This window comes from Streptomyces sp. NRRL S-87, assembly GCF_000719335.1.
Lineage (GTDB): Bacteria > Actinomycetota > Actinomycetes > Streptomycetales > Streptomycetaceae > Streptomyces.
Genome location: NZ_JOGB01000016.1, coordinates 112,752 through 153,482, shown reverse-complemented (window position 1 = coordinate 153,482; position 40,731 = coordinate 112,752). Strand labels below are relative to the sequence as shown.

Sequence of the window (40,731 nt, the reverse complement as noted above, 5' to 3'; positions counted from 1 at the left end):
CGGCGTGGGTCACCGGGTCAGCGGTTTCCTGGGCAGCCTTGGCGAGAACGGTGGCCATGGTCGTCACCTCCTGGGAGTGGGGCTTACGGGCGGGTGGGGGTTACTTGGTGCCGAGGCCGGCGTCGGTGACGGCGGGCTTGCCGGCGGCGGTGAGGACCTTGTTGAGGAGGGTGAGGTCGTAGATGCCGGCCAGGTCGGGCTGCTTGATCAGCTTGGTCTTGACCGCCCATTGCGCTTCGGTCTTGAGGGTGGTGGCCAGGGGGTCGTCGGTGACGAGGATGCTCGACCAGGCGGGGTCGATGATCTTGGGTGCGAGTTCCTTGCCGGACAGGGCCTTCAGGGCGGTGTTGGCGGAGGCCTTGGCCTGGTCGGGGTGGGTGTTGATCCAGGCGTTGGTGTTGACGGTGCCGCGCAGGACGGCCTCGACGACGTCCGGGTGGTCCTTGAGGAAGGTCTGGGAGACGATCACGTTGGTGATGACGAACTTCTTGTCCGGCCACAGGGCGGTCTCGTCGAGGAGGACCTTGGCGCCCTGGGCGACGAGCTTGGAGGCGGTGGGCTCGGGGACCCAGGCGCCGTCGATGGAGCCGGACTTGTAGGCGTCGGGGGTGACCTTGTTGTCGGTGCGCACGACGGAGACGTCGCCCTTGCCGCTCTCGGAGTCCACCGTCCAGCCCTTGTCGGCGATCCAGTTGAGGAACGCGACGTCCTGGGTGTTGCCCTTCTGGGGGGTGGCGATCTTCTTGCCCTTGACGTCGTCGAGGGTCTTGATCTTGTCGGGGTTGACGACCAGCTTCACGCCGCCGGAGGCGGAGCCGGAGATGATCCGCAGGTTGGAGCCCTTGGACTTGACGTAGGCGTTGATCGACGGCGAGGGGCCGATGAAGCCGATGTCGAGGGAGCCGCCGTTGAGGGCCTCGATCTCCGAGGGGCCGGCGTTGAAGGTCTGCGTGGCCAGCTTGGTGGCGCCCAGCTCCTTGGCGATCAGGCCCTCCTGGACGCCCACCAGCGCCGTGGCGTGGGTGAGGTTGGGGAAGTAGCCGATGCGGACCGTGTCGGCGGAGAGCTTCTTGCCCGTGGCCGCGACGTCGGACTGCGCGCCCTTCTTCTCGTCCTCGGCGGCCTTCGAGCCGTAGCTGCAGGCGGCCAGCGAGCCGAGCAGCAGCGGCAGGGCGGCGGCGGCGAGGACGGAACGGCGCAGGGTGGTGTGCGGTCTTGCGGCAGACACGGAGGTGTCCTTTCACGGGATGGTGTTCGGGGAAGTGCGTAAGGAGCGACGGGCGGCCGTCGGCGCGCATGTCGAGCGGACCCGACCGCCGGCGACGGGTTGCGGTGGCGGGGTGGCGGAGGGTCCGGGTGCCGCGGCGGAGCGCCCTGGGTCTGGGCGCCGGGCCCGCGTACGGCGTGCGGGGAGGTGGCACCCGCAGCGGTGGTGGGCGGCGGTGACCGGCGGGCCGCGGGGGAGCGGGGCGGCACGGCGCGCGGCCGTGCCGCGCGTGGGGCCGGGTCCCGCGGCGCGTGTCGTGTCAGACGGGTCGACAGATGGCGCTGGAGGTGCGGAGCAGGTCGATGTGCCGACGGCAGGTCAGGGGCGACGTCAGGTCTGCGTGATGTGGTGTCCGCACGGTCGCCTCCTCAAGATCCCTAGTTTTCCTACCGGGCTGGTAGGCATCTTGGCAGAGCGGCGCATCCGCCCCCAAGGGGTGGATCACATAGTGGACAAAGTCATCTCAGAATGCGAGAAAGCGCAGGTGGGGGAGGAGTCAGGGATTGACCCACGCGTCGGTGGCCTCGGCCAGCTCGGACACGTGGGCGGGCAGTTCGGCCGCCGCGACGTCGGCGAGCGTCACGCCGTCGAGGATCTCGCGCACGTTGGCCCGCAGGGCGACCCACAGGGGCAGCAGCGACGTGGCGGGCCCGGTGTAGGAGAGGTCCGGGGGCCGCACCCCGCGCACCGAGACGAGCGGGCCGTCGACGACGCGGATGACGTCCGCGATGGTGATCGACCGGGCCGGCTTGGCCAGCCGGTAGCCGCCGTTGCCGCCGCGCTGGCTGAGCACGAGTCCGCCGCGGCGCATGTCGTTCAGGATGCCTTCGAGGAACTTGTGCGGGATGTCCTGGGCGTCGGCGATGGCTTCGGCCTTCAGTGGTGCGTCGTTCTGTGACGCGGCAAGCTGCAGCGCGGCACGTACCGCATAGTCCGCCCTGGCTGAGATCCGCATGCGGACATTATCCCGTACGTCTCGCGGCCCCGTCCGTGGCGGGTCGGCCGTCCGGGGCCGACGGCGATGTCCGGCGGTCGAAGGGGTGGGGTCGTGGTTCCGGCCGCACGGGCGCCCCGGGTCAGCCGAAGGCCGCAGCCCCCGCGCGGTGCGGGCCGTTGAGGTAGTGCTCACCGATGGAACGCAGGCGCTGGGCGACCGGGAGGTGGGCGGTCAGGACGCGGGCGTTGCGCCAGAACCGGTCCAGTCCTGGGGCGTCGCCGAGCTCCAGCACCCGGGCCGAGACCAGCAGCGCCGCCTTCGGCGTGACCGTCTCGGCCGTCGCGACCAGGGCCGCGAGGCCCGCGGCCTCCTCGGCGTCGGGGTGGGCGCCCGCCTCCAGGGCCTGGGCCGTCGCCGTCGTCGCCCGGCCGACCACGGCGGTGGCCGTCTGCGCGGCGGAGGCGAGCTCCCCGTACGTCATCAGCAGGTCCGGGTCGCCCGGCAGCCGGTGGCCCCGACCGCTCCGGCTGAGGTCGCGCGCCTCGGTGAGGGCGCCCTCGGCGATGCCGAGGCCGACGTGGCAGAGGGCCAGCCGCACGACCGCGTCGGCGAGCGTGCTGACGGGCGCGGCCGGCTCCGTGTCCGGCGGGCGGCGACCCAGTACCTGCCCGGGCGCGACGGTGACCCGGTCGAGGACGGCCTCACCCGCGCCGGAGACGCGCTGCCCCAGGCGGTCGTGCGCGGTGTCGACGGTCACGCCCCGTGCGCCGGGGGCGATGCGGACGACCAGGACGTCACCGGTCACGGCGCACACGGCGTCCACCACGATCTGGTCGGCCAGGGCCGCCACCGTGTCCACGGACCGGCGTCCGCTCAGCAGGTGACCGAGGCCGCGCGGCCTCAGGGTGAGATCCGAACCCGTCGTGTCGTCGTGGGGTGCGGGAGTGCGGACCGCTCCGGTCCACAGCCACTGCGCCCGCGCCGACTCCTCTTCCAGGCCGGCGTGGTGGTGACCCGCGTAGAGGCGTGCGCTCCAGGCGTACGCGTAGTGGCGGGCGAGTACCGCGCCGACGGAGCTGTCCGCCGCCGCGATCTCCCGTATCGCGGTGCAGGCGGTCTGCCAGTCGGCGCCCCGGCCGGGTCCGGGCGGGGTGAGGGCCGCCAGCAGACCGGCCTCGCGCAGCCGGGCCAGCTCGTCGGTCGGCGGCCTGCCCGCCTGGTCGCGGCCGAGGGCGTCCGCGGCGAGGTCGTCGGCCACGTCGCGGACGGTGCGCAGGAGTGCGCGGGGCGACTGGCCGGTGGACCGCTTGTCGGGAGTGCTCGCCCGCGTCGCCACGGGTATCGCCGACGGGCCGCGGTCCACTTGAATCCCACCTTTCCCATCGGATTGATAGGAATCTTTGCCCGAAGCGGCCTGTCCGGCAAGAGCGTGATCGAATGCTGGACAGCCCGGTCCCGCCATGGGAGACGGGGACGGGCCGCCGCCCCGCCCCCCGGGGCGACCGGCCCCCGCGGTGCACAATTCCTATGGAACCAGTAGGGAAGTATTGGCGGGTGCCCGTCGCGCACCTCACGATGTGGCCATGTCCCCGTCTGAGCCCATGCTCGTACGCCGCAGGCACGTCGACCCCCGTCGCGTCGCGTACCTCGTGTTCCTTCCGGCGGACGTCGATCCGGTGCCGCTGATGAAGGCGCACGGCGTACGCCCGGAGATCCCGCCCCCCGACCCCTCGGCACCGCCGCCTCCCGTTCCCGCTCCCGTACCGGACCTGCGCCCCGGCACAGCTCCCGCACCGGACCTGCGCCCCGGCGCCGGCCCCGTCCACTCCGACGACGTCATCCAGGTCGATCGGGCACGCCGGGTGGTCGAGGTCGACGGGCGCGAACTGGAGCTCACGTACTTGGAGTTCGACCTCCTGGCCCACTTCGTGACGCACCCGCACACCGTCCACACGCGTGATGCCCTCATCTCGGGCATCTGGGGGTACGGCCACATCGGCGACGGCCGCACGGTCGACGTCCACGTGGCCCGGCTGCGCCGCAAGCTCGGCCCGGCCCACCGGGGGCGCATCTCCACCGTGCGTCGCGTCGGCTACAAGTACGTACCCGGCCACCGGTAACCCGCATCCCGGAGGGGGTGCCGGACACCGGCCGCCCGACCGGGCCGGGAGGCGTGCAGGGGGTGGCCCGAGCCCCGACGCACCGGGCCGGGACCGGTGGCGCGGCCACCGGTCCCGGCCCTCCCGGGCGCCGGCTCGTTACATCGGCTCGGGGAAGATGTCGGTGATGCTCCAGGCGACGCTGAAGCAGGGCGGGAGGAAGGAGGACTCCGGCTCGGTGTCCAGGGACTGGAGCGCGAGGATCTGGCTCACGGTGATCACCACTTTCTTCTCGGGTCGTATCGGTCGGTCACTGCGAACCTCGGCACGGAGCTGTTCGTCCCCGTGCCCAGGCGTTCATGGGGGCCCGCCCGGTGCCGTCAACCGGCGGCCGGGACCGGACGCGCGTGCCGGGGCTCCGTCAGGAGCGGGCCGGCCAGCACGCGGTGCAGGGCCAGCAGGACACCGGCCCCGCCACTGGACAGGTCGGCGGTGAACCGTTGCGAACCCGCCCCGAGGAAGCGGACACCGCGCCGGTACGGGACCGCGTACTTCAGCAGGCCGGTCGCGGCGCGCACGGCGTCCCGGCGGGCGGCGTCCGTGCCGGTGAGCTCGGCGTGCCCGGTCAGGAACCAGCTCAGTCCGGCCAGCCCCCGGTAGAGGCCCGCCTCCTTGGTGGCGCAGGAGACCCGGATGCCGGCGACCAGCCGCGGCAGCGCCGCGGCGCAGCGCTCGTCCGGCGCGGTCGCCACGTAGCGGGTGAGCACCGCCGCGACCCCGGCCGCGCCCGTGGCCAGGTACGGCATGGCGCGGGTGAGCTGGGCGTTGTCGGAGACGGACAGGGCCCCGTCGTCCAGCGCAAAGGTCCGTTCCAGCTCCTGGTGGAGCAGCAGGCGGCCCGCCTCCAGGTAGCGGTCCTCGCCGGTGGCGCGGGCCAGGCGGTGGAGGAAGAGGGCGACCCCCGAGCGGCCGTGCAGCAGGCCGCGGGCGTCGTGCTCGCCGAGGGTGGCCGGCAGGTCGGGGGTGCGCAGCAGGCCCTCGCCCGCCGCGGCGGCACGCTCCAGGTGGCTGCCCTCCCCGGTCAGCCGGTGCAGGGCGAGCCAGCCCAGGCCGACCCCGGCCCGCCCGCCGGCCAGCGTGCCGCAGGAGGCGGTGAGCGGATGGCCGTCGGCGTCCCGGAGCAGGTCGACGGCCTCGTCCAGCCGGCCGAGGCCGGCCAGCACCCGGGCGACGCCGGCCGAGCCGACGAGCAGGCCGGGGGGCAGCGCGTCGCGCAGCGCCAGCGCGTCGCGGCGCAGCCGTTCGCGGATCTCCTCCGGCACCGGGGCCCCGGCGCGGTGCAGGGCGTGCACCACCCCGGCCGTGCCGTAGGCCAGGCACACGTTGTTGGTCCGGAACGCCTCGGGCGAGGGCGGGAACGCCCAGTCCGGCCGGTCGGCGTCGGCCGTCTCCAGCAGCCCCGCGGCCACCTCGTCGGCCAGCCGCGTGAGGCAGCCGCGCGGATCGGCGTCCAACTCGGCGGGGGAGGGCAGCCGTTCGGCGCCGTCCCCGTCCTGCGCCCGGTCCGGAACCTGCTCCTGCGCCCGGCCCCGCATCAGGTGGAAGGCGGTAGCCCGCTGCCACAGGTCCTGCGGCGGAGCAACGTCCGCCAGGTCGCGGCGCAGCAGTGCGAGGTTGGCGGGCGCGTGCTCGGCGATCTCGTGGAACGGCGCCAGGAAGGAGAGCGCGACCGCCGCCACGCCGTACCGGTCCTGCAGCAGCGGATCGGTGTCGGCCCGGAGCAGGCCGGGCGGCGGCGTGAACCCGGGAGTGCCCATCCCGGAGGGTGCCGCGGACAGCGCCGAGGCCGCCTCGAAGTCCACCAGCCGGACCCCGCCCGACGGCGTGACCAGGACGTTGCCCAGGCTGAGGTCACCGAACCGGTAGCCGGCGGCGTGCAGCCGCGCGAGCGCGGCGTCCAGCCCGGCCAGCAGGTGCTGGCACGCCCCGTAGTACGCGGCGACGGACTCGGCCGTGCGGTCGGCGCGGGCCAGCGGGGAGGACCGGCTCAGCCAGCCCACCAGCGGCTGCCCCGCCACGAACTCGGTGACGAGGAAGTCGTGTTCCCACTCCGTGAAGTGGTCCAGCGGCTCCGGGCCCACCCCGGGGGCGGCCGCGTGCACCTCGCGCAGCACGTCGTACTCGTGCCGCAGCCGCTGCTGCGCGTCGGTCCCGTCGAAGACCAGGCCGTTGTGGGCGCGGGCCTCCTTGAGGAAGACGGTGCGGCCGGTCCGCCGGTCAAGGGCCTGGTAGGTGCCGCCGGCGTTGCTCAGGCGCACCGCGCGGGTCACCTCGTAGTCGCGGATCTGGATCGGTCCCGCGTGGGGCTGCTCCTGCTCCTCGACGAAGGGGTCCGTGATCCCCGCGGGCAGTTGGAAGGCGGGCAGCCGCTGGTCCACGACCGCGCGGCCGGCGCCGTCGCGGACCAGTGGCTCCCGGGTGCCGTCGGCCCGCAGCCGGCTGTGGTCGCCGAAGGAGCCGTAGCGGTAGTGGACCGTCCGCGAGTCGCGGAAGCGCCGGTCGGTGAGGACGTACGGTCCCTCCTCCCCGTCGAGCGCGTCCCGCAGGCGCTCCAGCAGCCGGCGGGCGGTCGCCGCGTCCGGCGGGTAGACGGCGCAGAACTTGCCCGCCTGGACCCGGGCGGCGTGCTTGTGATGGAGGAACAGGAAGAAGAGCCGGGCGCTCAGGTGCTTGAACGGCACGCCTTCGGCGAAGCAGATCCCGGCGACCGTGTCGAGCACGTGCTGCGCCCGGTCCAGCCGCGCCGACACGTGGATCTTCCAGCCCTGCTCGGCGAACCCGGTCCCCGGCCCGCCCCAGACCGTCCAGATGCCCTGGGCTGCGCCGCGCACCCCCGGCGGCACCTCGCTGGGCGCGAAGCTCGGCCCGGGGTCGGCCACGCGGGGCAGCGGCACTTAGTACTCCCGGTCCGCGAGCGCTTCGCCGAAGCCATCGAGCACGGGAATCTCCTCGCGGGGCAGTACGGGGCGGCCATCGGTCCTGGCAGACGCTACGGCCGGCCGGTATGGAAACGGTTGGGCGGCGGCACACGACCGGTAGAGCACTCCCGGTCGCCTGGCCGCGGACCGCCGAGGACTGCCTCCAGGCGGGCGTACCGCCGGTGGCCGGGGCCTGCCGGGCGGTGCTGCGGCAGGCGGGCGTCAGCCGCCGCAGCGCCGGGGCGGCCGGGAGCGGATCCCGGCGGGGCTCGCGCATGCCCATGGGGCCCGGTCCCCAAGGCGGGGGCGCGGGGCGGCGCGCGTGTGCGGGTCCGGCACCGATGCGTGACGGGGCCGGGCCGCCGATCATCGAGTGGACCGACCAACTCCCGTCACCTTGAGGAGGTTCGCTCGATGCAGCGTCCGTTCGCGCAGCCCGCGGCGCCACCCGGCACGCTCAGGTTCTCCGTCCTCGGACCGCTCACCGTCCGCCGGGACGACCGCCCGCTGCCCCTCGGCCCGCTGAAGCAGCGGGTCGTGCTGGCGACCCTGCTCGGCTCCGCCAACACCCCGGTGTCCGTGGCCGCGTTGACCGACGCGGTCTGGCAGCAGGAGCCCCCGCGCACCGCCCGCAAGAACCTCCAGGTGTACGTGAGCGCCTTGCGCGCGCTGCTCGCGGACGACGACCCGGACCGGCCGCGCCTCGTCCACACCGGTGGCGCCTACGTGCTGCGGGTGGCGGAGGACGAGCTCGACCTCCTGCGGTTCCGCTCCCTGGTGCGGGCCGCCGAGGGCCAGGAGCCCCGCCCGGCCGCCCGACTGCTGCGCCAGGCCCTCGCCCTGTGGCAGGGGCCGCCGCTGGGCGACGACCTGCGACGGTCGCCCCGGCTGGCCGAGGAGGCCGAACGGCTGGAGCTGCGCCACCTGACGGCCTACGAGAGCTGGGCCGAGGCGGAGCTGGAGCTGGGCGGCGCGCCGGCGGTCGTCGAGGGGCTGCGCGACCTCGTGGAGCGGCACCCGCTCCGGGAACGGCTCCGGTCCGCCTGGATGAGCGCGCTGAGCGGGTCCGGCCGGCAGGCCGAGGCGCTCGCGGCCTACGACGACTACCGGCAGCTGCTCGCCCGGGAACTGGGCCTGGCACCGGGTGGTGCCATGGCGGCCCGCTACCGGACGATCCTCGCCGGTGACGACCGGGCCGGGGCGGGCCCGGCCGCCCGGCCGGCGGCCGCTCCGCCGCCCGCCGCTCTGCCGCCCGACCTCGTCGACTTCACCGGCCACGACGAGGAACTGCGCCACCTCGTCGACCTCTTGCAGGACGGCGGTGCCGGCCGCAGCGTGCTGCTGTCGGGCCCCGCCGGGGCCGGGAAGACCACACTGGCGGTGCGGGTAGCCCACCTGCTCGGCGACCGGTTCGCCGACGGGCGGCTCTGGGTATCGATGCGTGACGCGGACGGCCTCACCCGCCCGCTGTCCGCGGTTCTCGCGGAATTCGCCGAACGGACCGGCCAGTTAGGGGCGCCCGGGCCGGAGGCGTGGCGGGAATGGCTGGCGGAGCACCGCGTGCTGGTGGTCCTGGACGACGTTCCCGACGAACGCGCCGTACGCCCGCTGCTCCCGTGCGGCGGGCGGGGCAGGGTCCTGCTCACCGCGCGTGGCCAGCTGGGCGGGCTGGCGCCCGTCCACCGGGTCTCCGTCCCGCCGCTCGGTACCGCCGAGTCGGTGCACCTGCTCGCGGGGCTCGTCGGCCAGGGCCGGGTGCGGGCCGACCGGGAGGCCGCCCTGCGCATCGTGCGCGCCTGCGGCGGGTCGCCGCTTGCGGTCCGGGTGAGCGGGATGCGGCTCGCGGTGCTCCGCCACGTGCCGCTGCGGGAGTTCGCGGACCGGCTCACCGACCCCGCGGGGGCGCTGGACGAACTGACCTCCGGGGACGTGTCCGTCCGCCGGTGGCTGGCCAACGGCTGGCGGGCGCTGCCCGCGGAGTGGGGCCGCGACGCGGGACGGCTGGCCGCGGGCACCGGCGAGGGCCCCTTCGGCCTGACCGAGGCGGCCGAGGCCCTCGGCTGCGACGAGCGGCAGGCCGTACGGGTGGTGGAGGCGCTCATCGACGCCGGAATGGTGACGTCGCCCCGCACCGAGGTCATCGCCCACGCGGCGCGGTACGAACTGCCGCACCTGGTACGGCTGTACGTCCGCAGCTCGGGTGTCGGGACGACCCGTGGCACGCCGGCTCCGGCCTGACCTCACCCGCGGAGAAGCTCACCGCGGAACACGTCACAGCCAGCCGCAGCGTTGTGCCTGGAGGCCCATCTGGAAGCGGTTCTCCGCGCCCAGGCGGGCCATCAGGATCTGCAGCCGGCGGAAGAAGGTCCGGCGGCTGATGCCCAGCTCGCGGGCGATGACCTCGTCGCTCGCCCCGCTGGCGAGGAGGCGGAGCAGCCGGCGGTCGGCCGACGGCAGGCCGGCCGGCACGGTGGCGCGCCCGTGCAGGGGGAGCGCTGCCTGCCAGGTCTGCTCGAACAGGGCGACCAGCGCGGACAGCAGACCGCACGGCTGCACCACCAGCATCGTGTTGTGCACGTCCGCCTCCCTGATCGACAGGGACACCAGCGCGTACGCCTCGTCGATGATCACGAGTTTGACCGGTACCACCGGGGTCACCCGGGCCTGCTCCCCGGCCTCGATGCACGGCTCGATGGCCGTCTCCAGCTGACCGGGCACCTCCAGCGAGGCCCTCGAGTAGACGACGCGCTGGGTCACACCCCGGGCGAGTGTCGCCAGCGCGTCGTCGGTGGCCCCGGCCAGCGGGAAGTAGGGCGGCGAGTCCAGCTGCCGGATCTGCTCGCGGGCGCTGGCCCACGCGCGCCGCATCCGGGGGCCGACCGCGTCACCGGTCACGACCTCGACGAGGTTGTCGTTGTACGCCGCGAGCCGTTGCCGGCGGAAGGACTCGAAGGCGCCGCCCACGGTGATGCGCGACTCCTCCAGCTCGGCCGCCCGGTGCCTGGCGAGGACCTCCAGGCCCGCGGCGGGCGGTACCGGCGCCACCACGTCGGCGCCCGCCACGGCCGCACTGGCCAGCCCGGCATCGACCAGCTCGCCGTACGCGGCGGCCAGCCCGGCCGCGTCCAGTCCCGCCGCCTCCCCGATCGCGGAGAGCGGCGCGGGGGCGAGCTCCAGCAGCGCCAGGTACACCCGGCCCGCCACGGGGTCGATCCCGAGGAGTCGCAGGGCCTCGCCCAGTCTCGCGTTCGCCATGCACCGCATTATCGACGCCCGCGAGGACGAGGTGTGGCCGATCAGTGCCACTGGCACGGCCAGACCCCCGGGGCGCACCGTTCCGCAGTACCGTCCGGGGGTCGCCGAGGCCCCTCGGCGCGGTCGAACCGCCGGAAGAAGGTGCACGACGTGGCGAAGGCTCGCAAGAACGGCCTCTATGCGGAGGTCTCCGGGGAACTGTCCGCCCTGATGAAGACGGGCTGGGCCGACACCGAGCAGCACGACCTCCCGCAGGACGAGCAGGCTCCGTACGCGGCCCGCCGCCGCGCCGCGCTGTCCGCGCTGTTCCCCGGCGAGCGGCTGGTGGTCCCGTCCGGCAACCTCAAGGCCCGCTCCAACGACGACACCTACCCCTTCCGCCCGTACTCCGGCTACGTCCACCTGACCGGCGACCAGGCCCGCGACGGCGCCCTCGTGCTCGAACCCCGCCCGGACGGCGGCCACGACGCGTACTGCTACCAGCTGCCGCGGGACGGCCGGGACACCGACGAGTTCTGGCTCGGCTACACCGCCGAGCTGTGGATGGGGCGCCGCCGCTCCCTCGCCGAGTCGGCCCGCGTACTCGGCCTGGACTGCCGCGACGTCCGTACGGCGGCATCAGACCTGGCGGCGGCCCCCGACGTGCCCACCCGCATCGTGCGGGGCGTCGACCCGGTGCTCGAGGCGGCCGTCACCACCGACGCGGAGCGCGACGCCGGACTCGAGGAGGCCCTGAGCGGGCTCCGCCTCGTGAAGGACGCCTGGGAGATCGGTGAGATGCGCAAGGCGGTGGACTCCACCGTGCGCGGCTTCACGGACTGCGTGGCCGAGCTCTCGCGGGCGGTCGCGTCCTCCGAGCGGTGGATCGAGGGCACCTTCTTCCGCCGCGCCCGGCTGGAAGGCAACTCCGTCGGCTACGGCTCGATCTGCGCCGCCGGCGAGCACGCCACGATCATGCACTGGACCGACAACGACGGCCCGGTGCGCGTCGGCGACCTGCTGCTGCTCGACGCCGGGGTGGAGACGCACACGCTCTACACGGCCGACGTCACCCGGACGCTGCCGATCAGCGGCACCTTCACGCCCGTGCAGCGCACGGTGTACGACGCGGTGTACGAGGCCCAGGAGGCGGGCATGGCCGCCGTGAAGCCGGGGGCCGCCTACCGCGACTTCCACGTGGCGGCGCAGCGGTACCTGGCGGAGAAGCTGGTCGAGTGGGGCTTCCTCGAGGGCCCGGCGGACCGCGCGTACGAGCTCGGCCTGCAGCGCCGCTTCACCATGGCGGGCACCGGCCACATGCTCGGCCTGGACGTCCACGACTGCGCCGAGGCCCGCAACGAGGAGTACGTCGACGGCGTGCTGGAACCGGGCATGGTGCTCACCGTCGAGCCGGGCCTGTACTTCCAGCCGGACGACCTCACGGTTCCCGAGGAGTGGCGCGGCATCGGGGTCCGGATCGAGGACGACCTGCTGGTGACCGCCGACGGCCACGAGAACCTGTCCGCGGGCCTGCCGCGCTCGGCCGACGAGGTGGAGGCCTGGATGGCCCGCTTCGCCGGCTGACGGGCGCGTGCGCGACGGCGCCCGACCGATACGGGCCCGGTCGGGCGCCGTCGCATGCCGGAGCCGCCGGGGTCACCCGGCGCTGCTCCACCCCGTCGTGCGGGAATACGAGTCGATCAGGTCCACCACGAAGACCAGGGTCGAGCCCGCCGGGATCAACGGCGAGGGCGACTGGTCGCCGTAGCCGAGACGCGGGGGTACGACGATCTCGCGCCGGCCGCCGACCCTCATCCCCTTCACGCCACGGTCCCAGCCCTTGATGACCCTGCCACTGCCCAGGGCGAACTTGAACGGCTCCCCACGGTCCCAGGAGGCGTCGAACTCCTTCCCCGACGCGAAGGTCACCCCGACGTAGTGGACCTTGACCACCATGCCCGGCTTCACCTCGGGCCCGTCCCCGACGACCAGGTCCCGGACGGCCAGCTCGGTGGGAGCGTCACCCTCCGGTACCTCGACCTCGGGCTTCGTCCGTTCACTCATCGCAGCCTCGTCACTCTCCGTCGGAAACCCCGCACGGACCGGTCGGACAGCCGGACGTCCCGTGCAGCAGACGGCCACGCTACCGCCCGGCCCGGCTCCGGCCCCGCTCGCCCGGCTCCCCACCCTGTCGAGGCCCGCGGCAGCGGACCGTCCCCTGACCCCGCCTCCGGCCCGACTCGCCCGGACGGTCCCGGGCGCGACAGCATGGAGACAGGGCGGTCGCCGGATCCGCGGGAGGAGGCGACACAGGCGGTGACCAGTCGTGGCTTTGCGTTCTGCGGCGCTGAGCTCGCCGCTGTCTACGTGGTCGCCGACCAGGGCAGGGAACTCCATCTGGCCGAGCTGACCGGAAACCGCAGCGTCCTCTACGGACTGCCCGCGGTCCTCGCCGTGGCCGGCCATTCGCCCGCCGCCCACGCCTTCCGCTCCGGCCGTCCGCTGTGGTTGTCGGCCAAGGAACTCGCCGCGTTCGTCGAGGAGGACCCCCACCACGTCCCCACCCGGGTCCGGGACGGTGCCCCCGACCCGCCGGCCAGGATCTCGCTCGGCGCGCTGCCCCTGGGACAGGGGGACCAGGAGCTCGGGTGCCTGATCGTGGCCGGGGACGTCGGGGACGGCTTCGGTGCCGACGACCGCAGCCTTCTGGAGCTCTACGCCGATCAGGTGGCCGCCGGACTCGAATCCGTCGCCGCGCGCTCCGCCGGACGCAAGGCCCCGCAGGTGCATCTGGCCCAGCCCCTGGTGCCGCACCGGGGCGGCGCGTTCATCCTGGAACTGGGCACCGGCCGCATGGAGGCACACGCGCACGTGCTGGAACTGCTCGGTCTGCCTCCCGAGCGGTTCGACGGGAAGGTGGAGACCCTGCTCGCCTGTGCCGTCCCCGACGACATGCCCGCACTCATGGCCATCGTGGAGCCGGACCGGCTGGCCGCCGACGGGCAGCAGCTGGCGTTCCGCATCCACCGCCCGAACGGTGAGCTGCGCTGGCTGGGGCTGCGGTGCCGCGTCGAGGTGGACTCCGGCGGCGCGCCGCGGCGCGTCCTGGGGGTGGTGGCCGATGCCAGCTATCTGCGACCCAGCGCCGACGAGGTCTCCCTCGTACAGCGGCTGTCGGCCACGCTGGCGGGTGCGGCGACCGTCCGGGAGGTCAGCCGGCTGGCGGTCGCCGCCCTGCGCGAGCCGCTCGGCGCCTCCCGGGTCGCGGTCGGTGAGCTCGAGCCGGAGCGGCTCATCGTCACGGCCCTCGACCCGCCGGAGCCCGACGCCTGGCCCGAGCTGTGGCGCTCGGAATGGCGGTCCGAGTGGCCCGACGTACCCCTCGGTGACCTGCCCACTCTGCAGAGCGCGCTGCGCGGGGGGCACATGAGCCTGTGGCCGCCGGGCGCGGCTCTCGAGCGGGGTCTGCTGGGCGTCGGGCCAGGGGGCCTCGCGGTGCTGCCGCTGCCCGCCGAGGGCAGGACGGTGGGGGCGTGTCTGGTGGGGTGGGACGCGGAGCACCGGTTCGGACCGGAGGAGCGGTCGCTCCTGACCGCGACCGCGGGGTTGGTGGGGCAGGCGCTCGTGCGCGCACACGCACTGGACGCGGGTCACGAACTCGCCACCATGCTCCAGCGCAGTCTGCTGCCGCGTAAGCTCCCGGAGCTGCCGGGCGGGGTCGCCGTCGCCCGCTACCTCCCCGCGACGGCGGGACTCGAGGTCGGCGGCGACTGGTACGACGTCATTCCGCTCGGTGGCGGACACGTGGCGTTCGTCATCGGGGACGTACAGGGTCACAGCGCGGGAGCGGCCACCATCATGGGCCAGATGCGTACGGCGGTCAGGGCCTACGCGGTGGAGGGCCACCCGGCCGACGTGGTGGTCGCGCGGGCCAACCGGCTGCTCGTCGGTATGGAGACCGACCTCTTCGCCACCTGCGGGTACGTGGACCTGGACATGGAGGAGGGCATCGCCAAGATCGTACGGGCGGGCCACCTGCCTCCGGTACTGCGCCATCCCGACGGCGTCACCGAGGAGATGGCGGTCGAGGGCGGGCCCCCGCTGGGAGTGCTCGCGGAGGCCGAGTACCCCATGACCGAGGCGGGGCTGCTCCCCGGAACCCTGCTGGTCCTGCTGACGGACGGCCTGGTCGAGTCCGCCAGGCTGCCTCTGGAGGAGGGCATGCGGCAGGTGTGCGACGTGCTCGCCGCGGCCGACCCGGTCGATGCGGGAGGGGTCGCCGACGAGCTGGTCGTCTCCCTGGGCCGTCGCGACGACGACGTGGCGCTGCTGCTGCTGCGCTACGACGGCACCCGGGACCGGCCGTTGCGGAGCCACTGGAAGGTGTGGCGGCTGCCCGACGCGGTCATGCACGCGCGTCGCTTCACCGCGCGCACCCTGCGGTCCTGGGGAGCGGCGGAGGAACTCGACGTAGCCCTGCTGGTCGTGTCCGAGCTGGTCACCAACGCCATCGCGCACACGCAGGGCGAGGTGGGGATGGATCTGACCCTGTCGGCGGACCGGCTGCGGATCGCGGTGAACGACGCGTCGCCGCGCAGCCCCGTCAAACCGGTGTCGGTGAGCTGGGAGTCGACCGGCGGTCGAGGCCTGCTCATCGTCGAGGCGACGACGACGGCCTGGGGCTCGCTGCCGCTCAGCGGCGGCAAGCAGGTGTGGGCCGAGATCGCCTGGCACCGCGCGACCGGCTGACGCACGGAGCGGGGCCCGCCGGCCCTCCGGAAGGCCTCCCCGCGCAGGCCCCGCCCCGGCGTCTCCCGACCCCTAGGTTTTCGGCGCGCTCTGCTGGAGGGCGGTGCGGCCGGCCACTGACATGACGAGCGCGAAGAAGAACAGCGGAATCGCGAGCGCGCTGAACACCGCGCTGCGCCACAGCAGCAGCGCCAAGGCCGGGTGGACGACGAGCAGCCCGACGGCGAACGCCATCCCGAGGACGGGCCGGGAGCGGCGCGACACCAGCAGGAGGGGGCGGCGCAGGTGGGGCGGGATCCGCCGGCTCTGCCACCGCAGCCAGCCTCCCCAGCAGCCGACGAGCACGGCCGCGCACACCAGGCAGGTGAGGAGGGCTTCGGTGCCGGCGGCGCCCGCACGCAGGTGGGCGGAGCCCAATGACACCGCAACGATGCCGGTGAGGGCCACCCAGACGGAGCCCGTGAGCGTTCCCCAGGCCATGGTCTCCAGGTTGTGGCGGGCGTGGCGGTCGTTGACGTCGAGGGCGGCGGACTGGACGAAGCCCTCGGCGGCCCGGGTCCACGAGCCGGGACGGCGCCAGCTGTGGTGGAGAAGGAGCAGGGAGAGGTTGTTGAGGGCCTGGCTGTTGTCCGGGTCCAGGCGCAGCGCCGTCTCGTAGGCCTGCCGGGCCTCGCGGTACCTGCGGGCGCGGTGGGCGGTCATACCGACGAGGAGGTGCGCGTCGCTCTCCTCGGGCGCGAGGGCGACGGCCGTGTGGGCCGACTCGTGCGCGGCCCGCCTGTGCTTCCTGCGGCCGGTGCGGTCGAGGACGATGCCGAGGGTGTAGTGGCTCCCCCAGAACTGCGGGGCGAGTTCGACGGCCCGCCGGGCGGAGCGCTCGGCCGGCTCGTACGCCTCCAGCGAGAGCAGGACCTGGGCGTGCGTCAGCCAGGCGTCCGCCGCATCGGGTTCGACGCGCAGGGCCTCTTCGACGGCGGTGAGCGCCTGCTGAATGTCGCCGAGCCGGTGCCGGCAGCGGGCCAGCAGCACCAGTGCGGTGGCGTCGCCGGGATCGCCGGCGAGGTGCTGGGCGGCGAGTGCGGCGGCCTGCTCGTAGCGCCCGAGGTCGAAGAGGACGTCGGCCTCCTGCCGGGCCCGGCTCATCGGACCTCGTCCCGGTCGTGGGTGATGCTGAGGGGGTTCGGTACGAGTGCCGGCCAGAACAGGACCTGGGGACCGTAGAGCCCCAGGGCCGGTTCGACCCGCGGGTGCAGGGTGGTTCCACTCACAGCTTGCGCTTCTTCTTCAGGTAGGCGACCAGGTCGTCGTACATACCGCCGTCGTTGGCGAACATGGCGACGTTGCGGGCGGCGGCGAACCAGGACTCGCTGGACGGCTTGATCTGCTTGGCCGCGTTCAGGAGGTCCTTCGTGCCGATCATGCGGACGGTGCCGGAACGGGCGGAGTCCAGGAGGGCGTACTCGGCCGCGCTCTCGCAGACATGGGCGAGATCGGCTCCCGAGAAGTCCTCGGTGAGCTTGACGATCCTGGCGAGGTCGACGGACTCGATGGGGCGCTCGCGCAGGTGGTAGCGGAGGATCGACTCCCGGGCCGGGGCGTCGGGGGGCAGCACGAGCAGGGTGCGGTCCAGGCGGCCGGGGCGGCGCAGGGCGAGGTCCACGTCCCAGGGGACGTTGGTCGCGGCGAGTACGAAGACGCCTTCGTTCTGGGCGGCGTCGATGCCGTCGAGCTCGGTGAGGAGCTGGTTGACGACGTTGCGCAGCCCGCTGTGGTGCGTACGCGAGCGCTTGGCGCCGAGCGCGTCCAGCTCGTCGAGGAAGACCACGCAGGGCGCCTGTCGGCGGGCGGCCTCGAAGATGTCGTGGACGTTCTTCTCCGAGGTGCCGATGTACATGTCGAGGATGTCGGAGAGCGAGACCGACATGAAGCGGGCACCGAGTTCGCCGGCGACGGCCCGCGCGATGAACGTCTTGCCGCAGCCGGGCGGGCCGTAGAGGAGCAGGCCGCCGCGGAGCGACTTGCCGTACAGCTTGCGGAGTCCGGGATTGCGCATCGGGGCGAGGAAGGCGGCCTCGAGCCGGTCCTTGACCTGCTGCATGCCGCCGACGTCGGCGAGGCGTACGTCGCCGGGGGCGTCGACGTCCCAGGCGGCCGCCTCGCCCGGGTCGCCGCTGCCGTCCACGGTCAGGCGGGCCTCGGTGGCGTCGCCCGCGTCGGCGGGGCCGGTGGGTCCGGCGGCGAAACGGGGGCCGACGACACCGGCGACCTCCTGCTCGGCCGCGGCCCAGTCGAAGGCGGGGGGCCGGGGACCGGCGGTGGGCAGTTGCATGGCCCGGACCATCAGGTCCCGTACGGCTTCGTCGCCCGGCGCGTGCTGCAGCGCGACCGCGGCCTGCGCGACGGCCTCGTCGTGCCTCCCCTCCGCGAGCAGCAGTTCGGCGAAGTGCAGCCGCAGGGGGACGTCTTCGGGAGCGGCGGCGACAGCGGCCCGCAGGCTACGGATGAGAGGTGACTCGTCGGACATGGGGTCAGCCTAGGAAGCGGCCCGCGGCCCTCGTCCACCGGGTCGGGGCGCGATCGACGTCGATCCCGGTGCCGCGGAGCACCGTCAACTGGCGAACCTGGCCCGGAAGGCGGCGCGGTTGAGGGAGTCGGCCGAGCGGTCCCAGACGGCGAAGGTGACGCGGGCGAACGGGGCGCCGTGGGTGTCGAGGGCTGCGGCGAACGCGTCCGCCACCTCGGCCGGGTCGTTGCCGAACACGCCGCAGCCCCAGGCTCCGAGGACGAGCTCGCGCACCCCGTGGTGGGCGGCCACGCCGAGGACGCGGCGGGCGCGTTCGGTGAGGGTGCCCCTGACGTCGACCTTCCCACCCGGCGAGCGCAGCGCCAGCTGGCCGGCGTTGGGAGCGGGCGAGGTCAGGAAGGAGACCCGGTGCGGCTCGTCGAGCAGGGCGTGGGAACCGTCGCGGATCACAGGTACGTGCGGGGAGAAGATCACCCGATGGCTGTAGTGGAGGTCGGCGGACGCCCGGTGGGCCGCGTAGTAGTCGGGGGCTTCGAGCAGGCACTGGTAGAGGAGGGCGGTGCGGCAGAGGTCCTCCTCCTGGGCCTTCGCTCCGCGCAGGTAGCCGCCACCCGGGTTCCGGGCCGAGGCGAAGTTGAGGACGGCGAGGTGCTCGACGCCTTCGTCGGCGAGGCGGCGGGCGGCCTGCAGGCTGTCCTCGTCGGTCACCTCCGTCTCACCGGTGAAGGGGCCGGTGGGCGCCGGGGTGAAGGCGGGGGAGTAGGAGACGGTGCCGGAGCGGGCGGCGGCGAGGGCGGAGGCGATGGAGACGCGGGTGCCGGTGGAGGTGGTGTAGGTGCCGGTGGTCGCGACGCGCTCGTTCTCGGTCGCGAGGTTCCTCAGACGGTTGCTCATGGGGGTGATGCTAGCGAGCGATTAGTGTCAGGGTGACTATTTTTCCGGCTGTGCAATGCGGCAGGTGTGCGGCATCGAGGCATCCGGGGCGGCGCATGCGGCCGCCCCCTCGGCGGGGGCCGCAGAATCGTTGAATTGCAAAAGTCTGCAATTTCATAGATGCTACATGTGTTGTGTCCGTGGGTAGCCGCGGGCACAGCACCAGGCGTTCGCCCCGTTAGGGGTGGTGAGAAGGGTGCGAGACCGTGCCGGTTCCGCTGTATCAGGCGAAGGCCGAGTTCTTCCGGATGCTCGGGCACCCGGTGCGGATAAGGGTTCTGGAGCTGCTGCAGGAAGGGCCGATGCCGGTGCGGGACTTGCTGGCCGCGATCGAGGTCGAGCCCTCCGCCCTGTCCCAGCAGCTCGCGGTCCTGCGCCGATCCCGGATCGTCACCTCGACCCGTAACGGCGCGACGGTCGTGTACGAGCTGGCGGGCGGAGACGTGGCGCAGCTGATGCTCGCGGCGCGGCGGATCTTGACCAAGGTCCTGGCCGGACAGAGCGTGCTGCTCGAGGAACTGCGCGAGGCCGAGGTCGCGGCCTCGTGACCGTGAACACCACGGTGACGGCCGTGTGGGGCCGGGTGCACTCCGTCCTGCCCGCCCGGGCCGACTACGCGGTGATGGCCCGCAGTCCCCGCCGGGACCTCCTGGCCGGTCTCACCGTGGCGATCGTCGCCCTTCCGCTCGCCCTCGGGTTCGGGGTCTCCTCCGGCCTGGGCGCGGAGGCGGGGCTGGCCACCGCCGTGGTCGCCGGCGCGCTCGCCGCGCTGTTCGGCGGGTCGAACCTCCAGGTGTCCGGACCGACCGGTGCGATGACCGTGGTCCTGGTGCCGATCGTCGCCCGGTACGGGCCCGGCGGCGTGCTCACCGTCGGCCTGATGGCCGGTGTCCTTCTGATCGGTCTCGCACTGCTGCGGGCCGGACGGTACATGCGGTACGTGCCGGCGCCGGTGGTGGAGGGCTTCACCCTCGGGATCGCGTGCGTGATCGGCCTCCAGCAGATACCCAACGCGCTCGGCGTCGAGAAGCCTGACGGGGACAAGGTCCTGCTGGTGGCGTGGCGGGCGCTCGTGGAGTTCGTGGCCTTCCCGAACTGGACGGCGATCGGCCTCTCGCTGGCCGTCGCCGCGGTGATGCTGGCCGGGGCGCGGTGGAAGCCGACGGTCCCGTTCTCGATCGTCGCGGTGATCGCCGCGACCGTGACCGCGCAGCTCTGCCACCTCGACGCGGCGGCCCCCATCGGTGCCCTTCCCGCCGGGCTCCCCGCCCCGTCCCTCGCCTTCCTCGACGTGTCGGCGTTCGGCTCCCTGCTGGCCCCGGCGGTCGCGGTCGCGGCGCTCGCCGCGCTGGAGTCGCTGCTGTCGGCGACGGTGGCGGACGGGATGACGGTGGGCCAGCAGCACGACCCGGACAAGGAGCTGTTCGGGCAGGGCGTCGCCAACCTGGCGGCCCCGCTGTTCGGCGGTGTGCCCGCCACCGCCGCGATCGCGCGGACCGCGGTCAACGTCCGTACCGGCGCCTCCTCCCGGCTGGCCGCCCTCACCCATGCCGCGGTGCTGGCGGTGATCGTCTTCGCCGCCGCCCCCCTGGTCTCGAAGGTTCCGCTCGCCGCGCTGGCGGGCGTGCTGTTGGCGACGGCGATCCGCATGGTGGAGGTCGGCTCGCTGCGCGCGATGGCGAAGGCGACCCGCTCGGATGCGGTCGTCCTGGTCCTGACCGCCGCTGCCACCCTGGTTCTCGACCTCGTGTACGCGGTGATCATCGGGCTCGTGGTCGCGGGTGCCTCGGCCTTGAAGGCGGTGGCGAGTCAGGCGCGGATGGAGCAGGTCGACTTCCGCCCGGATGTCCCCGGCGAGCACAGCGACGAGGAGCACGCGCTGCTCGCCGAGCACATCGTGGCCTACCGCATCGACGGACCCCTGTTCTTCGCCGGCGCCCACCGCTTCCTCCTCGAACTCTCCGAGGTCGCCGACGTCAAGGTGGTGATCCTGCGCATGGCGAGGGTGACCACCCTGGACGCCACCGGTGCCCTCGTCCTCAAAGACGCCGTGGAGAAGCTCAACCGGCGCGGCATCGTCGTGATGACCTCCGGTATCCGGCCCGGCCAACGCCAGGCCCTGGATGCCGTCGGCGCCCTGGAGCTGCTGCGCCTGGGGGGCCGCGAGTACGCCACCACGCCGGAGGCGATCGCCGGCGCCCGCGCGTATCTGGAGCAGGCGGGCCTGCTGCCGCGTACGCATCACCGACTGCACCGCATCCGGAAGGCCTCACGATGACCGTCCCCGCCGACCTCCGCATGATCGAGGTCTCCGGCACAGAGGCCCTGTGGCTCCTCGAAGGCTCCGCCCAGGGCCGCCTCATCTACGTCCAGCGGGAGGTGGCCGTCGTCCGCCCCGCCGTACACGTCATGGAGTACGGGCGCCTCGTCGTCCGCGCCCCCGTGCAGGCCGCAGCCGTCCCCGGCCGGGCACTGCTGACCTACCACGTGGACGAGGCCCGCACCCCGGCGGGGACCGGCTGGACGGTCAGCGCCCACGGGCCGGCTGACGTCGTCGCCGACCCGGACGAGGCCGCCCACTACCGCCGCACCCTGCCCGGCTGGAGCCACGGCCCCCACGACACCCTGCTGCGGCTGCACCCGCAGCAGGTGTCAGGGTTCCGTCTGGTCCGTGGGGTGCCGGGGGCGGGCCGATGAACGTCCAGGTCGAGGCGAGATGCCTTACCGGCAGGTGCTGGACGTGCCGGCCACGGGCTCGGCCGTGCGTATCCGGACGGGCCTGGCAAGGCCATCTGGGTCACCCTTCCCCTGTGAAGCCGAGGAGCTGACGATGACGATTGAATGGCGCTACACCACCTGTCAGGACCTGGGCGTGCTGTCCCTGGCCGGGTATCTCGGCGCGGATGCCACCGACCGGTTCACCGGCGCGATCGGCTGGGCGCTCGCCCGGGGCGCCGGCCCGGTCATCCTCGATCTGACCGGGCTGCTGGGCTGGTCCGCCAGCGGGCAGACCGCCGTCGCCCAGGCCGCCCGCCGCCTCGGCGAGAGCGGGCGCCGACTCGAGCTCGCCGCGATCCCCGCGGACGGCTCGCTCGTCCCCGATGCGACCTCCCCCCCCGTGCCCGTCCACTGCGACCTCGCCGCCGCTCTGGCCGCCCACGGAGCTCGCGGGACGGTCAAGCAGTGGACCACCGACGACTGGCCCACCGAGCAGTCGCCCGAGGCGCCCGCCCTCGTCTGAGACCAGCACCACCCCGCCAGGTCCGCGAGTTGCAGGGATCTGCAATTGTGGAGGTCGCAAGGTGTGAAGAGGGGCGACGGACAGCCCTACGAAGGAACGGTTCCGGGTGGATGGCATGGGCAGTCAGGGGAGAGGCACACAGGTGAGCGCGCCGCTGTATCAGCTGAAGGCGGAGTTCTTCAAAACGCTGGGACACCCGGTCCGCATCCGTGTCCTGGAGCTCCTGGCCGTACGCGAGCACGCGGTCGCCGAGATGCTGCCCGAGGTCGGGGTGGAGGCCGCGAGCCTCTCCCAGCAGCTCGCCGTCCTGCGCAAGGCCAACCTGGTGGCCACCCGCCGCGAAGGCTCGAACGTCTACTACAGCCTGACCCATCCGCAGATCGCCGAGCTCCTGCGGGTCGCCCGCGGCATCCTCTCCGGCGTTCTGGAAGGCCAGGCCGAACTCCTGGCCGACCTCAAGGCCGGCCGCCACACCTGAACGGCACCCGACGGTGCCGGCCCTGCGGGGCCTGCACCCCACGTGCGGCGGCCGTCCTCCGTTGGTGCGGGTTCAACGCGTTTCTGACACCGGAACGCGGGCGGTGCGGAGGTCCGGCGGCCGGAGCCGATGATGACGACGTCGCGTAGGCCGTCGGCGGCTGTGGCCGCTTCGGCCACGGGATCAGGCCTGCTTCTTGGCGTCGATCTCGGCGATCAGGCCCTCGATGAGGCCCTTGATCTCGTCGCGGATGGGGCGGACGGCCTCGACGCCCTGGCCGGCCGGGTCCTCGAGCTGCCAGTCGAGGTAGGTCTTGCCGGGGAAGTACGGGCAGGCGTCCCCGCAGCCCATGGTGACGATGTAGTCGGATGCCTGGGCCGCCTCGGGGGTGAGGACCTTCGGCGTCTGGTCGGAGATGTCGATGCCCAGCTCGGCCATGGCGGCGACGGCCGAGGGGTTGATCTGCTCGCCGGGCATGGAACCGGCGGAGCGGACCTCGACGCGGTCGCCCGCCAGGTGGCGCAGGAACCCGGCCGCCATCTGGGAGCGGCCGGCGTTGTGGATGCAGACGAAGAGAACGGACGCGAGCGGGTTCGCGGACATCGGCTTTTCCTTCATGGCAGGCGCGGCCGTCGCACGCCACAGGCCCTTGGCATGGTTCAGCCTGGGCTGGTGTCAGCCCTCAGTGATGTGACAGTATCAGCGGATGATGACGTCAGTCGACACTGATCTGCTCCGGGTTCTGGCCGACCCGCTCAGGCTCCAGATCGTGACCCTCCTCGCCAGGGAGACGCTGTGCACCACCCACCTCGTGGACGAGACGGGTGCCAAGCAGACGAACCTCTCCAACCACATGAAGGTGCTGCGCGAGGCCGGGGTCGTGGAGACGGAGCCGTGCGGGAGGTACATCTACTACCGCCTGCGCCCGGAGGTCATTGAAGCCCTCGCCGGCCAGTTCGCCGACCTGGCCCAGACCGCGCGCGCCACCGCCGAAGCGAACCTCAAGCGGTCCTGCCCCTAGCCATCCCGCGCCCTGCCTCACCTGTCCGAGGAGAACCCGTCTTGACCGCCACCGAGCCCGCCGCGAGCGACGCCATGGCCGCCGGCACGTCGCCGCAGCCCGCCCCCGGCGCGACCCCGCCCCGCCCCCCGCTGATCGCTCGCGCGGCGGCCGAGCTGGTCGGCACCGCCGCCCTGGTCGCCGTCGTGGTCGGCTCCGGCATCCAGGCCACCAAGCTGACCGACGATGTGGCGCTGCAGCTGCTGGCCGACTCCACTGCCACCGTCTTCGGCCTCGGGGTGCTGATCGCCCTCCTCGGCCCGGTCTCCGGTGCGCACTTCAACCCGGCCGTGACCCTGGCCGAGTGGTGGACCGCCCGCCGCGGCGGCTCGGGCGTGACCCCGCGCGAGGTCGCCGTGTACGTGCCCTCCCAGGTCGCCGGCGCCATCACGGGCGCGATCCTGGCCGACGCCATGTTCGGCGAGCCGCTGGTGAAGTGGTCCACCCACGACCGCTCCGCCGGCAGCCTCCTTCTCGGCGAGGTGGTCGCCACCGCCGGACTGATCCTGCTGATCTTCGGCCTGGCCAAGACCGACCGGCTGCGGTTCGCGCCGGTCGCGGTGGCCTCGTACATCGGCGCCGCGTACTGGTTCACCTCCTCCACCTCGTTCGCCAACCCCGCGGTGACCATCGGCCGTGCCTTCACCGACACCTTTGCGGGCATCGCCCCGTCCTCGGTGCCGGGCTTCATCGGCATGCAGCTGGTGGGTGTGATCGTCGGCCTGGCGCTGGTCGCGGTCATCTTCATGGGCGGCAAGACCGACACCGGGGCGCCTGCGGCGTGAGCCGACGTACGGACGTCGTGGTGATCGGCGGCGGCCAGTCAGCACTAGCCGCCGGCTACCACCTGCGCCGCCTGGGCATCGAGCACGTCATCCTCGACGCCCAGGCCGGCCCCGGCGGCGCCTGGCAGCACACCTGGGACTCGCTGCGCCTGTTCTCTCCCGCGGCGTACTCCTCGCTGCCGGGCCGGCTGATGCCCGTGCAGGAGGGGCAGCTCTACCCCGGCGCCGGGCACGTGGTGTCGTACCTCGCGGACTACGAGAAGCGGTACGAACTCCCGGTCGAGCGCGGCGTGTGGGTGGACGCGGTCCACCGCGACGGTGCGTTCCTGCGTGTTGAGACCGAGTGCGGCGAGTGGCAGGCCCGCGCCGTCATCAGCGCCACCGGGACCTGGACCCGCCCGTTCCTGCCCTCTGTCCCAGGCCGCCGCGAGTTCACCGGACGCCAGCTGCACACGGTCCAGTACCGGCACCCCACCGAGTTCGCAGGACAGCGCGTGGTCGTGGTGGGCGGCGGGAACTCCGGCGCGCAGGTCGCCGCCGACCTCGCCGATACGGCCGATCTGACCTGGGTGACCCAGCGCCCGCCGCGCTATCTGGCCGACGACATCGACGGCCGCACCCTCTTCGACCACGCCACCGCCCGCCGCCGCGCCCTCGACGAGGGCCGCCCCGACACCGGCGGCGTCGCCTCCCTCGGCGACATCGTCGCCGTACCCCCGGTCCGCGCGGCCCGGGACGCCGGGCTCCTGACGGCCAGGCCGATGTTCAGCCGCCTCACCACCACGGGCGTGCAGTGGGCTGACGACACCGCCGCCGAGGCGGACGCGGTCATCTGGTGCACGGGCTTCCGCCCGGCGCTGTCCCCCTTCGCCGGCCTGCGCCTGCGCGGCAGCCGCGGGCACATCGCCACCGACGGCACCCGGTCCCTCGACGAGCCGCGCTTGCACCTTCTCGGCTACGGGGACTGGACCGGCCCTGCCTCGGCCACCCTCATCGGTGTCGGCCGCCCGGCCCGCGATGCCGCACGGCAGATCCGCGACCTGCTCACCTGACGCCCGTCCCCAGGACGGCGCTGCGGCGCTCCAGCAGGACCACGTCCCGCCACACGCCGTGATGGCGCCCGATGCGTTCGCGGGTTCCGACGACCCGGAAGCCGGCCCGCTCGTGAAGGGCGAGGCTGGCGGTGTTCTCGGGGAAGATCCCGGACTGGATCGTCCAGATACCCGCCCTCTCCGTCGAGGAGACCAGCGTGTCCAGCAGGGCACGGGCCACGCCCCGGCCGCGGGCATCGGGGTGGACGTAGACGGAGTGCTCGACCACCCCGGCGTACGCGCAGCGGTCCGAGACCGCGCTCGCCGCCACCCAACCCAGCACCGCCTCGCCCGTGTCCAAGGCGACGAAGCGGTGCTCGGCCAGTTTCGCGGCGTCGAACGACGCCCAGTCGGGGGCGGCGGTCTCGAAGGTGGCGTCGCCCTCGTCGATCCCGGCCTGGTAGATCGCGAGGACCTGCTCGGCGTGCTCGGGCAGCATCGGGACGATCCGAACCACCATGGTCATACCGCCTTCGCGGCGCCGGCCAGCAACGCGCCCATCGCGGCGAGCACGGAGGGCTCGACCCGGTAGTACACCCATGTGCCACGCCGCTCGGAGGACAGCAGTCCGGCTTCCTTCAGCTTCTTCAGGTGGTGGGAGACCGTCGGCTGGGAGACGCCTACGTCCGAGATGTCGCACACGCATGCCTCGCCGCCCTCGTGCGAGGCGACGGCGGAGAACAGCCGCAGACGCACCGGGTCACCGAGCGCCTTGAACATCTTCGCCGCGACCTCGGCCTCGTCCGCCGACATGGGGCGCTCGTTCAACGGCGGGCAGCACGCGGCGACGGCCTCGGGCTCCAGCAGCGGCAACACCTTCGCATTCGACATATGTCTATGTTGACATACGTCGAACTAATGCGGGAGGCCTCCCAGGCGGCGGCCGCCCGTTCGGCGTCCCGCCCGCACCCGCGCAGGGACGTGTTGCATGACGGCAGGCCCCCGGATTCGATGAATGTCTATGTTGACGGACATCGAAACAGGTGCCATGCTGATCACGGAAGCCATCGACGGACATCGAAACAAGCAACGAGGAGCCGACCGTGAACGCGCCTGCCACCACCACCGACCTGCCCGTCGTCGTGATCGGGGCCGGCCCTGCCGGACTGGCCGCCGCCGCCCATCTCGAAGACCGAGGCTTGGACTTCCTCGTCCTCGAGGCCGGCCCCCACGCCGGGGCAGCGACCCGCGACTGGGCCCACGTACGGCTGTTCTCCACCTGGGGAGAGGTCGTCGACCCAGCAGCCGAGAAGCTCCTCGCCCCGACCGGCTGGACCAAGCCGGACCCGGCCTCCTACCCGACCGGCGGGGACTGGGCCGAGCTCTACCTCCAGCCCCTCGCCGACGTCCTCGGCGACCGCGTCCTCTTCGGCGCCCGCGTCACCGGGGTCTCCCGCACCGGCCGCGACCGGGTCGTCGACGCCGACCGCGAGGCCCAGCCCTTCGTCGTACACGTCGAGCACGCGGATGGCCGTGAGGAGCGCGTCTTCGCCCGCGCCGTGATCGACGCCTCCGGCACCTGGTCCACCCCCAGCCCGGCGGGCGGCAGCGGCCTGGCCGCTCTCGGGGAGAAGGCGGCAGCCGACCGGATCGCCTACCGCGTCCCGGACCTCAAGGACCCGGCCGTCCGCGCCCGGTACGCGGGCAAGCGCACCGCCGTCATCGGCTCCGGCGCCTCCGCCTTCACCGCGCTCGCCTACCTCTCCGACCTCGCCAAGGCCGACGACGGCGCCGGTACCAAGGCGGTGTGGGTCCTGCGCCGCGGCATCTCGGGCTCCACCTTCGGCGGCGGCGAAGCCGACCAGCTCCCCGCCCGCGGCGCCCTCGGCCTGGCGGCGAAGGCCGCCGTCGACGCCGGATACGCCGACGCGGTCACGGGCTTCCGCACCGAGACCATCGAGCGCGACGGCGACGGGCGCCTGGTCCTCGTCGGCGAGGACGGCCGCCGCCTCGACCCGGTCGACGAAGTGATCGTGCTGACCGGCTTCCGCCCGGACCTCAGCTTCCTGAACGAGCTGCGCCTGGGCCTGGACGACCGGCTCCAGGCTCCGGTCGAGCTGGCCCCGCTGATCGACCCCAACCAGCACTCCTGCGGCACCGTCTACCCACACGGCGTCAACGAGCTCTCCCACCCCGAGAAGGATGTCTACCTCGTCGGCATGAAGTCCTACGGCCGCGCCCCGACCTTCCTCGCGATGACCGGCTACGAGCAGGTCCGCTCCATCGCCGCCCACCTCGCCGGCGACCAGGAAGCCGCCGAGCGCGTCGAGCTGACCCTGCCCGAGACCGGCGTCTGCGGCGGCGCCGGCCTCTTCGACCAGCCCGAGACCACCGAACCGGCCGGCGGCGGCTGCTGCGCAGCGCCCGCGACCCTCACCATCGGCGCGCCCGCCTCCTCCGGCGGCTGCTGACCCGCATGACCAACACCAAGGCCGACGTGGCCGCGACCGGGACGGGGGTCCGGTCGCGGCCACGCGCCGTCCTGCCCGCCCTCTGCGCCACGCAGATCACCAGCTGGGGCGTCCTCTACTAGGCCTTCCCCGTCCTCAACCCCACCATCACGAAGAACACCGGATGGCCCGCGGGAGCGACCACCGCCGCCTTCTCCGCAGCCCTCATCGTCTCCGCCATCGCTGGCATCTACGTCGGCCGCGTCCTGGACCACCGCGGCCCGCACGCCGTCATGACGGCCAAGTCCGTCCTCGGCCCCGCGAGCCTCCTCGTCGTGGCCGCCGCCCCCAACCTCGCTGTCTTCACTGCCGGGTGGGTGCTCGCCGGGGCGTCGATGGCCGCCACCTTCTACCAGGCCGCCTTCGCCGCCCTCACCCGCTGGTGGGCCCCCGACCACGTCCGCGCCCTCACCATCGTCACCCTCGCCGGCGGACTCGCCTCCACCGTCTTCGCGCCCCTGACCGCCGCCCTCGCCGCCCACATGACCTGGCGAGCCACCTACGCAGTACTCGCAGGCATCCTCGCGGCCATAACGGTTCCGACCCACGCCCTCGCCCTCAAGGCCCCCTGGCCCGCGGCTCCTCCGAGCCCGCCGCACGTCGCCGGCGGCCATGAACGCGTCGTGCGCAGCCGGCCGTTCTGGATGTCGGCCATCACCTTCACGCTGTCCGCCTTCGCGATGTACGCCGTCGTCATCGGCCTCGTCCCCCTCTTCCTCGAACGCGGCTACACCACCACCCAGGCGGCGTGGGCCCTCGGCCTCGGCGGCGCGGGGCAGACCCTCGGCCGAACCCTGTACGCAACCCTCGCCCGCCGCCTCGGCGTCACGGCCCGCACCATCAGTCTGATCGCACTCGGCGCCCTCACCACCGCCACCCTCGCCACCGTGGCCGGCCCCTATCCCGTACTCGTGGCCGTGTCCGTCCTCGCCGGGGGCATCCGAGGCAACCTCACCCTCCTCCAGGCCACCGCGGTCACCGACCGCTGGGGAACCACCCACTACGGCCGCCTCTCCGGACTCCTCGGAGCGCCATCCCATGCCGCAGCAGCCCTCGCCCCCTTCGCCGGCGCAGTCCTGGCCGGACCCTTGGGCGGTTACCCGGCGCTGTGCTGACCAGCAGGTTCTTCGTCTGCTGGTAGTGGTCCAGCATCATCTTGTGGGTCTCGCGGCCGATGCCGGACTGCTTGTAGCCGCCGAAGGCGGCGTGTGCGGAGTTTGATGAAAGTCCGTAGATACGAGAGGTAGCTGACCAGGCATGATGACGGATGCCGAGTGGCTTGATCACTGGTTGCAACGGGCTCCGACCCTCCCTGAGGCGACCGCGGAGCGGATCATGGAGCACCTGACCGAAGGTGATGACGACTAGGTTCTGACTGGTCAACCGGCCCGTCCGCTTGTCGTGACGCCGTCGCGCCGGTCTTCATCGGTTGTCCGCACAGCTCTACGCCGGCCTGCGCATACGCTGCCGCCGCTGTTGACAGGGCGCTCGCAGTGACCCAGACCTGGACGTCCAGTTTGTCGTCCCAGACGACACGAGCAGGGCTCCATGAAGTCGCGCTTGGTCTGGGTTGAGGCTCGAACTTCGCCCAAGCCGGACGACGGGTGTCAGAGGCGTCGCCACCGCGCGTCGAACGGTCTCGGCAGGTCCCAGCTCGAGCACGGCGACAGCACCGTCCAGACCTGAGCCGCCCTGCCACCTGCGCGGGCGCTCCAAGACGCCCGCTACGCCAACGTCGTGGGATCACGCGGGACTTGACGGTGCGTCCCATCGGCGATCGTTGGCCTCCGGGCCATCGTACTCCGGCGCACCACGCGCAATGGAGGCTGAGACGGCCCCCAGCGGGTTCAGCTAGGAGTTCCCTGTGACGACAGTTGACGTGGGCCTCGAGTGGCTAAATTGATAGTTTGTCCCGTCGGCTTCGTCCCTCGTAGTGCAGCCGCCGCCTTCCTCTGGGTCAGCAGCCTCGTTGAGCCCTGGAATTGACGTTCGATGCCTGGAGACGTGCGAATATCGACGGCCGCGCAAACGTGTGACCCTGCTCACTTGAATGCTCGGGATGCGTACGGTGACCCGCCACAGTTCAATGCGCTTCGCAAGCCTCCACCGCTCTACACATTGGCTTCAAGTAGCTTCTTTTTGCGGTCGCGGGCGAACCTAACAAAGCTAATGAATAGAAATTTGACCCCGATCGAGGGGACGATGATTCCGGCGATGATCCACGTCGTTCCCCACCAGCCTCGATCACCGTCAGGGTCCATGATGGGAATCCATAGGAAGTTGCTCACAATTAGCGTGAGCCAGCTGCCGGTCTCTCTCGGTATCCTGCCTGCCCTGAATTCAAAGAAGATGGTCAAGGCCATGAGGGCGATGAAGGAGTAGAGGCTGACCACCCATGGGATCGGGTACACATCCGAGGATCCCTCGACGAAACGGATTTGCCGGGGCCACTCCCAAATCATGATCAGGGCCAAGATTTGCAAAGGGATGGAGCGCAGCCAGTCCTTCGCGATGACCCGCAGTCGATCTTCGTAGCGAAGGGCAAAATCGGCAAGGCCTTCGTATAGCGGGTTCGGCGCTGTTTCGGGGTCGAGTCCCTGCCTGGCGCGCACGGCTTCAGCGAACGCGTCTTCCTCGCTCTCGGATCGAATTCGCATCCGTGCGCCGCCGGCGTAGGTTGAGATCTGCAGGCAAAAGTCGTGTACGGAGTCAGCGTCCAGCCGTGAGGCATTTGGCACTTGGATCCAGCCGGGGCTCTCCTCGGTAAGTCGTAACTGCTCGGTGAGATTGACCCAGAATAGTTCCTTTTTCTTCATGTCGTACACGACGCCCACGATGGGGATGCGGCTCTGTCGCCAATCATCGAAGTGATCTTCGACTGGGATCGCATATCCGTTGGCCCGCTTGTACTTCTTGCCGCTCTTGACTTGGATGGCGATCCAGTAGCCTGTTCGTTTACCGCCGCGCGTGAAGTTGATGATCATGTCTTCGCCATGATCATTCCCTCCGTCGATCTCCTGGACGATGTGATCGTGGTCCTCAAGCAGTGTGCGCAGGGCGTTAACGCCAGCCCTTTCAATCCTGCGGCTCGAACGAACAGTTGACACCGTCCCCCCTCGAAATAGGCAACCGTCAGGATACGGGCAGGCGCTGACAGCGAGAGCCGGATCGGATGGTCTGCCGACGTCTGGCATGAGAGCGGAAACCGCGTGGAAGACGGCCGACGGTGATGCCGGGGCGCGGTTTCGGCTTGCCGGCCTCCGGGACAGGCTGACTCCCGGTGAACGCGAGCGGGATCCTGGCTGCAGGGGAGCCTCCACGTGCAGGGTCAGCGAGGGGCGGTGTTCTCGGTGATCCAGCGGGCTGCGAGGAGTCCGGAGCAGGCGGTGAGTACCGCGGCCGCAATCACGGTGGCGTTGAGCCCGAAGGCGTCGGCGAGGAGGCCGGCGACGAGGGCTCCGGCGGCGTAGCCGATGTCGCGCCAGAAGCGGTAGGTACCAAGGGCGTTGGCCCGCCAGGCGGGGTGGGCGTGGTCGGAGACGGAGGCGATCAGGGCCGGGTAGACCATGGCGGTGCCCAGGCCGAGGAAGACCGCGGAGAGGACTCCGGCGAGTAGGGGTCGGTCCAGGAGGGCGAGGGCGAGGACGAAGCCGACGGATTGGACGAGCATGCCGGTGACGATGAGGGGTTTGCGGCCGATGCGGTCGGCGAGGTGGCCGGTGGGGATCTGGCCGAGGCCCCAGAGTATTGGGTAGAGGCCCTTGATGAGGCCTACGGCGGCGAGTCCGAGTCCGTGGTCGGTGAAGAGGAGGGGGAAGACGCCCCAGGTGAGGCCGTCGTTGAGGTTGTTGACCAGGCCGGCCTGGCTGGCGCCGCGCAGCGATCGGTTGTGCCAGGAGGTGCGGGCGAAGGTGGCCTTCAGGCCGGTGGGCAGGGGTTTGGCGTGGTGGGCGAGTTCGAGGGCGACGTGGGCGGCGGTGTCGCGTACGACGAGGGAGAGGGCGAGGCCGGCGGCGACGAAGACGACGCCGATGAGTTCGGGGACCGGGCGCAGGCCGTGGGTGGTGGCGAGGTAGCCGGTGAGGAGGGCGGTGACGCCGACCGCCGTGTAGCCGGCGGCCTCGTTGAGGCCGGTGGCCAGTCCACGACGGGCGGGGCCGACGAGGTCGATCTTCATGTTGACGGTCATCGACCAGGTCAGGCCCTGGTTGAGGCCGAGGAGGACGTTGGCGGCGACGATCCAGCCCCAGGACGGTGCCCAGGCGAGGGCGAAGGGGACGGGTATGCCGATCAGCCAGCCGGTGATCAGGAGTTGCTTGCGGCGGAAGCGGGCGGTCAGCGCGCCGGCGGCGAGGTTGGTCAGTGCCTTGGTGGTGCCGAAGGCGATGATGAAGGAGAAGACGGCCAGGTCGCTGGTGATGCCGAAGGTCTCGGTGCCGATCAGCGGGACGGTGGTGCGTTCCAGGCCGACGAGGCCGCCGACGCAGATGTTGACGATGACCAGCAGGGTGAACTGGAGCCAGTTCTCTCGGAGGCCGAGGCGCACGGGGCGCTCGGCCGCATTGGTGGGTGCGGCGGTCGGAGCGTTCACGGGTTTCCGTCCTGGGCGAGCTGCTGTCCGTGGGCTGCCGCGTAGTCGGCGGGCCCGCCGTCGAGGACGGCGACGTCGGCATGACCGGCTCGTTCGAGGAGGCTGGCGGCGGTCATCGCCCGCTCGCCGTGGCCGCAGGCCACGACCGCACCTTTGGGCGCGTCGAGGGCGGCGAGGCTCAGGCCCCCGAGCTCGATGTGTACGGAGCCGGGGACGTGCCCGGCGGCGAACTCCGCGTCCTGCCGTACATCGAGGTAGGGACGGTCGGCAGCCTGGTCGGCCTTGACGAACGCAGTGGTGGACTGGGTGTTGCCGACTGCCAGCCAGGCGGCCATGCCACCGGCGAGGCGGCCGGCGAGCCGCTCGTAGCCGATCTTGTACGCCTGCCAGACGATCTCGGCGAGGTCCTGGTCGTCGTTCACGACGAAGGCGACGGGGGCGGTGTCGGGCAGGAGCCAGCCCAGCCAGGTCGCGAACTGTCCGCGCAGCGGGATGGACAGGGATTCCGGGATGTGGCCGGCCGCGTAGTCGGCCGCCGGGCGTACGTCGACCACGTGACCGCCGTCGGCCAGGAGGGCCCTGACCTGCCCGGCGTCGAGGGCGGGCAGCAGCGGGGCGGCGGTCAGGACGCCGGGCCCGCGACGGTTGGCCTCCGCGAGCCGGTCGAAGTAGTCCGGGTAGGTGCCCAGGCCTGCCACGAGGTGCCGGACGAAGGCATCCTCGTCACCGGCGGCGAGCAGCGGGTTGGTCTGCTTCTGCGCGCCGATGGTGGAGGTGCGCTCGTCGCCCTGTACGGCGGAGCAGAAGGAGCCGACGCCGTGGGTGGGCCAGACGGCGGTGTGGTCCGGGAGCTCGGCCAGGCGCCGGAGCGAGCGGTACTGGGCGCGGGCGAGTTCTTCGGTGCGGTCGGCGCCGAGGAGGTCGGTGCGGGCGGCGGAGTTCACGATCATCGAGCCGCCGGTGAAGACACCGAGTTCCCGGTCGCCGTCCAGGAGCAGGAAGGACAGGTGCTCGTCGGTGTGGCCTGGGGTGGCCAGGGCCCGGAGCGTCAGGCCGCCCAGGTCCGTCTCGTCCCCGTCGCCCAGAGGGATGTGGGGGAACGTGCGGTCTCCGGTGGCCGAGGCCAGTACCCGGGCACCGTCGTCGTGGGCGAGCTGCACCGCGCCGGAGAGGAAGTCGGCGTGCAGATGGGTGTCGGCGGCGAACGCCACCCTCAGCCCGCGCCGGGCGGCCGCCGCCTTCAGGGCCCGGAGGTCCCGGCTCGCGTCCACCGCGAGGGCCCGTCCGTCCCCCAGGTCGACGAGGTAGGCGCTGTTGCCCAGCCCCTGGTCGACCAGGGGTATCAGGTGATCATCTGTGAAGCTCATGACGTGCCCTTTCACCTATGACGAGCATGCGGCGGCAGACTCCGCCTCGCTCAATTACAATAATCCTTAGATCTTTGGAGGAAGCAATGTCGGACACCGCTACCAGCCCAGCCAAGGCCGCGCTCTACGACGCCTTCGCCGCCACAGGCAAGGCCCTGGCCAGCGGAAAGAGACTGGAGCTGCTTGATCTCCTCGCCCAGGGCGAGCGCACCGTCGATGCCCTGGCCAAGGCCGCCGGGCTGAACCTGACCACCGCCTCCGCCCACCTCCAGACCCTCAAGCAAGCCGGCCTGGTCGCCACCCGCCGCGACGGCGTACGCATCCACTACCGGCTCGCCGGGGAGGACGTCGCCGCCCTGTACGCCCTGCTGCGCCGTGTCGCCCACGCCCACCAGGCGAAGGTCGAGCCCGCCCGCACCGCCTACCTCGGCGACGAGCCCGGCCCCGAGGTCACCCGCGAGCAGCTCCTCGCCCGCGTCGAGGCAGGCGACGTGGTCGTCCTCGACGTACGCCCGGCCGAGGAGTACGCAGCCGGCCACATCCCGGGCGCCATCTCCATCCCCGTCGCCGAACTCGCCGACCGCATCGGCGAACTCCCTGACGGGGTCGAGGTCGTGGCCTACTGCCGGGGCGAGTACTGCGTCATGGCCCACGACGCCGTACGCCTCCTCGGCGACCGGGGCCGAAAGGCGGTCCGGCTCAGCGACGGCATGCTCGAATGGCGTCTCGCCGACCTCCCCGTCACCGCAGGAGCCGAGGAATGACCCTCCCGCCCCACCCCGGCCTCGCCGAAGGCCCGGTCTACCTGGACTACAACGCCACCACCCCCGTGGACCCGCGGGTCGCGGAGGCGATGGCACCGCACCTGACCCGCTTCTTCGGCAACCCCTCCAGCAGCCACCCCTACGCAGCCGAACCCCGACGCGCCCTCGCTGATGCCCGCGCGCAGGTCGCCGCCCTCATCGGCGGCCAGCCCGAGGAGGTCGTCTTCACCGGCTCCGGCTCGGAGGCCGACTTGCTCGCCCTGCGCGGCGCGGTCCTCGCCTCCGGCCGCCCCCACCCGCACGTGATCACCCAGGCCACCGAGCACCCCGCGGTACTCGAAACCTGCCGCGCCCTGCAACGCCTGCACGGTGCGCGGATCACGGTGCTGTCCGTGGACCGCACGGGCCTCGTGGCACCGGCCGACCTGGCGGAGGCGCTCACCGACGGCACGGTCCTCGTTTCGGTCATGGCCGCCAACAACGAGACCGGAGCCCTCCAGCCTGTCACCGAACTCGCCGCCCTCGCCCACGCGCGGGGCGCACTCTTCCACTGCGACGCCGCCCAGGCAGTGGGCAAGATCCCCCTCGACGTCCAGGCCTTGGGGGCGGACCTGCTCACCGTCGTCGGGCACAAGATGTACGCCCCCAAGGGCGCGGCCGCACTCTACGTACGCGACGGCGTGCGGCTGGAGCCGGTCGTCTACGGCGGCGGGCAGGAGCACGGCTTGCGCGCCGGAACGGAGAACGTGGCCCTTGCCGTTGCCCTCGGGGCTGCGGCCGAACTGGCCGCCGCCGAACTGGCCGACGGAGCCGCAGCCAGGCTCGCGGCCCTGCGCGACGACCTTCATCGCCGGCTCACGGCCGCTCTTCCGGGCCGAGTCCACCTCAACGGGCCGGAGAAGGGGCGCCTGCCCAACACGCTCAACGTCAGCATCGGCGGCGTCCTCGGCCACGAATTGCTCGCCGCCGTTCTCGAGATCGTGGCCTCCACCGGCTCGGCCTGCCACAGCGGGGCCCACACACCTTCGCCGGTCCTGACCGCCATGGGCCTGGGCGCCGACCGGGCACTCGGGGCAATTCGGCTGTCGCTGGGTCGGTGGACCACGCAGACCGAGGTCGAGACGGCGGCCACGCTGCTGGTCGCGGCGGCCGCGGGCCGGTGATCCGCGCTGCCCGGACGGGTCAGTGCGGCAGGGTCTGGGTGACACGCCAGAGCCGACGGGGCAGGTCGCCCTCTTCGAAGGGATGGACCTCCTCGAGGCTCCAGCCCTGAGCGAGGGTGTCGACCAGGTGGCGCGGGAAGAAGTGAACGGCGAATCCGCCGTGTTCGTGGATGTCGTCGCCGTGGGCGATGCCGGTGCCGTAATGGGCGTCGCCGGTGTGGCGGACGGTGTAGACGAAGGTGCCGCCAGGTCGCAGGACCCGGCGGATCTCGCCGACCGGGGTGTGGATCTCGCGGGTGGACAGCGCCATGCAGAGGAGCATGTGAGCGAAGACCGCGTCCACGGAGTCGTCGGGTAGCGGCAGGGGTTCGCGTACGTCGTGGACGGAGCAGGACAGCCGATCGTCGACGCCCAGGTCGCGGGCGGCTGCCCTGAGCTGGGCGAGGCCGGTGGCACTGAAGTCGGCCGCCTGCACGGTCAGCCCCTGGCGCGCGAAGTACAGGGCGTCCCGGCCGTGGCCGGCGCCGAGTTCGAGCACGTCGCCAGCCCCGGCCGTGCGGAACAGCGCCGCGGCATGCACGGCGGGCTCGGACGGCTGTTCGCCGTACATGCCGGGGTGGGTGGTGTAGGTGTCCTGCCAGTGCCGCTGCTGTGCCTCGGCCAGTACCTCGCTCATGCGGTGGAGCCCCGTGTTCTTCGCGGCCAGCGGCAGGTCGAGGGCGAAGTCCTCCGCGGCGGTCCCGCTGGTGTATACGACGCGGGCCTTGTCGTCGCCGGGCAGGAAGGCTGCGGAGATCTACGTCGGGGAGATCGATGAAGACGTCCAGCGACGGCACTCCTGGCCCCCGTCGCCATCCACTCCATGCCGATTCCCCTTCCGCTGCCCCGCACGGCCCATGCGGATTTACGGACTGCCGAGAGGGTCTCTGCCGAACGGATACTCACACGCACTGCCCGGTCCGGGAATCCTAGTACCAGGTTGGCTGGGCAGGCGGGGGCTCGTAGTCAGTGGCAGGTGCGAGCATGAGCGAGAGGCGGGCACGGGACAGGGGGCATGGATGGATCCAGAGGACTTCTTCGAGAGCCGCCCCGGTGGCTGGTTCGGCGGACAAGGTTCCTCGACGCTCGACGTGCAGCTGGTGGAGGAGCTGCGGCGGGGGCCCCTCGCCGATCGGCCGGACCTGGAGGTGGGACTGGCCCTCACCAGGCTCCTCCACGAGGACTTCACCGCCTGCGGGACGGGCGGTGGTCAGCGCCTGGACGACGAGTCCGTGATGCTTGCGATCAAGGCACACAGGGCCGTTCTGGAACGCCTGGGAATGGATCCTCCACGGCTGCCGTTCCGCAACTTCTCATCGTTTGGCGACTACTGGCGCCGCAATGGGATGTCTGGCGGCGGCGGGTGGGCCGCCCGGCGCGAGTGTGTGGAGAGCCTGCTGGGGCCGGCCCGGGACGCCCTGGAGCAGTTGGAGGAGGCTGAGTACGAAGCCCAGTTCAAGAAGGGGCCGACCGGCCGGTTCAAGAACCTCATCTTCGCAGCGGATGGCCCGAAACCCAAGATCGTCTTGCGTGATGCGGTCAACAACGATGTGGAGATCGTCTCGAACGCCGACAACTGCCTGGTGTTCACTGATCCTTTGTCGCCGTATGGCCTCACGTGGGGTGAGATGGTCACATGGTGGGCCGACCGGCAGCAGACAGACCCGAACGACCGTCGCACTGCGCACGCGCTGTACGCGAGGCTCGCCGCGTCACTGGACTCGGAGCCTGAGCGGCTCCTGTTCCGTACCTACTGTGCACGCTACGGCACAGAGGGCGGAGATGAACTCCCCGCCCTCATACCGCAGGTCTACCTCCACTACGACCCGTACACGCGCAGGACTCCAGGCCACAGCACGGCCCTCGCGCGGCAGCGCATGGACTTCCTCCTCCTCACCCCGGACCGGTCGCGCATCGTCATCGAGGTCGATGGCGTCCAGCACTACGCCGACGCAACCGGGAAGGCGTCGCCCAGGCTCTACTCGGAGATGGTCGCCGAGGACCGGCGGCTCCGCCTCATGGGCTACGACATCTACCGCTTCGGCGGCCACGAGCTTGCTCGTCCGGATGCTGCTGACCAGCAGGTTCTTCGTCTGCTGGTAGTGGTCCAGCATCATCTTGTGGGTCTCGCGGCCGATGCCGGACTGCTTGTAGCCGCCGAAGGCGGCGTGGGCGGGGTAGGCGTGGTAGCAGTTCGTCCAGACCCGGCCGGCCTGGATGGCTCGGCCGGCGCGGTAGGCGGTGTTGATGTCGCGGGTCCACACGCCCGCGCCGAGCCCGTACGCCGTGTCGTTGGCGATGCGGATGGCGTCGTCGAAGCCGTTGAAGGACGTGACCGACACGACCGGCCCGAAGATCTCCTCCTGGAAGATCCTCATGCGGTTGTCGCCCTCGAAGATGGTGGGCTGGACGTAGTAGCCGCCGGCCAGCTCGCCGTCGTGCTCGATGCGCTGCCCGCCGGTGAGGATCTTCGCGCCCTCCTTCTGGCCGATCTCCAGGTAGGAGAGGATCTTCTTCAGCTGCTCGGCCGACGCCTGGGCGCCGATCATCGTGTCCGTGTCCAGCGGGTGCCCCGGGGTGATCAGCTCGGTGCGGGCCACGGCGGCGTCGAGGAAGTCCCCGTACCGGCCGCGCTCGATCAGCGCGCGCGAGGGGCAGGTGCACACCTCGCCCTGGTTGAGGGCGAACATCGTGAAGCCTTCGAGCGCCTTGTCGCGCAGGTCGTCGTCGACCGCCCAGACGTCGCCGAAGAAGATGTTCGGGCTCTTGCCGCCGAGTTCGAGGGTCACCGGCTTGAGGTGCTCGGCCGCGTACCCCATGATCAGGCGGCCGGTGGCGGTCTCGCCCGTGAAGGCGATCTTGGCGACCCGCGGGCTGGAGGCGAGCGGTTTGCCGGCCTCCTCCCCGAAGCCGTTGACGATGTTGACGACCCCCGGCGGCAGCAGGTCGGCGATCAGGCCCATCCAGTAGTGCACCGAGGCCGGGGTCTGCTCGGCCGGCTTGAGGACGACCGCGTTGCCCGCGGCCAGCGCCGGCGCCAGCTTCCACACCGCCATCAGGATCGGGAAGTTCCACGGGATGATCTGCCCGACGACGCCCAGCGGCTCGTGGAAGTGGTACGCGACGGTGTCCTCGTCCACCTCGCTCAGCGCGCCCTCCTGCGCGCGCAGCGCGCCGGCGAAGTAGCGGAAGTGGTCGACGGCGAGCGGGATGTCGGCGGCCAGCGTCTCGCGCACCGGCTTGCCGTTCTCCCAGGTCTCGGCCACCGCGAGGCGTTCGAGGTTCTGCTCCATGCGGTCCGCGATGCGCAGCAGGACCGCGGCCCGTTCGGCGGCCGGGGTCCGGCCCCAGGCGGGGGCGGCGGCGTGCGCGGCGTCCAGGGCGCGCTCGACGTCCTCGGCCGTGCCGCGCGCCACCTCGGTGAAGGGCCGGCCGTTGACGGGGGAGGGGTTCTCGAAGTACTGGCCGCGCGCGGGAGGTACGTACGCCCCGCCGATCCAGTGGTCGTAGCGGGGCTCGTAGGTGACGAGCGCGCCCTCGGTGCCGGGTGCTGCGTAGCGGGTCATCCGTGGTCCTCCCTGGTCCTGCCGGTTCGGTCGTGTCGGTCGTGCAGGTGGGCGTCGCCGCCGGTGGCGGCAGCGGTCGGGAGGCTAGGCGGGCGGGGGTTGCAGGGAGGTTGCGCCACAGGTCAGGGGCTCGACGGCACCCTCCGCGCGTCGAGCCGGCCGGGCGGGCGGTGCGGTACGCCGGCCAGGCCGAGGTCCGCGTCGAGGGTCCGTACGCGGGCCAGGGCCGGCGCGCGCCGCTCCGCGGGCAGGGTCCGCGCCAGCGCCCGCCACACCTCCGGATCGTCCTCGCCCCACGGGCTGTACGCCCACTCGCCGAGCAGCCCCGCGTCGCCGCGGGCGATCAGCGCCGCGCGGAGCTCGTCGGCCAGCCGGCGCCGCAGCCGGGTGATCTCGGGAGCCGCGGAACCGGGCAGCAGCGGGCCCGGGTACCCGCGCACGGCCGCGGACACGGCGCCCAGGGCCAGCCGCTCGGCCACCCACCCGTAGTCCGTCTCGACCGCACCCGCCAGGCGGTACGGGCGGGAGAGCAGTGTGTCGGGCCCCAACAGGGCGCGCAGCCGCGACAGTTCCGCGCGCAGGGTGACGGGGGAGACATCCTCGTCCTCGTACAGGGCCACCAGCAGCTCGTCCCCGCCCAGCCCCTGCGGATGGCGCGCGAGCAGCAGCATGATCTCGCTGTGGCGGCGGCTCAGCCGAAGGCCCGCCCCCGTCCGGCCGCCCGCACCGCCCCCGCCACCCCCGTCGCCCGCGGCGGCTCCCGGCCGCCACTCCGCCTCGTCCCGCCCGAGGACGCGCAGCACCCCCACGGACGCCGCGCCCAGGGAGGTGCCCGCCGCGCCCGGAACGGCTTCGGCCGGCAGCAGCGCGAGCTGCGCCTCGGCCGCCCGGGCCACGGCCTGCACGAACGCCAGGGAATGCGGATGGGCAAGGCCGTCCCCGCCGGTGATGTCCACCGCCCCGAGCAGCCGCCCGCTGTGCGGATCGTGCAGGGGCGCCGCCGCGCAGGTCCACGGGTGCACCCGGCGGCTGAAGTGCTCCGCCCCGAAGACCTGCACGGGCCGGTCCAGGGCCGTGGCCGTGCCGGGGGCGTTCGTGCCCATCACCGACTCCGCCCACCGGGCCCCGGGTACGAACCCCAGCGCCTCCGCCCGCCGCCGCGTGCCGCCGTGGCCCTCCACCCACAGCAGCCGCCCGCCCGCGTCGCACACGGCGAGGAGGTGCTCGCCGTCCGCCGCGACCGTCCCCACCAGCTCCCGGACCACCGGCATCACCCGTGCGAGGGGGTGGGCCGCCCGGTAGTCGGCCAGGTCGCGGTCCGGGAGCTCCACCCGGGGCGCACACTCCGGACTCACCCGCGCCCGGGCGCTGCGCCGCCACGACTCCGCCACCACGGCCCGTACCGACGGCACCAC

General features: G+C 72.5%; 35 protein-coding genes and 3 pseudogenes (1 of these 38 cut by a window edge). 16 read left to right on the top strand and 22 right to left on the bottom strand.

The genetic code is table 11. The features are described 5' to 3' along the window. Window positions 1–100: 100 nt before the first annotated feature. From IF43_RS0112850 to IF43_RS0112840, 4 genes are all read right to left on the bottom strand, one after another. Window positions 101–1,228, bottom strand: a complete 1,128-nt coding sequence (locus tag IF43_RS0112850; protein ID WP_030198656.1) for an aliphatic sulfonate ABC transporter substrate-binding protein — start codon at window positions 1,226–1,228, stop codon at window positions 101–103. Window positions 1,229–1,526: 298 nt separating this feature from the next. Then, complete coding sequence (locus tag IF43_RS43875; RefSeq protein WP_369405186.1) at window positions 1,527–1,625, bottom strand: putative leader peptide; 99 nt, start codon at window positions 1,623–1,625, stop codon at window positions 1,527–1,529. Window positions 1,626–1,763: 138 nt separating this feature from the next. Beyond that, on the bottom strand, window positions 1,764–2,222 hold the full coding sequence (locus tag IF43_RS0112845) for an Rrf2 family transcriptional regulator (protein ID WP_030198653.1): 459 nt from the start codon (window positions 2,220–2,222) through the stop codon (window positions 1,764–1,766). Between the two features lie 121 nt (window positions 2,223–2,343). After that, on the bottom strand, window positions 2,344–3,567 hold the full coding sequence (locus tag IF43_RS0112840) for an acyl-CoA dehydrogenase family protein (RefSeq protein ID WP_051795237.1): 1,224 nt from the start codon (window positions 3,565–3,567) through the stop codon (window positions 2,344–2,346). Window positions 3,568–3,787: 220 nt separating this feature from the next. Between IF43_RS0112840 and IF43_RS0112835 the strand changes: the two genes are divergently transcribed. Next, window positions 3,788–4,324, top strand: coding sequence for a winged helix-turn-helix domain-containing protein (locus tag IF43_RS0112835; protein WP_078910114.1), 537 nt, complete (start codon window positions 3,788–3,790; stop codon window positions 4,322–4,324). 138 nt (window positions 4,325–4,462) lie between these two features. Here the strand turns inward: IF43_RS0112835 and IF43_RS43470 are convergent, their stop codons facing one another. Both IF43_RS43470 and lanKC read right to left on the bottom strand, forming a co-directional pair. Beyond that, complete coding sequence (locus IF43_RS43470; RefSeq protein ID WP_267884775.1) at window positions 4,463–4,585, bottom strand: hypothetical protein; 123 nt, start codon at window positions 4,583–4,585, stop codon at window positions 4,463–4,465. A 98-nt stretch (window positions 4,586–4,683) separates the two neighbouring features. Beyond that, a complete protein-coding gene (gene lanKC / locus IF43_RS0112825) occupies window positions 4,684–7,257 on the bottom strand; it encodes a class III lanthionine synthetase LanKC (protein ID WP_051795233.1) in 2,574 nt (857 codons plus the stop codon). Window positions 7,258–7,695: 438 nt separating this feature from the next. Between lanKC and IF43_RS0112820 the strand changes: the two genes are divergently transcribed. Beyond that, on the top strand, window positions 7,696–9,519 hold the full coding sequence (locus tag IF43_RS0112820; protein WP_030198643.1) for a BTAD domain-containing putative transcriptional regulator: 1,824 nt from the start codon (window positions 7,696–7,698) through the stop codon (window positions 9,517–9,519). A 33-nt stretch (window positions 9,520–9,552) separates the two neighbouring features. On the opposite strand, the gene IF43_RS0112815 is transcribed toward IF43_RS0112820, so the two are convergent. Further along, a complete protein-coding gene (locus IF43_RS0112815) occupies window positions 9,553–10,536 on the bottom strand; it encodes a helix-turn-helix domain-containing protein (protein ID WP_030198640.1) in 984 nt (327 codons plus the stop codon). Window positions 10,537–10,686: 150 nt separating this feature from the next. On the opposite strand from IF43_RS0112815, the gene IF43_RS0112810 reads away from it, so the two are divergent. Next, a complete protein-coding gene (locus IF43_RS0112810) occupies window positions 10,687–12,099 on the top strand; it encodes an aminopeptidase P family protein (protein WP_030198637.1) in 1,413 nt (470 codons plus the stop codon). 72 nt (window positions 12,100–12,171) lie between these two features. On the opposite strand, the gene IF43_RS0112805 is transcribed toward IF43_RS0112810, so the two are convergent. Beyond that, entirely contained in the window at window positions 12,172–12,579 is a 408-nt protein-coding gene (locus IF43_RS0112805) for an FKBP-type peptidyl-prolyl cis-trans isomerase (RefSeq protein WP_051795231.1), read from the bottom strand. A gap of 204 nt (window positions 12,580–12,783) precedes the next feature. Here IF43_RS0112805 and IF43_RS0112800 point away from each other — a divergent pair, with 204 nt between their 5' ends. After that, window positions 12,784–15,264: a SpoIIE family protein phosphatase gene (locus IF43_RS0112800; RefSeq protein WP_078910113.1), complete on the top strand. Its 2,481-nt coding sequence runs from the start codon at window positions 12,784–12,786 to the stop codon at window positions 15,262–15,264. Window positions 15,265–15,336: 72 nt separating this feature from the next. Here the strand turns inward: IF43_RS0112800 and IF43_RS0112795 are convergent, their stop codons facing one another. The 4 genes from IF43_RS0112795 to IF43_RS0112780 form a co-directional block, all read right to left on the bottom strand. Next, complete coding sequence (locus IF43_RS0112795) at window positions 15,337–16,407, bottom strand: tetratricopeptide repeat protein (protein ID WP_030198627.1); 1,071 nt, start codon at window positions 16,405–16,407, stop codon at window positions 15,337–15,339. Further along, window positions 16,404–16,532, bottom strand: coding sequence for a hypothetical protein (locus IF43_RS43465; RefSeq protein WP_267884774.1), 129 nt, complete (start codon window positions 16,530–16,532; stop codon window positions 16,404–16,406). The genes IF43_RS0112795 and IF43_RS43465 overlap by 4 nt, the downstream gene beginning before the upstream one ends. After that, complete coding sequence (locus tag IF43_RS0112785) at window positions 16,529–17,788, bottom strand: tetratricopeptide repeat protein (protein WP_030198623.1); 1,260 nt, start codon at window positions 17,786–17,788, stop codon at window positions 16,529–16,531. The genes IF43_RS43465 and IF43_RS0112785 overlap by 4 nt, the downstream gene beginning before the upstream one ends. 84 nt (window positions 17,789–17,872) lie before the next feature. Further along, complete coding sequence (locus tag IF43_RS0112780; protein WP_030198621.1) at window positions 17,873–18,682, bottom strand: TIGR02452 family protein; 810 nt, start codon at window positions 18,680–18,682, stop codon at window positions 17,873–17,875. Window positions 18,683–18,927: 245 nt separating this feature from the next. On the opposite strand from IF43_RS0112780, the gene IF43_RS0112775 reads away from it, so the two are divergent. The 5 genes from IF43_RS0112775 to IF43_RS0112755 all read left to right on the top strand — a co-directional run bounded on the left by IF43_RS0112775 (window position 18,928) and on the right by IF43_RS0112755 (window position 22,440). After that, window positions 18,928–19,269 carry a metalloregulator ArsR/SmtB family transcription factor gene (locus tag IF43_RS0112775; protein ID WP_030198619.1) on the top strand — a complete coding sequence of 114 codons (342 nt, stop codon included), beginning with the start codon at window positions 18,928–18,930 and terminating at the stop codon, window positions 19,267–19,269. 74 nt (window positions 19,270–19,343) lie between these two features. After that, on the top strand, window positions 19,344–20,999 hold the full coding sequence (locus IF43_RS0112770; protein WP_199922719.1) for a SulP family inorganic anion transporter: 1,656 nt from the start codon (window positions 19,344–19,346) through the stop codon (window positions 20,997–20,999). Continuing rightward, window positions 20,996–21,418, top strand: a complete 423-nt coding sequence (locus IF43_RS0112765; RefSeq protein WP_078910112.1) for a pyridoxamine 5'-phosphate oxidase family protein — start codon at window positions 20,996–20,998, stop codon at window positions 21,416–21,418. Before IF43_RS0112770 ends, IF43_RS0112765 begins: the two co-directional genes overlap by 4 nt. A gap of 133 nt (window positions 21,419–21,551) precedes the next feature. After that, entirely contained in the window at window positions 21,552–21,962 is a 411-nt protein-coding gene (locus IF43_RS0112760; protein WP_030198609.1) for an STAS domain-containing protein, read from the top strand. 142 nt (window positions 21,963–22,104) lie between these two features. Continuing rightward, window positions 22,105–22,440 (top strand): metalloregulator ArsR/SmtB family transcription factor, encoded by a 336-nt coding sequence (locus IF43_RS0112755; RefSeq protein ID WP_030198602.1) that lies wholly within the window; start codon window positions 22,105–22,107, stop codon window positions 22,438–22,440. 183 nt (window positions 22,441–22,623) lie between these two features. Here IF43_RS0112755 and IF43_RS0112750 read toward each other — a convergent pair whose 3' ends face one another. Beyond that, the gene (locus tag IF43_RS0112750; RefSeq protein ID WP_030198598.1) at window positions 22,624–23,043 is read right to left on the bottom strand and encodes an arsenate reductase ArsC; all 420 of its coding nucleotides are present in this window, start codon (window positions 23,041–23,043) and stop codon (window positions 22,624–22,626) included. Between the two features lie 103 nt (window positions 23,044–23,146). Between IF43_RS0112750 and IF43_RS0112745 the strand changes: the two genes are divergently transcribed. From IF43_RS0112745 to IF43_RS0112735, 3 genes are read left to right on the top strand one after another with little or no spacing between them, the layout of a single operon-like run. Then, the gene (locus IF43_RS0112745) at window positions 23,147–23,461 is read left to right on the top strand and encodes a helix-turn-helix transcriptional regulator (RefSeq protein WP_030198597.1); all 315 of its coding nucleotides are present in this window, start codon (window positions 23,147–23,149) and stop codon (window positions 23,459–23,461) included. A gap of 41 nt (window positions 23,462–23,502) precedes the next feature. Beyond that, window positions 23,503–24,285 carry an MIP/aquaporin family protein gene (locus IF43_RS0112740; protein WP_030198595.1) on the top strand — a complete coding sequence of 261 codons (783 nt, stop codon included), beginning with the start codon at window positions 23,503–23,505 and terminating at the stop codon, window positions 24,283–24,285. Beyond that, complete coding sequence (locus tag IF43_RS0112735) at window positions 24,282–25,337, top strand: ArsO family NAD(P)H-dependent flavin-containing monooxygenase (RefSeq protein WP_030198592.1); 1,056 nt, start codon at window positions 24,282–24,284, stop codon at window positions 25,335–25,337. Before IF43_RS0112740 ends, IF43_RS0112735 begins: the two co-directional genes overlap by 4 nt. Here the strand turns inward: IF43_RS0112735 and IF43_RS0112730 are convergent. Continuing rightward, a complete protein-coding gene (locus tag IF43_RS0112730; RefSeq protein WP_030198589.1) occupies window positions 25,330–25,842 on the bottom strand; it encodes a GNAT family N-acetyltransferase in 513 nt (170 codons plus the stop codon). The two genes, IF43_RS0112735 and IF43_RS0112730, sit on opposite strands and share 8 nt — an antisense overlap. Next, window positions 25,839–26,207 carry a helix-turn-helix transcriptional regulator gene (locus IF43_RS0112725; RefSeq protein ID WP_030198586.1) on the bottom strand — a complete coding sequence of 123 codons (369 nt, stop codon included), beginning with the start codon at window positions 26,205–26,207 and terminating at the stop codon, window positions 25,839–25,841. Before IF43_RS0112725 ends, IF43_RS0112730 begins: the two co-directional genes overlap by 4 nt. 212 nt (window positions 26,208–26,419) lie before the next feature. Between IF43_RS0112725 and IF43_RS0112720 the strand changes: the two genes are divergently transcribed. Next, entirely contained in the window at window positions 26,420–27,787 is a 1,368-nt protein-coding gene (locus IF43_RS0112720) for an FAD-dependent oxidoreductase (protein WP_030198578.1), read from the top strand. Window positions 27,788–27,792: 5 nt separating this feature from the next. Beyond that, window positions 27,793–28,941, top strand: a pseudogene (locus IF43_RS36390) (MFS transporter). A gap of 19 nt (window positions 28,942–28,960) precedes the next feature. Here IF43_RS36390 and IF43_RS42635 read toward each other — a convergent pair. The 4 genes and pseudogenes from IF43_RS42635 to IF43_RS0112695 form a co-directional block, all read right to left on the bottom strand. Then, window positions 28,961–29,113: pseudogene (locus IF43_RS42635) on the bottom strand (hypothetical protein); the annotation flags it as partial. A gap of 824 nt (window positions 29,114–29,937) precedes the next feature. Beyond that, window positions 29,938–30,933: a DUF4365 domain-containing protein gene (locus IF43_RS37995; protein WP_158939290.1), complete on the bottom strand. Its 996-nt coding sequence runs from the start codon at window positions 30,931–30,933 to the stop codon at window positions 29,938–29,940. A 221-nt stretch (window positions 30,934–31,154) separates the two neighbouring features. Beyond that, on the bottom strand, window positions 31,155–32,417 hold the full coding sequence (locus IF43_RS0112700) for an MFS transporter (protein ID WP_030198576.1): 1,263 nt from the start codon (window positions 32,415–32,417) through the stop codon (window positions 31,155–31,157). Next, window positions 32,414–33,784 carry a rhodanese-like domain-containing protein gene (locus IF43_RS0112695; RefSeq protein WP_030198575.1) on the bottom strand — a complete coding sequence of 457 codons (1,371 nt, stop codon included), beginning with the start codon at window positions 33,782–33,784 and terminating at the stop codon, window positions 32,414–32,416. The genes IF43_RS0112700 and IF43_RS0112695 overlap by 4 nt, the downstream gene beginning before the upstream one ends. Window positions 33,785–33,870: 86 nt before the next feature. Between IF43_RS0112695 and IF43_RS0112690 the strand changes: the two genes are divergently transcribed. Continuing rightward, complete coding sequence (locus IF43_RS0112690; RefSeq protein WP_030198571.1) at window positions 33,871–34,548, top strand: metalloregulator ArsR/SmtB family transcription factor; 678 nt, start codon at window positions 33,871–33,873, stop codon at window positions 34,546–34,548. Continuing rightward, on the top strand, window positions 34,545–35,711 hold the full coding sequence (locus tag IF43_RS0112685; protein WP_030198568.1) for a cysteine desulfurase family protein: 1,167 nt from the start codon (window positions 34,545–34,547) through the stop codon (window positions 35,709–35,711). The genes IF43_RS0112690 and IF43_RS0112685 overlap by 4 nt, the downstream gene beginning before the upstream one ends. 19 nt (window positions 35,712–35,730) lie before the next feature. Here the strand turns inward: IF43_RS0112685 and IF43_RS0112680 are convergent, their stop codons facing one another. The 3 genes and pseudogenes from IF43_RS0112680 to IF43_RS0112665 form a co-directional block, all read right to left on the bottom strand. Beyond that, entirely contained in the window at window positions 35,731–36,387 is a 657-nt protein-coding gene (locus tag IF43_RS0112680; protein WP_030198566.1) for a class I SAM-dependent methyltransferase, read from the bottom strand. Between the two features lie 1,438 nt (window positions 36,388–37,825). Next, window positions 37,826–39,316, bottom strand: a pseudogene (locus IF43_RS0112670) (aldehyde dehydrogenase family protein); the annotation flags it as partial. A gap of 122 nt (window positions 39,317–39,438) precedes the next feature. Beyond that, a protein-coding gene (locus IF43_RS0112665; RefSeq protein ID WP_051795227.1) for a helix-turn-helix domain-containing protein crosses the window boundary here: on the bottom strand, window positions 39,439–40,731 show its 3' portion. Its footprint extends 99 nt past the window's final position; only the last 1,293 of its 1,392 coding nucleotides appear in the window; its start codon lies beyond the right edge, outside the window — the gene reads right to left on this strand; the stop codon is at window positions 39,439–39,441.

Bases quoted from the DNA above. Each gene is read 5' to 3' on its own strand.
- IF43_RS0112760 (WP_030198609.1), top strand. From the start codon at position 21,552: ATGACGATTGAATGGCGCTACACCACCTGTCAGGACCTGGGCGTGCTG.
- IF43_RS0112820 (WP_030198643.1), top strand. From the start codon at position 7,696: ATGCAGCGTCCGTTCGCGCAGCCCGCGGCGCCACCCGGCACGCTCAGG.
- IF43_RS0112770 (WP_199922719.1), top strand. From the start codon at position 19,344: ATGGCCCGCAGTCCCCGCCGGGACCTCCTGGCCGGTCTCACCGTGGCG.
- IF43_RS0112785 (WP_030198623.1), bottom strand. From the start codon at position 17,788: ATGTCCGACGAGTCACCTCTCATCCGTAGCCTGCGGGCCGCTGTCGCC.
- IF43_RS0112835 (WP_078910114.1), top strand. From the start codon at position 3,788: ATGTCCCCGTCTGAGCCCATGCTCGTACGCCGCAGGCACGTCGACCCC.
- IF43_RS0112780 (WP_030198621.1), bottom strand. From the start codon at position 18,682: ATGAGCAACCGTCTGAGGAACCTCGCGACCGAGAACGAGCGCGTCGCG.
- IF43_RS0112695 (WP_030198575.1), bottom strand. From the start codon at position 33,784: ATGAGCTTCACAGATGATCACCTGATACCCCTGGTCGACCAGGGGCTG.
- IF43_RS0112745 (WP_030198597.1), top strand. From the start codon at position 23,147: ATGATGACGTCAGTCGACACTGATCTGCTCCGGGTTCTGGCCGACCCG.
- IF43_RS0112795 (WP_030198627.1), bottom strand. From the start codon at position 16,407: ATGAGCCGGGCCCGGCAGGAGGCCGACGTCCTCTTCGACCTCGGGCGC.
- IF43_RS0112815 (WP_030198640.1), bottom strand. From the start codon at position 10,536: ATGGCGAACGCGAGACTGGGCGAGGCCCTGCGACTCCTCGGGATCGAC.
- IF43_RS0112765 (WP_078910112.1), top strand. From the start codon at position 20,996: ATGACCGTCCCCGCCGACCTCCGCATGATCGAGGTCTCCGGCACAGAG.
- IF43_RS0112750 (WP_030198598.1), bottom strand. From the start codon at position 23,043: ATGTCCGCGAACCCGCTCGCGTCCGTTCTCTTCGTCTGCATCCACAAC.
- IF43_RS0112845 (WP_030198653.1), bottom strand. From the start codon at position 2,222: ATGCGGATCTCAGCCAGGGCGGACTATGCGGTACGTGCCGCGCTGCAG.
- IF43_RS0112800 (WP_078910113.1), top strand. From the start codon at position 12,784: ATGGAGACAGGGCGGTCGCCGGATCCGCGGGAGGAGGCGACACAGGCG.
- IF43_RS0112680 (WP_030198566.1), bottom strand. From the start codon at position 36,387: ATGAGCGAGGTACTGGCCGAGGCACAGCAGCGGCACTGGCAGGACACC.
- IF43_RS0112690 (WP_030198571.1), top strand. From the start codon at position 33,871: ATGTCGGACACCGCTACCAGCCCAGCCAAGGCCGCGCTCTACGACGCC.
- IF43_RS0112685 (WP_030198568.1), top strand. From the start codon at position 34,545: ATGACCCTCCCGCCCCACCCCGGCCTCGCCGAAGGCCCGGTCTACCTG.
- IF43_RS0112805 (WP_051795231.1), bottom strand. From the start codon at position 12,579: ATGAGTGAACGGACGAAGCCCGAGGTCGAGGTACCGGAGGGTGACGCT.
- IF43_RS0112725 (WP_030198586.1), bottom strand. From the start codon at position 26,207: ATGTCGAATGCGAAGGTGTTGCCGCTGCTGGAGCCCGAGGCCGTCGCC.
- IF43_RS0112730 (WP_030198589.1), bottom strand. From the start codon at position 25,842: ATGACCATGGTGGTTCGGATCGTCCCGATGCTGCCCGAGCACGCCGAG.